This window comes from Phreatobacter oligotrophus, assembly GCF_003046185.1.
GTDB classification, from domain to species: domain Bacteria; phylum Pseudomonadota; class Alphaproteobacteria; order Rhizobiales; family Phreatobacteraceae; genus Phreatobacter; species Phreatobacter oligotrophus.
In genome coordinates, this window is the sequence record NZ_PZZL01000002.1 from 56,350 (window position 1) to 111,231 (window position 54,882).

Genomic DNA, 54,882 nt, shown 5'->3' on the forward strand with positions numbered 1-54,882 from the left:
CGGCGGCGAAGAGGCGGCGTACCAGGCGTGGCCGCTCCGGGCAGTCGGCAAGGCCCGGACAGGGCTTGCCGATATGGGAGGGCTCGGGCGGCGCGGTGCCCGCGACCCTGCCGCCGGCCGGTGGGGCGGCGGCAGCGGGCGCCGCACGGGACGCGGCGAGGGGCATGGGTGGACTGGACGTGTCGGGACGGGCCGACGCCGTTTCCGGCGCGGCGCGGTTGAGGCGAGCGGTCATGGCGGGCGGGTCCGGAACGGGAGGCCGGACCTCGCGAGGGAAGGCCCGGATACGACGACGCCCGGCGCGGGTTTCCCCGGCCGGGCGCAGTTTTCGAACATGGCGGAAACCTAGCCGAGCAGCGTCACGCTGTCAAGGCCTATTTTCCTAGGGATAGGGTCAAGCGCGGTCGACGACCTTCTTGATGCCGTCCTTGGCGTCGCCCTTGAGCTGCTGGCCTTCGCCCTTCAGCTCCTGCATCTTGCCCTTCGCCTGCAATTCCTTGTTGTCAATGGCCTTGCCGACGCCCTGCTTGACGTTGCCCATGGCCTCGTTGGCCATGCCCTTGATCTTGTCGGTGGTGCTGCTCATGGCGATTCTCCTCGTTGCGGGGGTGTCGCCTGAACAACCGATGGGCCTGGGAATGGTTCCCTCACGGGGTCGTGACCTCTGGGGATGCGGGGATGGGGATGGCTGGTCGGGCTCTCTCCCCCTCACCCTTCCCTCTCCCCGCTGGGGAGAGGGGGCAACAGCGTCCCGCTTCATGGGTGACGGTTGGGCCTGGCAGGGGTCTTCACGATCGGAGGGGCCCTGCCCCTCACCCTTCCCTCTCCCCGCCGGGGAGAGGGGGCAACAGCGTTCCGCTTCATGGGTGACGGTTGGGCCTGGCACTGGGCTCCCGACGATTTGGGACCCTCCCCCTCACCCTTCCCTCTCCCCGCTGGGGAGAGGGGGCGACAGCGTCGGGCATCATCGGCAACGGCTGGGCCTGGCATATCGACTTCGGCACACGCTGGACGTCACAGTCCCCCTCTCCCCAGCGGGGAGAGGGAAGGGTGAGGGGGCCGTTCAGCGCCCCTTCGACCCCGCCCTCACCCAAGCTTCACCGCCCGCAGCCTCAGCGCATTGCCGATGACGCTGACCGAGGAGAGCGACATGGCGGCAGCGGCGATCATCGGCGAGAGCAGGAGGCCGAAGGCGGGGTAGAGCAGCCCCGCCGCCACCGGAACGCCGAGGGCGTTGTAGGCGAAGGCGAAGACGAGGTTCTGGCGGATGTTCGCCATGGTCGCCTCCGACAGCCGCCGCGCCCGGACGAGGCCGAGGAGGTCGCCCTTCACCAGGGTGATGCCGGCGCTCTCCATGGCGACGTCGGTGCCGGTACCCATGGCGATGCCGACATCCGCCGCGGCGAGCGCGGGGGCATCGTTGACGCCGTCGCCGGCCATGGCGACGACGCGACCTTCAGACCGCCAGCGCGCCACCACATCGGCCTTGCCTTCGGGCAGCACGTCCGCCTCGACCGAGGAGATGCCGAGCTGGCGGGCGACGGCCTGAGCCGTGGTCCGGTTGTCACCGGTGAGCATGACGATGCGGATGCCCTCCTCGCGCAGCGCGGCCAGCGCCGCCGGGGTCGTCGCCTTGACCGGATCGGCAATGGCGATGATGCCGGCGACGCGGCCGTTGACGGCGAGGAAGACCACCGTCGCGCCGTCCTTGCGCAGCTCGTCGGCCAGCGCCGCGAGGGGCGATGCGTCCACCGACAGTTCGGCGAGGAAGGCAGCCGAGCCGAGCGTCACGCGCTTGCGCTCCACCATGCCGATCACGCCCTTGCCGGTGGGCGAATCAAAGCCGAGGACGCGCGGCACGGCGATGGCGCGGTGCTCGGCCTCGCGGACAATGGCCTCGGCCAGCGGATGTTCGGAGGGCTTCTCGATGGCGGCAGCGATGCGCAGCACCTCGTCCTCGGTGAAGCCCTCGGCCGGCACCACGGCGGTGACGGCGGGACGGCCTTCAGTCAGCGTGCCGGTCTTGTCGATGATGAGCGTGTCGATCTTCTCCAGCCGCTCCAGCGCCGCGGCGTCGCGGATGAGCACGCCGGCGGCCGCGCCGCGGCCGACGCCGACCATGATCGACATGGGCGTGGCGAGGCCGAGGGCGCAGGGGCAGGCGATGATCAGCACCGAGACCGCCGCGACCAAGGCGAAGGCGAGCTGCGGCGGCGGCCCGAAGATCGCCCAGACGGCGAAGGCGAGGACGGCGACCGCCAGGACGATCGGCACGAAATAGCCGGAGACCTGGTCGGCGAGACGCTGGATCGGCGCCCGCGACCGCTGGGCCGTGGCGACGAGCTGGACGATCTGCGCCAGCATCGTGTCGCGACCGACCTTGTCGGCAGCGATCACAAGGCCGCCGGAGCGGTTCAGCGTGCCGGCAATGGCGCGGTCGCCGGGCTCCTTGGTAACCGGCATGGATTCGCCGGTGACCATGCTCTCGTCGACGGCGCTGCGGCCCTCCTCCACCGTGCCGTCCACCGGCACCTTCTCGCCGGGGCGGATGCGCAGACGGTCGCCGACGGCGATCTCCTCCACCGGCACCTCGGCCTCGCTGCCGTCGGCGACGATGCGGCGGGCGGTCTTCGGCGCGAGGTCCAGCAGGGCTCGGATCGCCCCGGACGTCGCATCGCGCGCCCTCAGCTCCAGCACCTGTCCCAGCAGGACGAGCACGGTGATGACGGCGGCCGCCTCGAAATAGACGGCGACCTGGCCGTGATGGTCGCGGAAGGCGGCGGGGAAGAGCCCCGGCGCCAGGGTCGCGACGACGGAATAGGTCCAGGCGACGCCGGTGCCGATGGCGATCAGCGTGAACATGTTGAGGTGGCCGGTCTGGACCGACTGCCAGCCGCGGAGGAAGAAGGGCCAGCCGGCCCAGAGCACGACCGGGGTGGCGAGGGCGAATTGCACCCAGGGCGACCAGCCGTGGGGCAGCGGATCCCAGCCGAAGACGTGGGAGCCCATCTCCAGCACGAAGACCGGCAGGGCGAGCGCCAGGCCCGCCCAGAACCGGCGGGTCATGTCGATCAGCTCCTCGTTGGGGCCGGCATCGGCGGTGACCATCATCGGTTCCAGCGCCATGCCGCAGATCGGGCAGGAGCCGGGGCCGACCTGCACGATCTCGGGATGCATCGGGCAGGTGAACTCGGTGCCCTCCGGGACGGGTTCGGCGGCCGGGGCGCTCGCCGGGTCGAGGTAGCGGGCGGGGTCCTTGCGGAACTTCACGACGCAGCCTGCCGAGCAGAAATAGTGCTCGACGCCGTCGAGGGTGGTCTTGTGGGGCGTGGTGGCGGGATCGACCGTCATGCCGCAGACCGGATCGATCACCTGGCCGGCGGGAGCCGCGGGGTGGTGGTGGGCATGAGCATGGCCGGCATGAGCATGGCCGGCATGGGCATGGTCGTGACCGGCATGGTCATCATGCTTGCCACCGCAGCAGCTGCCGGTGGCTTTCGGCGCGCCGGGGCCGTGGTCGTGAGCCGCATGGTTGTGATCGGTCATGGCCGGTCTCCTTCACTCTTGCGGCGAGGTGTAATCCTTCCCATCATTGGAAGGTCAAGCGACGATCCGTCCTTGTGGGAGAACCCGCCGGACGCCGCATTGATCCAGCGCCAGAGCGAGGGAGAGCCTCCATGAACATCGGCCAGGCTGCGAGCGCCTCCGGCGTCTCGGCGAAGATGATCCGCTACTACGAGCAGATCGGCCTCCTGCCGGCCGCCGGGCGGCGGGAGAGCGGCTATCGCGACTACGGCCCGGAGGACGTGCACCGCCTCGGCTTCGTGCGGCGGGCCCGCGACCTCGGCTTCTCCATCGACCAGATCCGCTCGCTGCTGGCGCTGTGGAGCGATGCCGGCCGGTCCAATGCCGATGTCCGCGCCATCGCCCGCACCCACCTGAAGGAGATGGAGGAGCAGGCCAGGAAACTCCAGGACATGATCGGCACGCTGAAGGCGTTGGTCGGCTCCTGCGAGAAGGGCGCGCGGGCCACCTGCCCGATCATCGAGGAACTCGGCGACCACCAGCCGGCTCCTGCGGCGCCGGTGAAGGCGCGGCGACGGGCGGCGTGAGGGTCAGGCAGCGCGGACCGGCTCGATCCCCGACAGATCGGCAGCCTCGGACGCGACCCAGAGATCGTATTTCGTCTGCATGTTCATGAACCACTGGGGATCGACATCGAAGGCCTTGCCGAGGCGCAAGGCGATGGCGGCGGAGATGCCCTGCCGGCCGCGGGCGATCTCATTGATGCGGCTGCGCGGCACGCCGATGGCCTTGGCGAGGGCATAGACCGACAACCCCATGGGCTCGAGAAATTCCTCGCGCAGGACCTCGCCGGGATGAGGCATCGGAACGGTGCGGGCCATGGTTCGCCTCCTCAGTGATGAGAATTGTACCAGAAAACCGCACCGAGCTGACCCCAATGCCCCACCCTCACCCTCCCCTCTGGCGAGGGGAGGGAGACCGCTATGCCGCTCCACGTCCGGAGGCAGAGCGGCTCGCCCAGCCGTTCAAATGAAACGGCGATTGCGATGTTGATCGGGGGTGGGCCAGGTGAACGGTACCGGTTGATGCAGAACGCCATGGTCTCCCTCCCCTCGCCAGAGGGGAGGGTGAGGGTGGGGCTTGAAGGGCGGACGCCCTCCCCGCTCGCTCACCCCTCCTCGCCGAACCCCGCGCCGGGATTGCCCGGCTTCATCCGGACGAGGCGGGAATCCGCCACCGCGGCCTGCCGGTGCTTCACCGCCTCGCGGTAGGCGGGATCGCGGATCATGTCGATGAAGGCCTGGCCGGAGGGATATTCGGCGATGAAGGCGATGTCCCAGCGCTCGGCCTCGGGGCCGATCAGCATGAGGTCCGGCCGGCCCGACCAGACGATGCGGCCGCCGAGCCCGCGGAACACAGGCCCGCTCTCGCGGCCATAGGCGGCATAGGCCTCGCGGCCCGTGGCCTTGCGGCCGTCGGGATAAGTGGCCTCGGCCTTGAGGCTGACGAGGTTGAGCATGTGGACCGGCTCGTCACGCGGCAGGTCCTTGAACAGCGCGAACCGCTCCTTGGTGGGATCGACGTGACCGGTCTCGGTGTCGCTCATGGCTCAGTCTCGCTCATGGCTCAGTCTCGCTCTCGGCCCCGTCCGAATTCGGGATGCGAGAGCTGATCATAGGACGGGGGGCCGATGAAGGCACCCAGCCCCGCCATCCGCCGTTGGACAAGGACCGAGCCGTCGCCGGCGCCCCGCCACGGGATGATCCGCCGGACGGGCAGCCGGGCGACCGTCTCGTAGCCGTGATAGGGCACCACATCGACGACGATGACCGGGTCGGCGACCCAGGAGCGCGGGCTGATCGCGCCCGCCTTCGAGCCGACCTGACCATAGAGGTCGCGGCCGTTCAGCACCCAGCCGGCATTGATCCGCTCGCGCGGCTCGCCAAGCCCCATGGCAAGCGTGAGCCCCTCCTGCCGCACCCGCGAGATCGCGAGGAAGTCGCGGGTGCCGGCCAATGACCAGGCGGCCAAGGCGATGACCAGCACGGCCGCGAGGCCGGGCCAGACGCGGCCCGCCTTCGGACGGACGGCAGCCGCGCCCGGCTGCGCCAGCAGCGCCAGGATGAGGCAGGGCAGCACCGGCAGGATGTAGCGGTCGTAGCGCGCCGGAATGATTAGGATCGGCGCGTAGAGGACGACGCCGACCGTCAGCGCCAGCGTCACGTTGAAGGCGACGGCGTCGCGGCGATCGGCGGTCCAGAGCTGGACGAGGCGATGGACGAGGACGGCAAGGCCCATGGCGCCACCGGCGGCCGAGGCCAGCGACAGGGCCAGGGCGACGGCGTGGGGCTGTCCCTGGTCCGCATGGTCGCCGCCAAGGCCCCACCGACCGAGGACATGGTACCAGAACGGCATGGTGTCGCCGAAGACGAGGAGGAGCAGGCCCGCAGCCGCGAGCGCCAGCACGGCGACGCCCGCATGGACGCCCATCGCCGTCCGCGGCGCCAGTCCGCGCACCATGGCCGGATAGGCGATGACCACGACCGGCAAGGCGAAGAGCCCCAGATAGAAGAAGGCATAGGCGAGCCCGAGGGCCACATGCTCGAGGAGGGCCGGCCATGACGAGGCCGCCAGGGTCCGGATGTCGGCGGCGTTGAAGTTGTGCTGGACCGGCGTTCGGCCGGTCTCGGCCAGGATGAGCTGGTAGAGGGCCTGCAGGGCGATGAAGGCGAGGATGGGCAGGATCGCCGCCAGGGCGAGACGGCCGGACAGCGGCAGGCGCCGCCATCGCGCCGCGGCCACGCCGACGGGAATGGCGATCGCCGTCTGCCGGTAGCCGAGGCTGACAAGGGCGAGGGCCCAGCCGATACCGGAGAGCCAGGGCCGAGGCGACGTCGCCCCGGTGCCGAGCAGGAGCAGCGCCATGACCTGCACGGCCGTGGCCGGCACATCGGTCATGAAGGTGAACGACAGGACGAGATAGATGGGGTTGGCGACAAGGCAGGCGGCCCCGAGGAAGGCGGCGGCCGGCATGACCCGCGCCGCCCTCAGCCAGAGATAGATCGCCGCCCCGCCGCCATAGCCGAGCACCAGGGTCGAGGCGGTGAAGGCGAGCGACCGGTCGGCGATGAGCTGGGTGAACAGCGCTCCCCAGGCGATATGGCTGAGGAGGTTCGGCGCCACCCAGTCGTGCAGGACGAAACGGCCATGATCGGCCAGCTCAGAAGCCGAGAAGCGGAAGGCCCAGTCGTCGATATGGGCATCGGTGCCGCCCGGCGACACGAGAAGGATGGCGGCGAGCCAGAGCACCAGCAGCCCCCCAAGAGCCCTGGCGTCACCCGAGGCGAGGACCGCGGCGATGGTCTGGCGTGGTGCGCCCAGGGCGCGGTCCCGGCGAGGCTCCAGCCGCTCGGCGGCCGGCGGGGACAGGTGCAATGTCATGCCTGCTGATCAAAACAAATGGGGCCGGATGCGACGCCCCGGCGCAATGCGTTTCACTCTTCTACCGTGAGTAGCAGAAGCGCCGCGCCGTCACCTCATCCGGCCGTGCAGCCCTCGACTGCACGTAACGGAAGGCTCAAGGCCGCGGGGCGCGTCGGATCGGAGCGCTAGCGCGGAGGCGGCGGCTCGTCGGCCAGACCGAAGGCCGGCAGTTTCAGCTCGTCATAGGAGGGCGGACCGATGAGCGTTCCAACCCCCGGCCGCCGTCGCTGGACGAGGACCGAGCCGTCATGCCTGCCGCGCCAGGGGATCATGCGGGACACCGGGATCCGGATGAGCGTCTCATAGCCGTTGTAGCGCAGCACATCGACGACGATGGCCGGGTCGCCATGCCAGGAGCCCACCGATGTGGTGCCGCGCGGCGTGCCGATCTGTCCATAGAGGTCGCGGCCGTTCAGCACCCAGCCGGCATTGATCCGCTCCCGCGGCTCGCCAAGGGCCAGCGCCTGGTCGAGGCCGGCCTGGCGCGCCCGGGATGTCGCCACATAGTCATGGGTTCCGGCAATGGCCCAGCCGGCGAAGGCGGCGAGCGTGAGGCAGGCGAGCGCGACGGCCAGGGGACCGGCCCGTCGCGGCGTGAAGGACGGTTCGCCCCGCGGAACGGCCAGCAGGACGAGGAAGAGGCAGGGCAGGATCGGCAGGATGTAGCGGTCGAAGCGCGAGGGCATGACCGGGATCGGCGCGTAGAGCGCGAGGCCGACCGCGAAGGCCAGGGTGAGGTGGATGATCACCGCATCGCGCCGGTCGCCGCGCCAGACCTGGACGAGCCGGAGGATGAGGACAGACAGGCCCATGAAGCCGCCAGCGGCGGAGGCCAGCGTCAGCCCGACCGACCAGGCGAAGGGCGGCTCGGGATGGTGGTGGTCCGGGCCTAGCCCCCAACGGCCGAAGACGTCGCCCCAGAGCGGCATGGGATCGCCGAAGACGAAGAACAGCAGACCGGCAATGCCGGCCGTGGCGGCCGCCACCGCGCCATGGAGGGCAAGCGCTCGGCGGCCGAGCCCGCGGGCCATGGCGGCATAGGCGATGATGATGACCGGCAGCCCGAAGAGGCCGAGATAGAGCAGGGCATAGACGATGCCGAGGGCGGCGGTCACGGCGAGGCGGGCCACGGGGCCGCGCAGGAGCTGGCCGATCTCCTCGGCGTTGAAGTTGAACTGCAGCGGGATGATGCCGGCGGCGGCAAGGCTCGCCTCGTAGCCGCGCTGTAGGACGAGGAAAGCGAGGACGGGCAGGATGGCAAGGCCGAGGACCGTCAGGCGTCGCGGCGCCGTGACGAGCCGCGCGACGGCCATGGCGAGGGGGATGGCGAGCGCCACCTGCCGCCAGGACAGAGCGAAGACCGCAACGACCCATCCTGCGGCTGCGAGAAGCGGACGGCCCGAGGCGAGGGCCGTGCCGAGCAGCAGCAGGGCGAGCGTCTGCACCGCGGCATAGGGCACGTCGGTCATGAAGGTGACCGAGAGCGCGAGATAGATGGGATTGGCGAGGAGGCAGCCGGCGGCGAACAGGGCGAGGGCCCTGCCCGTCCCGACCTGGCGCAGCCAGAGATAGAGCGCAGCGCCGCCAAGATAGCCGAGCACGAGCGTCGAGGCGGTGTAGGCCATCGGCTGGTCGCCGAGGACGCGGACGAAGGCGGCGCCCCAGACGGTGTGGCCCAGAATGTTCGCGGCCGACCACGGATGCGGCGCGAAGGTTCCGGTGAGGGCGAGTTCGGCGGCCGAGCGGCGATAGGCCCAGTCATCGATGAAGACCATCGAGCCGCGCGGATCGATGATCAGGATCGCGGCCAGCCAGGCGAGGGCGAGAAGGGCGAGCGGCGCGACATCCTCGCCGGCGATGAGCGGCCGGCCCTGGCCGCGCCGTCCGGCGGGTGCGTGGGCGACGACTTCGCTGTCCCGTTCGGAGCGGGCCCACGCGGTGGGAGGCGACGTCGAGGTCATGCCATGGCCGTCGGTTCAGGGTGCGCAGGTTGCCACCCGTCACGCATCTGTGCGGATGCGGCCGTGTCACAACATGTTTCTGGGTAACTGCCCGTATCGGCGAAGGCTAGCCTTTTAGGGTAACTGGATACCCCTATTCCGTAACAATCCGATCACAAAAACCGTGCCCTAACGGTATCCCTGTCGCTTCGATAGAACCGTTTGGGCGCCTGCCCATGCGTCAGTCGGGCGCCCGGCCCGGCCATTCCGCAAGGTGATGTTCCAGTTCCTGCAACTCCGTCAGGTCGTGCTCCCAGGCGGTGATTCGGCCGCGCACCGAAATGCCGGCGGCATGGACCGTCTCGGGGTCGCCGGAGACGAGGGGATGCCACCAGTAGAGGTCGCGGCCCTCGGCAACGAGGCGATAGGCGCAGGTGGGCGGCAGCCAGGGCAGGGTCCGCGCCTCCTCCGGCGTCAGGCGGACGCAGTCCGGCACGCGCTGCTGGCGGTTGGCATAGTCGCTACAGCGGCAGGAGGAGCCGTCGAGGAGCGTGCAGGCCACCGAGGTGAAATGGATTTCGCCGGTGTCCTCGTCCTCGAGCTTGTTGAGGCAGCAGCGGGCGCAGCCGTCGCACAGGCTCTCCCATTCCGCGTCGGTCATGGCCTCCAGGGGCTTGTCCCGCCAGAACGGCGGGGCATGCGGCCCCTCGCCCGCTGTGTCGTCGGCCATGGCGGCCCTCCCGCGGGCGTTCCCGACGCCCGGCCGGTAACCCTCTTGTCAGAGAACGGTGGAGACGGCGCGAGGCCGTTGGCTCACCCCGCCGATCTCCGATATGGTAAGCACATCGTCAAGGGCCTGCCCAGAAAGGCGTTCCGGCTTGACCGATCTCACTCCCGGCGGCGGGTGGGGAAGCGCCCTCAAGCGCTTCTTCCTCGACCTCGATGCGCGGCTGAACGATGGCGCCTACCGGCTCGCCGGGGCGATCGGTCGCGCGTGGGAAAGGCTCGCGGACCTCGCCGACCGCGTTCAGGTCTATGGCTGGAAGCGCGTTTTCGCCGAGATCGCCTCTGAGGGCATGACGCTCGGCACCGGCGGCCTGCTCGTCCTCCTGATGCTCGCCATCCCCGCCTTCCGCGACACGGCGGAGGACTGGCGCAAGCCCTCCGAGCTCTCGGTCGTCTTCCAGGACCGCTATGGCAACGAGGTCGGCCGGCGCGGCATCCGCCTCAACGATTCGGTGCCGCTGGAGGAGTTCCCCGACCACCTCATCAAGGCGGTGCTGGCCACCGAGGACCGGCGGTTCTTCGAGCATTACGGCATCGATGTCATCGGCACCTTCCGCGCCATCGCCACCAATGCGCGGGCCGGCGGCGTCGTGCAGGGCGGCTCGACGCTGACCCAGCAGCTCGCCAAGAACCTCTTCCTGTCGAACGAGCGCTCCATCGAGCGCAAGATCAAGGAGGCCTTCCTCGCCCTGTGGCTGGAGTCGCGGGCGACGAAGAACGAGATCCTCAAGACCTATCTCGACCGCGCCTATATGGGCGGCGGCGCCTTCGGGGCGGAAGCCGCCTCGGAATACTATTTCGGCAAGTCGGTGCGCGACGTGACGCTGGCCGAGGCCGCCATGCTCGCCGGCCTGTTCAAGGCGCCGACGCGCTTTGCCCCCCACGTCAACCTGCCGGCGGCGCGCGCCCGCGCCAACACCGTGCTCGACAACCTGGTCGAGGCCGGTTTCATGACCGAGGGCCAGGTCTTCGGCGCGCGGCGCAATCCCGCGACCCCCGTCGACCGCAAGGACGACGCCGTCCCCAACTACTATCTCGACTACGCCTTCGAGGACGTGAAGCGCCTCGTCGCCGCGACGCCCTCGCTGGTCGACCGGGTGCTGACCGTGCGGACCGGCCTCGACCTCGCCATCCAGAAGCAGGCGGAGACCTCGGTCGACCAGATCCTGCGCCAGTACGGCAGCGACTATGGCGCCAGCCAGGCCGCGGCGGTGGTGATGGAGGTGGACGGCACGGTGCGCGCCATCGTCGGCGGCCGGGACTATGGCGCGAGCCAGTTCAACCGGGCCACCGAGGCCATGCGCCAGCCCGGCTCCTCGTTCAAGCCGCTGGTCTACGGCACGGCGATGCGCGAGGGCCTCATCAACAGCCGGTCCATCGTGGTCGACCGGCCGATCTGCCTTGGCAACTGGTGCCCGCAGAATTACGGCCGCAGCTTCTCCGGCTCGACCACCGTGACCTCGGCCATGGTCCGGTCGATCAACTCGATCCCGGTGATCCTCACCCAGCAGATGGGTCGCGGCGACAGCCGCATCGGCCGGCAGAAGATCATCGCCACGGCCCGCGAGATGGGCGTGACGCGGCCGATCACCGACACGGCGCCGATGCCGATCGGCGCGGCGGAGATCACGCTGGTCGAGCTCACCACCGCCTATGGCAGCTTCGCCTCCGGCGGCCTCGCGCTGCAGCCCCATGCGGCGGTGGAGATCCGCAATTCCGCCGGCGAACTCGTCTGGCGCGCCGATCGCGACCTGCCGCCGCGAAAGCGCGTGTTCACGCCGCAGGTCGCCGCCGACATGAACGGCATGCTGGTCGGCGTGGTGGAATCGGGAACCGGCCGCCGCGCGCAGGTTCAGGGCGTGCAGGTCGGCGGCAAGACGGGCACGACCAACTCCTACCGCGACGCGCTCTTTGTCGGCTATTCCAGCCACTTCGTCACGGGCATCTGGTACGGCAACGACGATTATTCCGAGACCAACCGCATGACCGGCGGCTCCCTGCCCGCCATGACCTTCTCGCAGATCATGACCACCGCCCATCAGGGCCTCGATCGCCGGCCGATCTTCGGCCTGTCGACCGCCCCGCAGGCTCCGGCCGGGGCGCCCTCGGCCGCCCCGCTGCCCCAGGCCGGCATCGCCGATCGCCCGCAGTCGCTGTCGCGCCGCTCGATGGAGGTGCTGGGCCGCATCGACCTGATGCTGCGCGATGCGGCGGAGAGCCGCCCGGGCCCGTTGTCGGCGGCGCCCTCCGGCTCCGTCACGCGATGACCGGCCAAGCGGCAGAGACGATCGCCTGATGCGCGCATTGCCCGGCCTCCTCCTGACCCTTGCCATCGGGGCCGCGACCGGCCTCGGCCTCACCGCGCTCTCCGTCGGCCGCTCGACCGGAGCAGGCACGTTCCGCATCGGCCCCTGGCTGGTGACCCCGAAGGCCGGCACGGCGGAGGCCGACCCCTATGCCCGCGCCGTGGCGGCCCGGCTCGGCACGCTGCCGCTGGCGCTGGCCGATGGCCTCGCCCTCGTCGCCGACCAGGACGAGGCCGGCGCGGCGCTCGACGGGCGCTGCACCTATCGCTTCCACGGCCTCGTGCCGCCGGCCCGCTACTGGACGCTGACGGCCGCCGGCAGCGATTTCCAGCCAGTGGTGCGCGAGGGCTTCCGCCAGGGCTTCACCAGCTACGAGGTGGTGCGCGGCACGGATGGCGCCGCCGAGGTCCTCGTCGCGCCCCAGGCCCGCGCCGGCAACTGGCTGCCCTCCGGCGGGGCCGGCGAGCTGCGCCTCGTGCTCAGGCTCTACGACACGGCCGTGGCGACGACGATCTCCGCCGGCACTCCCCTGCCCTCGCTCACCAGGGTGAGCTGCCCATGAGCGCGCCGGGCCGCATGACCGGGGGGCGGGCATGACCGACCTCTCGCCGCGACGCCTCGCCGATATCGGCCGCGAGCGCTTCGCCCGCGTGCTGGGCGTCCTGCCCTGGATCGTCGCCGGCCTGCTGCTCGGCGTCGCCGTGCACATCGTCTCGGTCTTCGCGCTGCCGCGGCTCGCGCCCGACGATGCCCGCGCCCGGCTGTCGGAGGTCGCCACCGTCAATCGGCTGACGACGCTGTCGGGCCGGGCCTCGGTGATCCTGCCGCTCGCCGATCCCGCTTTCGAGACGGCGGTCTGCCGCTTCGACCTGACGAGCGGGCCGCTGCATGTGCGCGCGCCGGTGACGCCGCATTACACCGCCATCGCGCTCTACACCTCCACGGGCCTCGCCTTCGGCGCCATCAACGACCGGGCGGCGACGCGGCGGGTGCTGGACCTCTTCGTGGTGACGCAGGCGCAGCGCCGCGAGATCACCACCGACGAGGACGAGACGGCGGCGGACAACCTGATCCTCGTCTCGCCGACGACGGAGGGCTTCGTGCTGATCCGGGCGCTGGCGGTGCAGCCGAGCCTTGCGCCCCTCGTCCGGGACCAGCTGGCGAGCCAGGCGCTCTGCGAGATCCTCACGCCGGAAATGGCGCCGCCGACCGAGTGAACCGCCGCGCGGGCGTCACTTGCTGATGATGGCCTCGTCGGGGGCCGGCGATCGCGGATAGTAGCGGGGCGGCGCCTGCTCGACGCCGATGCCGCCGCGGGTGGTGGCGACCGAGCAGAGCCGGTCGAACTCGCGGATGTCCTCCTCCAGGCCGCGGAGCTCGCGCTCGGCCATCACCGCCTCGTGCTCCGGGGTGGCGACGATCTGGGTGTTCAGCGCGCAGCGATAGGCCTCGGAATGCTGGCGCAGGCCGTGGCGGACCCAGGCGATGATGGTGCGGTTCTCGGCGATGCGGTCGCGGGCGGAGCGGATCTCGACCTGGGAGAGGCTCGGAATGTAGCCGAGCGCGCCCTCGCGCACCCGGTCCGCCTCAAGCACCTCGCGGGCCTTGTCGCAGAAGGGGCGGATGCGCTGGCGGTCGGCGCGCATGTCATCGGTCATGCGGATGAAGCGGGCCTTGGACGAGCGATAGTCCTCGCGGGCGAGCGTGCGGCAATAGCCGCGCGGGTCGGGATCGTAATGGACGGGATCGCCGATGCGGGTCCGGCGCAGCTCCGCCCAGAACTGGTTGACGCGATCGGCGGCATGGGTCGGCATCATCAGGCCATAGCCGAGCTGGCGCATCTCGCGCTCGGCATCGGTGAAGGCGTAGCCGGAGACCGGTTCCTCGCGCCATCGGGCGGCGTGGCTGCCAGCCCAGGGCATCACGTCGTCATTGAGGACATTGGGCGCGGGACGGCCGAGGTCGCCCTGCGGCGCGCAGGCGGCGAGCGCCAGGGCGAGGCTCGCTACGGCGGCGGATCGGACGGCGGCGTGGAACATGCGGGGGCCTTCCGCGGGTGAACGCAGCCCGTCCTCGGGAAGGGTCAGGCGCTCCTGCGCCGGCGCTTCGGCCGGTCGCCGCCCTTCAGGGGCGGATCGACGATGAGGACCGGCGGCGGTGGCAGGTCATGGCGTTCGATCCGGACGACGGGCAGCACCACCACCTGACCGGCGGCGGACGACAACTCCTGCTCCGACCCCAGCATGCGGCGTCTTTCGAGCGGGAAACGAAGAACGGACCCCATGAAGACCTCCCTTGCGCCTGCCCTCCAATGCGGCCATGCCCGGCGACTGTCGCCGACGCGCCCGGTCATTTGAGACCGCTATGGTTAACAGGGGGTTACCAAGCCGCAGGGCTGCCGCCCCCCGCGGCACCTTGACCGACCGGCTCCCACCGGGCGGGATCGCCCTCGACGAGGTGCCGATGACCAGCCAGACGCCCGATCCGCTGATCTACGTGGTCGAGATCGACCTGCCGCCGGAGGATGGCCCGCGGTCGCTCGCCACCTTCAGCCGCTGGTACGCGAACGTCCATGCGCCGCATCTCTATGAGGCGGGCTTCACCACCTGCACCTCCTACCGGGCGGTGCGCGGCGGCATGGGCATCGTCGACATCTACCAGGCGCCGGACTGGTTGGTCTTTGCCGGCGAGCGCTTCGCCCGCTACCGGCAGGTCGCGGCCGCCGACCCGCATCTGCCGCTCTTCATGGCCGGCATCGCCAACCGCCGCACGCCCTATGTCGCGGTGGACGGCCTTGCTGCTGCGGCACCGCTTGCCAGCGACTGGATAGCGCTATGGCGCTTTTCCGCTGGCACAGAGCTGTTTGCGGAGACCCAGGCCTGGCTAGCGGCCACAGGGTTCACGGCGCGGCTCCTTCGGCGCACCCGCGAGGCGCCGACCGGCGGGTCCGACCGGCCCAACGCCGCGCTGCTCATCGAGAGCCGATCCAAGCCGCTGGAGGCCTTGCCCGTGGATGCGCCGCAGGCCTTGCGGGCCGCCGTGGTGGCGGCCGAGCCCTTCGCCGGTTATCGCCTCTACCCCTGGCCGGACGATGCCCGCCTGATGAACCCGGGCTGACGGACCCGGGCGCCAAAGGTTAACGAGGCGTTTGCACTAACGAAGCGTTCACGAAATCCCGCCTATTGTCCGGATCGAGCCCTATCGCCTGACCGGTCATCCCCACCGAATGTCCTCCCCGCGTCTTCCCAGCGTCCAGCGACTGATCGGCCTTGCGCGGTCGAACGGCGTGGACGTGCGGCCGACGCTGCTGCGGGTGATCGTCGATCAGTTCGTCGCCGAGGCGCAGCATCCGGCCGCGGAGGTGACGCGCTTCGCCGAACTGGTGGTGAACCTCCTGCCGCGGGCGAGCGAGGCGGACCGCGCCATCGTCGCGGAAAAGCTTGCCGATCATCCGCAGACTCCGACCGTGGTGGCGCGCGCGCTGGCGCAGGATGCGGGCGCCATTGCGCGGCCGATCCTTGCCCGCTGCCGCGCCCTCTCCGACGACGACCTCTTCCTCGCCGTGCGATCTGGTGACGGCGAAAAGGCGCTGGCCGTGGCCGAGCGCGAGGATATCGGCCTTGCCGCGCTGGTCGCGCTTGAGGACATGGACGATCCTGCCATCCGCACGGCGCTCGCCGCCCGCATCGGCCGCAGCCTGCCGGCGCCTGCGCCGCGGCGGCCGAAGCCGGCCGATCTCGGCCAGCGGTTCCTCGCGGCCGCGACGGCGCAGCGCGAGACCATGCTGGCCGAACTGGCTCTCGCCGGAGAGACATTGCCCCCCGGGCTCGGGCCGAAGAGCGCCGGGCTGGACCTCGAGACCGCCGCCCTGTCGCGGCGCGAGGGCGCCCTCGCCGAGGCGCTCACCCGCACCTTCCTCTTTGACACGCGGACCGCGGCCGCCGTTGCCGGTGATCCCGGCGGCGAGCCGCTGGTGGTCTGCGCCCGCGCCCTCGACCTTGGCCGCGAGGCGACGATGCGGATGCTGCTCTTCGCCCATGAGGCGATCGGCACGTCGGTGGACCGGATCTACGGCCTCGCCTCGCTCTACCAGGCGATCCCCCGCGCGGCGGCAGTGGCTCTGGTGCGCTCGTGGCAGGCGGCGGCGGTGGCCGAGACGGCATCGCGGAGCGGGCGTCACCAGCCGGTCATGGCGAGCGATGCGTCGGACCGGGTCGGGGCCCGCCAGGCGGCGAGCGTCGCCGCGCGGTCGATGCCGAGGACGCCGGTCGCGCGGCCGGGGAGCCTGCGCCTGCCGAAGGCGTGAGGCGGGTTCAGGCCCCTCACCCTTCCCTCTCCCCGCAGGCGGGGAGAGGGGAACCATGACGTCGCGCCCCATCTGAACCGAGCCGCCAGGCAGGGCCGCTGTCGAGCAGACGCCACGCTGTTGCCCCCTCTGCCCGCAGGCGGGGAGAGGGAAGGGTGAGGGGCAACCATCCCCCAAGATCCGAAATCTGAGCCCTCAGGTCCGGGCGATGTCGAGGAAGCTGCGCCCGTCGCGATCGTCCACGTCGACGATCCACAGGTCCGGGTCGAAGCGAATCTCGCGGTCCAGCTTGTCGCGGACCTTCTCTTCCTCGACGAAGATCTCCGGCCAGGCAGCCACGAAGAGGCGGTCCTCCGGCCTGTCCTCGCCGAAGACCGATTGCGGGGCCTGGAGAAAGAGCGCCACCAGACGGTCGCTGGCGCGGGACACGGTCACGGCGATGGCGCCGGCCTCCTCGGCGCCGCGCCGGCGCAGCGTGGCAAAGCCGCCCTCCAGTCCGACGCGGCGGATGAAGGCGGAAACCCAGAAGCCGGAGGTGACGCGCATCGCCGCCGTCCCGTCAGGGCCGGCGCGGACCGGTATCGGCAGCGATGAGATCGCCGATGGAGCGCTCGCGGGCGGCAGGCGCCGGACGCGGGGCCGGAGCCTGGGCCGGACGACCGTTCTGGCCGATGAGGTCGGCGATGGATTGCGGGCCCTGCGGCGCGGCCGCCTGGGCAGTGCGCTGCGGCGCAGGCGCCGGAGCGGCGGGCGCCTGGGGGCGAGCAGCAGCCGTCGCGGCGGGGCCGCCACGCTTCAGCTTGGCGAGGAGCGCCTCGGAGGCCTCGCCGGTGACAGCCAGCCGCGCCTCGGTCTCGAAGCGGCGGATGGCGGCCTCGGTCTTCGGGCCGGTGACTCCGTCGACGGCGCCGTCATAGAGCTTGCGGCGGACCAGTTCGCGCTGCACGTCGGCGACGATCTCGGAACGGCCACGGGTGGCAGGTGCGGCCGCGGCGGGAGCGGCAGGCGCCGGGGCCGCCTCGGCGGGACGCTGGGCGATGCTGGCGGTCTGCTGCACATCGGCTGGGCGGGCGACGGGCACCGGGGTCGGCGCCACCACGGCGGCCGCGAAGAGCGGGGCGGGATGCGGGCCGGTCTGGCGCATCAGCGCATTGCCGATGATGCCGAGGCCGATGAGCGCGAGCGCGCCGAGGGCGAGGCGGTCGCCCCAGTCCTGGCCGGTCAGGCGCTGCAGCAGCGAACGGTCGTCCTCGGCCGCCTGCGGGCTGCGGGGATCGAGGTCATCGTCATTCCAGGTGGCGTCACGCAATTTTCCGTCCCTCCTGGAAGGTCTGTGCGGCCGTGGCCCGGTCCTCGCTGCGCGCGACGGGAAGCTGCGCCACCGCACCGGCGCCGTGGGCCTCGCAATCCATGGGCATGCGCAGGGTCACGCGGGTGCCGCGGCCAAGCTGCGACGTGATCTCGATGCGGCCGCCATGCAGTTCGGCGAGGCCCTTGACCACGGAGAGGCCGAGGCCGGTGCCGTCATAGGCGCGGTCATAGCTGGAGCGCGCCTGGAAGAAGGGGCTGCCGAGCCGCGGCAGGTCAGCCTCGGCGATGCCGATGCCGGTGTCGGTCACGGCGAGCGACAGGAACGCGCCGTCACGGCGCAGGCTGACCGTCACCGAGCCGCCGGGCTTGGTGAACTTCACGGCATTGGCGACGAGGTTGAGGAGGATCTGGCGATAGGCGCGCTTGTCGCCGACCACCTCGTCGAAGCTCTCCGGCAGGTCGGCGGAGAGCGCGACGCCGCCGGCCTCGGCCTTGAGCTCGACCAGCTGCATGCACTGGTTCACCAGCGGCGCAAGAGCGAAGGGCTCCGGCGTGATCTCGAAATGGCCGCTCTCGATCTTGGACATGTCGAGGATCGAATTGACGAGGTTCAGGAGGTGCTCGCCCGAGTCATGGATCAGCGTCGCATATTCATGGCGGCGCGCCTGGTCGAGCCGCATGGCCTCCTCGTGCATCAGCATCTCGGAGAAGCCGTTGATGGCGTTCAGCGGCGTGCGCAGTTCGTGGCTGACATTGGCGAGGAAGCGGCCGCGGGCCTCGTTGGCGCGATCGGCCTCCTCGCGGGCGGCGTCGACGGCGGCCTCGTGGCGCTTGCGCTCGGAGACGTCGCGCAGCACGGACACGACCTGCTGGCTCTCGCCGGAGCCACTCAACGGGCGGCTGCGCATCTCGACCCAGGTGAAGGTCGGCTGGCCATCGGCGGCATCGCCACGGCGCAGGCGGAACTCGGCGGCGGCCTCGACCTTGCGGGAGGCGGCGATGGAGAGGGCGTTCAGATAGGCCGGCCGGTCGGCGACATGGACGCGGTCGAAGAGGCTCTGGCCGTGCAGGGCGTAGGAGGGCACGCCGAGGACGCGCTCGGCGGCAGGCGAGGCGAAGACGACCGCGCCATTGCGGGCGTGGCAGGTGACGAGGTCCGTCATGTTCTCGGCGAGGAGCCGGTAGCGCTGCTCGCCGGAGGAGGTCACCTCCTCGCCGGTGCGGCTCACCATGGCGGCCGAGAGCGCCAGGCTGATGGCATAGACGATGGCCGCGGCGACGGAGGCGAAGGCGGCGACGGCCAGGTGCTCCGGCGGCAGGCCGACCGCGGGCAGCGCGCTGCCATATTGCGCGGCGGCGATGAACGTCACGGCGGCGAGCACCATGCCACCGGCCGCCGCGACGACGCGGCGGGCGCCGGAGAGCACCGCCTCGGCGGGCACCAGGGCGAACCAGATGACGATGAAGGAGGAGAGGCCGCCGGACAACAGCGCGATGAGCGTGACGATACCGGTCAGCGCTGCGGCCGAGAACAGATGCGCCTGTTCATAGGCGCCGGTGCGCGACAGGAAGGCGGCGATCGCGATGGGCAGGACGAGCCAGCCGAAGGCGATGGTCTCGACCGGGCCGGGCACGCCCTTGAAGGCGAGGTAGAGCGGCAGGGCGGAAAGCGCCAGCAGGCCGGGAATCATGCGGGTGGCGATGAAGGCCCGGTGCCGGGCGAAGACCACGGGATCCACGGTCGCGGCCGGATGGACCAGGCCGTCGAGATAGGACCTCACAGAATGGATCAACGCGCTTTCACGCAACGCACGCACCCCGAACGCGGCATCCGCCGTTCTCACTTCGACGACCATGACAGGGCGGCGTGAAGGAAACGCTAAGTCCGGGGGGTCCGAGGGGCTCTGTTCCACCGGGCGCGGCGTTTTGCGGGCCATGGTGAAAAAAGACTTTCGGGCCCGTCCCACAGCCCTGGCGTGTACCGGTGGCCGGCAAGGTGCATCAACCTTAATCGAATTTCCGCGATGCATTTGCGGCCCGTTCACCTTGTCCGCCAAGGCCTCGTTCATGGCTCGCGGGCCAGGATCGTCACAACCGGAGCGGTGCCCTCGAGGCAAAAACGACCGCCCGGATACAGGGCTCCAGCGACCGGAAACGGCGTCATGTCATTCCTCTTCAAGGCCGCCTTCTGGCTTGGCCTCGTCTTCTACGTGCTGCCGCCGTCGGCTCCTCTGCCGCCATCGGCCGGCACCACCCTGCCAAGCTCTGGCGAGGTCGCGACCGCCGTCATCCGCGGCGCGACGCAGCTGTGCCGCGACCATGCCGAGACCTGCGCCCGCGGCGCCGGCCTCGTCACCGACACGGTGCAGCGCGAGCTGATCGGCGCCTCGACGCCGGCGGCCCATGACACGCTGACCCCGGCGGACCGCGAAGTGCCCTTCGGCGGCGTCCAGCCTCCCGTCGGTTCAGCGCCGCTGCGCGCGCCGCTGCCGCCCCGCCGGCCGGCCTGACCCTTTGTTTCGGGGAGGGGGCGGTCTATATGCCCCCCATGAGCCAGACCGCCCTGCCCTCGATCGACGAGATCAAAGACGCCTTCGCCCTGATCGATGACTGGGAGGAGCGCTACCGCTATCTCATCGAGATCGGCAAGGCGCTGCCCGGGCTACCTGAGGCGCAGCGCACCGAAGACAACCGCGTGAAGGGCTGCGCCAGCAATGTCTGGGTGGTCACCCATGTCGACCGGCCCGGACCCGACGCCGTCATCACCTTCGAGGGCGAAAGCGACGCCCATATCGTCAAGGGGCTGGTGGCGCTGACCCTCGCCTATTATTCGGGCCGTCCGGCGCGCGAGGTCGCGACCGACGACGCCTTCGGCCTGTTTCGCTCCTTCGGCCTCGAGCAGCACCTCACCCCGCAGCGCTCCAACGGCGTGCGGTCGATGATCGACCGCATCCGCCGCGACGCCGCCGCCGCGACGGCGAGCTGATCAGGCACCGAGCGCAGTAACCGCTTTGCGCGGGAAGTAGAACTTCCTGCGGCGGGTCGTAAAGCCGCATGCGGTAATTACCCATGGTTGCAAACCTCCGAGCTTCGCGCGATTCTTCTCGGGCGTCTCGGAGGGATCATCCATGAAGAAGTTTTTTTGGGGGGCGGCGCGGATGTTCCGGGAGGTCATTCACCGAAACCCAGTTCCATCGATCTCCCTCGGGCAAATCAAAATTGATATCCCCACAGATATTGGGGCTTTCTTCATTAATCCGACACGGTTCGGATTTGACATAGATGATAAAACAACCCCATTTTATTCGGAAGATACACATTTTCTTGAGAGATGCTATTCTAGTGAAACAAAACCCGATTTGCCGATACTTTATCGACAACTCACCGGCTTTGCTTCTCATAACATCCTTCCTGTGTTCTCGCCTTATCTCGACGCGACGGATGGGCAGATAGATGTTGTCGTCAACAGCACCCCGTACAGACTTCCGCCGATTCTCCATGAACATGGGGATCTGTCACTCCGCGCCCACAGGTCCCTGGGGCGCATCCGAACGCTCAAAGATGGGTCCGACGAAAACAACCGATCTCTACGTATTATCGACGTCACGGAATCAAAAATAATCTGTCAGCCCGCTTTTTACTTTGATCAGATCGCCACTAATATCGTCATGGACTGGGACAGCGGCGCCCTCGGACCTAGTACAACAATCAGGAATTCGATAGAAAAACCCGTGAAGGGCACACTAACCTCACTTCGGGATTCGGTTCTTGCAAACACACTTGGGGTTTGCGCGATGTTTTACAATCGCGAGCTCAAACCACTCATTCGTGTTAGAAAGCCCAATCTCGGCGCCCTACCGAACGGAGGCCTCCATTGCACAGTATCAGGTGTATATTTATTTGATGATGAGCCTGGGCGTAATTATCATCTTCATGTACTAGGAAAGGGAATGGTACACGAGATAGAACGCGAGACGAAGCTTGATGAGAAGCAATTCTTGTTTCTTCCTGTTGCGTTTGGTCGCGAACTTCCTCGAGGCGGAAAGCCTCAGCTTTTCTTTATAGCCATATCGCTAATTGACGACGATCGATTCTCTACATTGGCCTTGGAAGCCGAAGAAGCTGACGAATACACTCGCTTCGCCATTGCTGACGAAGGTCTTCATAAAGATGAAGATGGTCGATACTCTTATTTTAAGAAATACGATCCGCGAGTTTTTACGTATGAAGGTCTTGCATGTATATATATCTGTGAGAAATTTATTGAACTAAATAGAAATGAACTACTTCGTCGAATTCGTGATTTCAATGATTGACATTGCGCCATGCTCACATTCCTCCCCCTCGCTTGGCCGCGCCCGTAGAACCCGGAAGTTCATGGTGACGGCTGCAGACGGCAAGATATATCGCGCAGCGTGCTTCTGCGATGGTATGAAGCCGCGACGGCGGGCTGATCAGGCGCCGAGCGCGGCCGCGAGGCCGGAGAGGTCGGTCAGGACCGCCTCGGGATCCCGGCCGGGATATTCATCGGGCATGCCGGTCCGGTTGATCCAGAAGGTGCGGAACCCGAAGGTCGCGGCGCCCGCGACGTCCCAGCGGTTGGACGAGACGAAGGCGATGTCGCCTGGGGCGGCCACGCCCGCGGCACGCAGGGCATGGTCGTAGACCGCCGCCACCGGCTTGTAGGCGGCGACCGGTTCGACCGTCACCACATGATCGAGCAGCGGACCGATGCCCGAGGCGGCGATGGCCGCGTCGACCATGGCGCGCGTGCCGTTGGTGAAGATGGCGGTGGCCTTAGCCGCGCGCCTCAGCCGCTCCAGCGCGGGTACGACGTCGGGATAGGCGTCGAGGGTGCGATAGGCGGCGAGCAGCGCGCTGCGCAGGGCGGGATCGCTGATGCCATGGCGCGCCAGGGCGAAGTCGAGGCCGCGCTCGGTCAGCGTCCAGAAATCGTCGAAGCCGCCCATCAGGGTGGTGATCCAGGAATATTCGAGCTGTTTCGTCCGCCACATCTGCGAGACGGGGCCTGCGAGGGGCCCCAGCGGCGCGCCGGCGCGCTCGACGGCCGAATGCACATCGAACAGCGTGCCGTAGGCGTCGAACATGACAGTGGTGGCGGTCATCGCGCGTCTCCCTCGGCAGGCAGCTTCGCGGCAGTGGCGCGCGGCGGCAAGCCTTGCCCCATCCATCGTTTTGGTGCGCGTCTGGGATCACGACATTTCATGGTGACGGCCGCGGGCGACACGATAGATTTCGCCTCCCCGTGTGCGGAGAGAACCGATGCCCACCTGGTCGAAAACCTGGACCTATGTCGATGGCGATTGGATCGAGGGCAACCCGCCCCTGACCGGCCCGCGCAGCCATGCCTTCTGGCTGGGATCCTCGGTCTTCGACGGCGCGCGCATCTTCGATGGAATGATGCCGGACATGGACCTGCACGCGGCCCGCGTGAACCGCTCGGCAACGGCGCTGGGCCTCAAGCCGACCATGGCCGCCGAGACGATCGTCGGCCTCGCCGCCGATGGCGCCAAGAAGTTCGACGGCAAGGTGCCGCTCTATGTGAAGCCGATGTACTGGGCGGAGGGCGACGGCCCCAGCGCCATCCTGCCCGACCCGGAGACGACGCGGTTCTGCCTCTGCCTCTACGAGGCGCCGATGGGCCAGCCGACCGGCACGTCGATCACGCTGTCGAAGTTCCGCCGCCCGACCATCGAGAATGCCCCGACCGATTCGAAGGCGGGCTGCCTTTACCCGAACAACGGCCGGGCGCTGCGTGAGGCGCGCTCCCGCGGCTTCGACAATTGCCTGGTGCTCGACATGGTCGGCAACGTCGCGGAGACGGCGACCTCCAACATCTTCATGGCCAAGGACGGCGTGGTCTACACGCCGATCCCGAATGCCACCTTCCTCAATGGCATCACCCGCCAGCGCACCATCGCACTGCTCCGCCAGGCTGGCGTGACCGTAGTCGAGCAGAGCCTGCGCTACGCCGATTTCGAGAGCGCCGACGAGATCTTCGCCTCGGGCAACTATTCCAAGGTCATGCCGATCACGAAGATCGACGACCGCGAGCTTCAGCCGGGGCCGTACGGCCGCAAGGCGCGCGAGCTCTATTTCGAATATGCGGCGGCCGGCCCGCGGGTGTGAACGGGGGTCCGATCAAAGGGCCGTTCACGGCTGGCTATAGCCCCTCACCCTTCCCTCTCCCCGCAAGCGGAGAGAGGGGGACCGTAACGTTCCGCTCGACGTGGGACCGTGGCGCCAAGCACGATCGTTGCTGATCAAAGCGCCGCGCTGTTGCCCCCTCTCCCCGCTCGCGGGGAGAGGGAAGGGTGAGGGGCAGACTGCGCACTCCCGATCAGACCCCACTCACCCGCCGACGTGGGCGCGGAAATCCTTGAGTGAGGCGAAGCGAGTCGTGCCCTCGGCCAGATCCGCCTCGATCGTGCCGTCGCCATAGAGACGGAACGGAATGCCGGCGATGACGCCTTCGCGCAGCAGGGGCGGCGTGGACGGTGCCGGCGGCGGAGGCGGTGCGGCCACCACGGGGTCGGGCCGGCTGGGAGACGCCTTCGGCTCGGCGAAGATGCCCTTGAGATCGTCCAGCAGCGAGGCGGCCGGGTCGGCCGGCGGCGCCTTCGGGGCCAGGATATCGTTGAGCTCGGGGAAGTCCTTGGCCAGCGCCGCCATGGCGTCGGGCGGGCGCACGTCGCGGGCGGGCGCCGGCGGCTCGGGCTCGATCCGCGGCGGCGCGACAGGCACAGGCTCGGGCGCGACGACCGGCGCCGGGGCAGCGGTCACCGGAGCCGGGGCCGGCGTGAGCGAGGCCTGGAGGGCGCGCTCGAGTTCCTCCTCGATCGACAGAACCGGCGAGGGCTTCGGCGCATGGCGCGCCTCATCCGCCGGCTCGGGCAGCCGCTCGCCGGTCGGGGCCGGCTGGGGCGGCGCCACCGGCCGTGCCAGCGTCTCGCGCAGGCGGGCCATGAAATCGTCGGTACCGATGACCGGATCGGGCTCCGCCGCCGGAGCTTGCGCCTTCTCGGCTTCGGCGTCAGCCGCGTCGTCGTCAGGCGTGTCGTCCTCCTCGGCATCGTCGGCGGCGACGGGCTCCGGCTCGCGATGGGGCGGCAGGACAAGAGGCTCGGGCTCCGGCGCGGCAGGCGCGCGGCCCTCGGCGGCAGCGCCGAGCAGGATGCGCTCCAGCGACGCCAGGTGATCCGGCGTCTCCTCGGCGGCGGCCGGCGAGGGAGCGAGATCGGCCTCGGCAGCCTTGACCTCGTCCTTGAGGTCCTCGACCGCATGGGCGAGGTCGTCATCGTCCTTGGTGGTGTCCGGCTCGGACTTGTCCGGCACGACGATGGCGGGAATGACCGGCTCGACCTTCACCGGCTCCAGAACCACGGGCTCGATGGCCACCGGTTCGGACGGAACGGGCTTTTCGGCGGAACGCTCCTCGATCGCGGGCTCGGAGCGGGCGGATGAGCCAAGGCTCGCGGCGAGCCCACCGGCGACGGCACCAGCCGCAACGCCCGCGGCGGCGACGCCGAAGGGCGCCTGGCCGGTAAGCGGCGGCAGGCCGAAGCTCTGGCGGCTGGGCGGGACCGGCGTCGGGGCGGGGGCGGGGGCCGGCACTGGGGCGGCAACGGGCTCGGAGGGGACAGGCGGGGCCGGCGGCGTGATGACGGGGGCCGCGGGCCGCGGCGGATCGGTCAGGCCAAGGTCGAGATCGGGCGGCAACGGTGCCATGGCCTCGACATCGCGCGGCAGGGGCGCCGGTGCGAGCGGCGCGGCGGAGACCTCGGTGCGGCGGCCTGCGGCCAGCGCATCGGCCACCAGATCAAGCCTCTGGCCGAGCCGGGCCACCTGGCCGGCCACGACCCCGAGCCCGAACAGGACGATGCCCGAGCCGGCAATGACCGCACCGACGATCATGACGGTGTTGCCGAGGCTGAGCAGCGCCGGGTCGGTGCCCCAATAGAGCGTTCCGGCGCCGATCAGCACCAGAATGCCCGCCACGACCTGAAGAATGAGGGCCATGGATCGTCCTTTCACCCCATGCGGGCTTCTCGAGGCCCGCTCCCGGTTACCGTTGAGCCGCCAAATAACGACCTATCCAAGGCAAGCCGACAGATTCCCGCAACTACACCACCACCCGTCGCGGGGGCAATTGCCGCGGAAAGCCGGCCAGCCTATGTGAGAGGGGTTGGTTCCAAGCGACCGCCCGCTCCCTCCCCGGGGGGCCGGCGGCCCCCATCAGGAGACGAGGTCATGGCCTTCACACTCGACGATCTTCCCTACGCCCACGATGCGCTCCAGCCCTACATGTCGAAGGAGACGCTCGAGTATCACCACGACAAGCATCACCTCGCCTACGTCAACAATGGCAACAACGCGATCAAGGGCACGGAGTTCGAGGGCAAGAGCCTCGAGGAGATCGTGAAGGGCTCGTTCGGCAAGAACGCCGCGATCTTCAACAATGCCGGCCAGCACTACAACCACATCCATTTCTGGAAGTGGATGAAGCCGAATGGCGGCGGCAAGATCCCCGGCGGCCTCGAGAAGGCGCTCGTCGATTCCTTCGGCTCGGTCGAGAAGGCCAAGGAGGACTTCATCCAGGGCGGCGTGACGCAGTTCGGCTCGGGCTGGACCTGGCTCGCCGTGCAGGGCGGCAAGATCGTCGTCCAGAAGACCCCGAACGGCGAGAGCCCGCTGGTCCATGGCGCTTCGCCGATCCTCGGCTGCGACGTGTGGGAGCATTCCTACTACATCGACTACCGCAACCGCCGTCCCGACTACCTGAAGGCCTTCGTCGAGCACCTGGTGAACTGGGAGTATGTCGACGAGATGTTCCAGAAGGCGACCGCCTGAGCGGCCCTGCGCCTCGTCAGGACATGTGGAAAACCCCGGCCATCCCGCCGGGGTTTTTTCGTTGGGGGGTGAGAGCCCGAGCCGCCAGGAGGCCGCAGGAACCACCGACCGTCATGACCGGGCTTGTCCCGGCCATCCACGAATTCTCGGCGTGCGGTGGTCAAGTCGTGGATGCCCGGCACAAGGCCGGGCATGACGCGGTTCCAGTGCGTGGGCGAGAGCGGTCTATGGCGCTCGTCGGGCCCAAAACCTCACGCGATCTCCGTCACGATCTTCCGCCGCACAGCCTCGGCGAAGGTGCGGTTCTGGTCCGCCACTTCCACGAAGGCACCTGGGCCGCCGATCACCGCCTCGCGATAGTAGTCCGGCAAGGGCTGGCCGGCGCGGGCCTGGACCGATCCGCCGGGCCGGAGGATGGCGAGGGCGTTGACCGTAATGCCCTTGGCCACCGCATCGTCGCGGGCCTCCTCGACCGGACGGCCGCCGATGTTCGGCCCGTCGCCTGAGACATCGATCACCCGCTTGAGGGCGCGAAAGCCGCTCGTCTCGATGTGGCGAACGCAGAAGTCGATGGCGGCGGAGATCGAATTGTAGCCGCGGGCCGCCCGTGGCCGCGCCACCAGTTCGGTGGCGAAGGCGCGGGCTGTCGCCACATCGCGGATCACCGTCCAGTCGACGATGACGTGCTGGGAGGTCGGCCCGCCCCATTCGGTGTAGATGACGGCAATGGCACCGTGGATGCCTCTGGCGATGACCGAGAGCACTTCCGGCGAGGCCAGGGCCTCGCCATAGCCCTCGCGCTGCAGGCGGAGCTCGTCATTGTCGATCGAGCCGGACCCGTCGGCAGCCAGCGCCAGCATGACGTCGACATCGACCGGGCGCTGGGCCATTGCGCCGGTAGGCAGAGCCGCAGCGGCGGCGAGGCCGAGCGCCAGGCGACGCGACAGGGTCCGATCGTCATGCGCCGCCATTGTCACCCTCCCCCGACACCACCGCCATGTTCAGATGGGGCGGCCGCCATGACCATCCACATCATCGTGAGGCGCGAAGGCTTCGTATAGGGTGCGCGTCCCGGCCCATGGCCGCCCCATCTTCCCGAGCATCGATGGCCCTTCTCATTCTCCTGTCCTTCGGGACGCTGATCGTCGGCTTCGGCGCCTTCGGGGCCATCGGCGTCATCACGCCGATGTCGCGCGACCTCGCCCTGACGCCGGTCGGCGCCGGCTGGATCATCAGCGCCTATGCGCTGGCCTATGCCATCGGCTCGCCTCTCGGTTCGTCGCTGACCGGACGGCTGGACCGGCGCAGCGTGCTCGTCACCGGCATGGCGTTGATCGCGGCGGGCGCTCTGCTGACCGCGAGCGCCGGCAATGCCACCGTGCTCTATGCCGGGAGGGTGGTGCTCGCCTGCGGGGCGGGGCTCTACACCCCGGCGGCGGCGGGCGTCGCCATGATGAGCGTGCCCGCGGAGCAGCGCGGACGGGCGCTGGCGACGATCTATGCGGGCCTGACGGTCTCGCAGGTGCTTGGCATCCCCACCGCCAGCGCGGTTGGCTACAGCCTCGGCTGGCCATGGATCTTCATCGCCATCGCGCTCGCGGCGCTGGCCATGGCGGCGGCGCTCATCATCCGCGTGCCGAAGACCATCCATGTCGCCCCGGCGAGCCTCGGCGATCTCGGCCGGGCGATGACCGAGCCGCGGCTGGCCCTGGCGGTGCTCGTCACGGTGACGGTGATGGGGGCGGCCTGGATCCCCTACACGTTCCTCGCGCCGATCATCGAGGCGAAGACGGGGGCCGATCCGCGCATCGTGGCGACGCTGCTCATCGTCTATGGCGTCGGCTCGGTCGCCGGCAATGCGCTCGGCGGCTATCTGGTAGACCGGATCGGCGCGGGCCGCACCCTGCTCATCTCCGCCTCAGGCCCCCTGCCCTGCATGGCCGCGCTCACCTTCCTGGACTGGGGCCCGGTGGGCGGCGCCGTCATCCTCTTCCTCTGGGCGATGATGGGCTGGACCATCGGCGTGTCGCAGCAGGCGCGGCTGGTCGCGCTCGCGCCCGAGCGGCTACAGGTTCTGCTCTCGCTGAATGCCGCCTGCATCTATGTCGGCGCGGCCTTCGGCTCGAGCATCGCCGGCTTCGCCAAGAGCTTCGGCGGCATCCCGGCCATCGGCGTGGCCGCGGTCGGGATCGGCCTGATCGGCCTTGCCCATGTGCTGGTGTCGCTGCGCCTCGGCGTGAAACCGCGGCCGCTTTAGGCGAGCTTGCCGCCCGTCACCGCCACGGCAAAGGCATAGGACCGGGCGACCTCGGCCAGCCGGTCGAAACGGCCGGCGGCGCCGCCATGGCCCGCATCCATGTTGGTGAGCAGCAGGACCGGGTTGGCGTCCGTCTTGGCAGCGCGCAGCCGCGCCACCCATTTCGCCGGCTCCCAATAGGTGACGCGGGGGTCGGAAACGCCGGCAAGCGCCAGGATCGGCGGATAGGCCTGCGCCGTGACGTTGTCATAGGGCGAATAGGCGAGCATCCGGCGGAAGGCCTCGGGGTCGGTGATGGGATTGCCCCATTCCAGCCATTCCGGCGGGGTGAGCGGCAGGGTGTCGTCGAGCATGGTGTTGACCACGTCGACAAAGGGCACCTCGGCGAGGATGCCGGCGAAGAGCTCGGGGCGCATGTTGGCGATGGCGCCCATCAGCATGCCGCCGGCCGAGCCGCCCTGGGCGACGATGCGCCCCTTGGCCGTGAGCCCCTGCGCGATCAGATGCTCGGCGGCGGCGATGAAGTCGGCGAAGGTGTTCGCCTTGAACTCGCGTTTTCCCGTCCGGTACCAGCGATAGCCCTTCTCCATGCCGCCGCGCACATGGGCGATGGCGTAGATGAAGCCGCGATCGACCAGCGACAGCCGCGCGGTGGAGAAGGAGGCCGGCAGCGAGTGGCCGTAGGAGCCATAGCCGTAGAGGAGCACCGGGGCCGACCCGTCGAGCGGGGTGTCGCGGTGATAGACGAGGGAGACCGGCACGGTCTCGCCGTCGGCGGCGGGCGCCAGAAGGCGGCGCGTCACATAGGCCGAGGCATCATGGCCGGAGGGCACCTCCTGCCGTTTGCGCAACACGCGCGTGCGGGCGCGCATGTCGTAGTCGAAGGTCTCCGACGGCGTCGTCATCGACGAATAGACGAAGCGCAGCGTGTCCGTGTCGAATTCGTAACCGGGCAGGATGCCGAGCGAATAGGCCTCCTCGTCGAAGGCGATGGCGTGCTCCTCGCCGCTCGTCAGGTTGCGGATGACGATGCGCGGCAGGGCGTTCTCGCGCTCGAGGCGAACGAGCCAGTCCTTCAGCACGGTGGCGGAGAGGACGAGCACGCCGGGACGGTGGGGGACGATCTCCTCCCAGTGCTCGCGGCCCGGCGTGGCGAGCGGCGTGGCGACGATGCGGTAGTCCTCGGCCTCGTCATTGGTGCGGATGAACAGCGTCTTCCGGCCGCGATAGTCCGGGTGATAGTCGGGATAGGCCTTGATCTCGCCGAGGCGCGGCAGGACGAGCCAGGGGGCCGCGACGGGATCGGTCAGGTCGAGCGCCCAGGTCTCGGTGGAATCGCTCTGCGAGCAGGAGATGAGCGCGAGGCCGCCGGCCGTCGCCTCGCCCATGCCGACGAAGACCGACGTGTCCTTCTCCTCGAAGACCAGCGCATCATCGGCGACAGGCTTGCCGATGACATGGCGGAAGATCCGCAAGGGGCGGTGATTGTCGTCGAGGCGGATGTAGTAGAGCGCCGAAGCATCGGTCGACCAGACAGCATCGCCGCCGGTCTCCTCGATCACATCGGCAAGGTCTTCGCCGGTGCCGAGATCACGGATGCGGAGGGTGAAGAACTCCGAGCCCTTGTCGTCGAAGCTCCAGGCGAGGCGGCCGTGGTCGGCGCTGTGGGCGGCGCCACCGAGGTCGAAGAAGGCCTTGCCGGCGGCCAGCGCGTCGCCGTCCAGCATGATCTGCTCGCCCGTCTCGCTCCCTCGCGGACGGCGGCAGACGATGGGGTGCTGGCCGCCCTCGCGGAAGCGGTCGTAGTATTCGAAGGGCCCATCGGCGACGGGAACGCCGGCATCATCCTCCTTGATCCGCCCGCGCATCTCCGCGACCATCGTGTCGATCAGGGGTTTGAGCGGCGCCAGCGCCTCCTCGGCATAGGCGTTCTCGGCCACCAGATGGGCGGTGATCTCCGCGGGCAGGACCGCCGGGTCGCGCAGCGCCTCCTGCCAGTTCGCCGCCCGCATCCAGCCGTAGTCATCGACCAGATCAACGCCGTGGACGGTTCGCGTCACCGGACGGCGCGCGGCGAGAGGCGCTGCGGAGGCGGGGGTCTTCAAGGTCATGCGGTCACCGGGTGAAAAGCCTGACTGGCAAGTGGGGGTCAAACATCACGAGGCAAGGGCCTCATGCAACCTGCCATGCGCGTCATGGTGAGGCAGGCGCCGGGGGGGCGCCACCGCCACATCTGTAACGCACCGTATCTTCGATGGCCGCGATTGGGTTGCAATATCTTCATCAATGCACGTTTTCAGACGTTCATCAGCCGAAATTGCCGCCAGACTTGCCGATCCACAACGATATTGTTCACCGATTTACTTCGATTTTTCCGATTGGCTCTTGCGTGACCTGCAGCAAGGCAGTATCTCGCCATCCTGACACTTCCGGTGCCTTGGCGATTCACCCAGGGGGGCGCTGGCCCGGTCTGTCATGAAAGCAATTGGGCACAACGCTCCTGTCGCGACGCCACGTTCATGCGTCGCCAGTTGAAGGATTTTCCCACGATGGCCGACTCGTCGACTGCCAACTACATCGAGCTCGCTGCCGATATCGTATCGGCCTATGTCAGCAACAACTCGGTTTCGGCCGGCGACCTTCCGGGTCTCATCAATAGCGTCCACAATGCCCTGCTGAACGTCACGTCCGGCAAGGTCGAGGCTCCGGCCGAGCCGCTGAAGCCGGTTGTTCCGGTGAAGAAGTCCATCACCCCGGACTACATCATCTGCCTCGAGGACGGTAAGAAGTTCAAGTCGCTGAAGCGCCACCTGCGCACCCAGTACAACCTGTCGCCCGAGGATTACCGCGAGAAGTGGGGCCTGCCGGCCGACTATCCGATGGTCGCCCCCAACTACGCCGCTGCCCGCTCGCAGCTCGCCAAGCAGATGGGTCTCGGCCAGCAGCGCCGCCGCAAGGGCCGCTGAGCCCTTCTCCCATCCCGGCCCATTCAGAAGGCGTCACCCGTCACCGGGTGGCGCCTTCGTCGTTTTCGGGTTCGGCTGGCGAGCCCGCCCCGCGGCCAGGAGCGCCAGGGCGCGCGACAGGACCCAGTGACGGGTGAAGTCATAGTCACCGCCGTGCATGCGCGCACGTTCCCGGCGCAGGGCAGCGGCCAGACGCGGCGCCGCGGACAGGCCCGATGGCTCCGATGCGAAGACCGCTTCCGCCGCCAGCAGTGCCTGGCACCGCCCGCGCGGTCCTCCGGCATCCACTGCACGCCAGCTCCTGATCCCGCACTGTCCACGCTTGCCCATGCCTTGCCCCTCCGGTTGGTGCGGGGCGCAAGGATTGGAGAGCAGGGTTCGATGGGGACAACTTTACCGCGATTTCTTCGCCGACATGGTTGAGGCCGCTTCCTAGGCCATTGAGATGTCGTCACTTTCCGGGTCGCAGACACGCTGCTGCCAGAAAAAGGAATAAAAACTTATTATCATCTCCCGTGTTCAGATTGAGGATTGCGGTCCTCAAAAGGGAGGTGCGGCATGCTGATGGTCGTCGGTGGAGGTTGCTGGGAGCATCACTCCGAGGCCGGGGATCCCGGGATCGACGTGGCCGTGGCTCTCGCGGCCTGGGTCGCGGGGGTGGAATCGGGCGCGCTGATGCGGACCACGCGGGGCAAGGCGCAGGTCGCCGCGGCCCGGCACCTCGCGATCTATCTGAGCCACGTCGCGCTCGGCCGCGACCTGTCGCACCTGTCACGCGCCTTCCGCCGCGACCGGGCCTCGCTGCGCCACGCCATCCGGCGGATCGAGGACGAACGCGACGACCCCGCCTTCGACCAGCGCCTGTCGCGGATCGAGGCCATCCTCCTGCCGCTGCGTGGCCCGGCGGAGGCGGCGCGATGACCGGCAGGACATCCGGGCGGGCGGGAAGCCACAGCGACGACGACCGCTTCCGCCGGGCGCGGCAGGAGCGGCTGACCCTGGAGACACCGGAAGGGCCGGTGGAGATCGACCTGACGGAGAGCCCGCTGCGCTGGCTGGCGAGCCGTCGCGATGCCTCCGGCCGGCCGTTCCTGCACGACCACGAGGTGGAGGCGGGCGAGCGCTTCCGCCGCGACGTGACGCTGGCAGGGCTCGTGCCGAAGCTCGGGATTGCCTGGGCGGCGCCGGTCTCGGGAGGCGGCCGCGGCGAGACCTACACGGAGGTGGTGCTGGCGGCCCGCCAGCGGCTCGATGCGGCGATCACGGCGGTGGGGCCGGATTTCGCCTCGCTGCTGCTGGATGTCTGCGGCTTCCTGAAAGGGCTCGAGACCGTGGAGCGCGAACGGGGCTGGCCGGCGCGCACCGCCAAGGTGGTGCTGAAGCTGGCGCTGTCGGCGCTCGCCCGGAGCTATGGCCTCGCGGAAGCGGCGGTGGGACCGGAACGCGGCCGCATCCGCGCCTGGTCCACACCGCCCGCCTGAACCGTCATGCGGCGAGCGCGTCGAGGATCCGCACCCAGGAGCGGATGCCCTTGTGGAACGAGGTGAGGTCGTACTTCTCGTTCGGCGAATGGACACGGTCGTCCTCGAGGCCGAAGCCGACTAGCAGCGTGTCGAGGCCGAGATCCTCCTTGAACGCGCCGACAATGGGGATGGAGCCGCCGGAGCCGATGGTCACGGCCTTGCGGCCCCATTCCGCCGTCAGCGCGCCCCGCGCCTTGGCGAGAACCGGCATGTCCCAGGGCAGGGCGATGGCGGCGCTGCCGCGCGAGCCGAAGAATTCGGCACGGCAATCGGCGGGAAGCTGGGCGCGGATATGGGCGCGGAAGGCGTCGCGCACCTTCACCGGGTCCTGCTTGCCGACCAGGCGCATCGTCACCTTGGCCCAGGCCTCCGAGGGGATCACGGTCTTCGATCCCTCGCCGGTATAGCCGCCCCAGATGCCGTTGATGTCGCAGGTCGGGCGCGAGGACACCATCTCGATCAGCAGGCGGTCCTTCTCGCCGATCGGGTGCTTCAGGCCGATGGCGCCGAGGAAATCCTCGGCCTTGAGGTCGAGGCCCTTCCAGTCCGCGAGGATGTCGGCCGGCAGGTCCTCGACGCCGTCATAGAAGCCGGGAATGGCGATGCGGCCATCCGGGCCGTGGATCGCGGCGATGGCCTTGGCGATCATGTGGATGGGGTTGGCGGCAGCGCCGCCATAGACGCCGGAATGAAGGTCGCGGTCGGCGGCGACCACCTTGAACTCGTCCACCACGATGCCGCGCAGCGAGGTGGTGATGGCCGGGGTTTCCTTGTCCCACATGCCGGTGTCGCAGACGAGGGCGATGTCGGCGGCCAGGTCCGCCTTGTTGGCGCGCACGAAGTCGAAGAGGTGCTTCGAGCCGCTCTCCTCCTCGCCCTCGATGAGCATGGTGATGCCGACGGGCAGCGAGCCGGTCACCGCCTTCCAGGCCCGGCAGGCCTCGACGAAGGTCATGACCTGCCCTTTGTCGTCGCAGGCGCCGCGGGCGACGATCCGCTTCGATCCGTCGGGCCCGGTGGCGATGCGCGGCTCGAAGGGCGGCGTCTCCCAGAGGTCGAGCGGGTCGACCGGCTGGACATCGTAATGGCCGTAGAAGAGCGCGTGCGGGCCGGCACCGCCCGGGCTCTTGGCCACCACGGCGGGATGGCCGCCGGTGGCGCGCGCCTCGGCGGCAAATCCCATGGTCGCAAGGTCGGCCTTCAGCCAGTCCGCCGCGGCCGCGCAATGGGCCGCATAGGCGCTGTCGGTCGAGACCGAGGGGATGCGGAGAAAGGCGAAGAGACGCTCCAGGCTCTGGTCGAGGCCGGCATCGACGGCGGCGAGAACCTGATCGACAGGGCGGGTCATGGCATGTCCGGGTGGCTGTTCGGGAGGCGCGAGGCTAGCAATCCGTCCCGGCCTTGCAAACGCCGATGGCGCGGGTTTGGCTCCCGGGCCGGCTCAATTGCCTTCTTCGGCCGGCGCGCCGCGCACCGAGGCATGGGCGCGGCCGATGCGGCGGACGCGCTGCATCAGCGCGCCGATGCGGCGATAGACCTGGCGCGGCGCGGCATCGACCGACATGACCGCGGCATAGCCGGCGGCGAGAGCCATGCGGGCGGCACTGCGGGACGTGCTGGGCAGTAGCAGCAGGCAGGGAATGCCGGCCTTCAGCGCCGCCTCGGGCGGCTCAGGCGGCAGGGGCAGGGCCGGCGGCGGCGTGATGCCGGTGGGCGGGGGCGAGGACACGACGAGGACGTCGACCTTGCCGCCCTCGATATGGACCGAGAGGGAGCCGACATCGGCGAGGCCGACAGCATGGACGATGCCGATATCCTTCAGGCTCTGGGCCGCGTCGGCCGCATCGACACCGTCGAGGCGAAGCACCACAACCCGCGCGTCCTGGATCTGCTTCCTGCCGGCCATCACACCATTCCCGATGCTCGCCGGGGGCCGGCCACGGTCGACCCTTGGGGGTCGGCGGTGGGGGGCCCGGCCGGCTCTCTGGGGCAGGGATAGCGTTACCGGATTAGGGACCTTCTACGAATTTCGCTGCAATTGATGCGATTGCCGCGCGAACTTGACCTACCGTCGCGTGAGGCCGCCGAGCACGCCGCGCATGATGGCGCGGCCGAGCTGGGTGCCGACGCTGCGGGCCACCGAGCTCGCCGCGTTCTTGATGATGACCTCGGTGGTCGACATCGGCGCGCGGCCCCGGCCCTTGCCGGCCGGTGCGCTGCCGCCGCCGGTGCCGAGAATGGAGCCGAGGATGCCGCCGAGCCCGCCCATGCCGCCGGTATCGGCCTGCTGGGCCTGCTGCTCGGCCTGGATCTTCTGCTCGGCCCGCTTCTTGAGGATCTCGTAGGCGGATTCGCTGTCGATCGCCTCGTCATACTTCCCCTTGAAGGGGCTCTTGGCGAGGATCTGCCGGCGCTCCTGTTCACTCACCGGGCCGATGCGCGCCACGGGCGGGGAGACCAGCGTCCGCTGGACGATGGAGGGCACGCCATTGCCTTCGAGGGTCGAGACCAGCGCCTCGCCCTTGCCGAGCTGGGTGATGACCTCTTCGGTGTTGAGGTCGGGATTCTGGCGGAAGGTGGTGGCCGCCGCCTTCACCGCCCGCTGGTCGCGCGGCGTGAAGGCACGCAGGGCGTGCTGCACGCGGTTGCCGAGCTGGGCGAGCACGGTCTCCGGCACGTCGAGCGGGTTCTGGGTGACGAAATAGACGCCGACGCCCTTGGAGCGGATGAGGCGCACCACCTGCTCGATCTTCTCGACCAGCGCCTTCGGTGCGTCGTTGAACAGGAGGTGGGCCTCGTCGAAGAAGAAGACCAGCTTCGGCTTGTCGACGTCGCCGACCTCGGGCAGCTCCTCGAACAGCTCGGAGAGGAGCCAGAGCAGGAAGGTGGCATACAGCTGCGGGCTCGCCATCAGCTTGTCGGCGGCGAGGAGGTTGATGGTGCCGCGGCCGTCGCGGTCGACCTTCATCAGGTCCTTCAGCGCCAGGGCCGGCTCGCCGAAGAACTTGGAGCCGCCCTGGTTCTCGAGGGTCAGCAGCTGGCGCTGAATGGCGCCGACCGAGGCCGGCGAGACATTGCCATAGGCCGCACGCAGCTCGTTCTGCAGCTCCTTGTTGGAGCCGAGCTCCTGCAGCAGGGCGCGCAGGTCCTTCAGGTCGAGCAGGGCAAGGCCGTTCTGGTCGGCATAGTGGAAGAGGATGTTGATGACCCCTTCCTGCGTGTCGTTGAGGTCCATCAGCCGCGACAGCAGCAGCGGACCCATTTCGGCGACGGTGGCGCGGATCGGATGGCCCTGCTCGCCGAACAGGTCCCAGAAGACCACGGGGAACTGGTCGGCATGCCAGTCGAGGCCGACCTGCTTGGCCCGCTCGGCGATGAAGGGCTTTTCCTCGCCCATGGCGGCGACGCCGGAGAGGTCGCCCTTGATGTCGGCGGCGAAGACCGGCACGCCGGCATTCGAGAAGCCCTCGGCAAGGACCTGCAGGGTCACCGTCTTGCCGGTGCCCGTGGCGCCGGTGATCAGGCCGTGGCGGTTGCCGAACCGGAGCGCCAGCCATTCCTGCTTGGTGCTCTTGCCGATGAGGAGGGCGTCGTCGGCCATGATCCGTCCTGTCCGCTGCGGGGCGATGCACCGGTTCTAGCAATGACGCAGGGGCATCGCCAAGCACCAAACCGGCGCGCCGGCCTGCGACAGGTCGGCCGCGCGGCCCCTGACGGGGCCTTGACGTGCATCAAGGCCGCCGATGCCGCTCGGCGCGATCCTCGCCCCACCCATCGGTGAGGAGAAGACCATGACCGAAACCATGTTCCTGAGCCTGGTGCTCTTCGTCTTCTGCGGCTTCGGGGCCGTGGTGGCCTGGGTCGACTATTCGACCAAGGACGTGCGCCCGCCGATCGCCGGCCCCGGCCCGGCCGAGTGAGCGGCGCGGCTCAGCCGCGCGCCCAGAGCGTCTCGACCAGCGTGCCCGCCCGCTCCTCGATGGCCTCGGCCGCCTTCAGGCAGAGGTCCTCGCGGTAGCGCGAGGCGATGAGCTGCACGCCGATGGGCGTGCCACCGAGGAGCCCGACCGGCACCACCGCGGCGGGCAGGCCGAGCACGTTGATCGCCGACATGAAGCGCAGGTCGTTCCAGAACAGGGAGCGGCCGCGCTCCGGACTTTCGAGGTCGGCGTTGAAGGACGGCGTCTTGCGCACCGAGAGCGGCGACAGGATCACCGGATACTCCTCCAGGAACAGCATCCAGTTGCGCAGCACGCGGGTGCGGCGGGCGATGGCCTTCATGTAGCCCTCGCGGTCGAGCACGGTGCTGGTGCCCTTCATCGACTCGATGGCGGTGATGAAATCGGCGCTGCCGTGCTGGCGCATGGTCGCCTCCTGCAGCACCGTCAGCTCGGTGAAGATCAGGTCGGACCAGAGCTTCCAGGTGCCGTCGAGATCGGGAAGCTCGACCTCGTGCACGTCGTAGCCGGCATTGGCGAGGTGGTCGGCCGCGGTGCGGACGAGCGAGATCACCTTGGTGTCGCCCTTCATGTCCCGCGGGATCTTGGCGAAGGCGACCTTGATCGGTCCCTTCAGCTTCGGACCCTTGAGCGGCGCGGGCACCCACCAGGGGTCGCGCGGATCGCGCATGGCCATTACCTCGAGGCCGAGGGCGACATCCTCCACCGAGCGGGCGATCGGACCCTGCGAGGACATGAACTGCGCCATGAGCGGGCGCTCGTCGCCCTTCAGCTGGGTCGGGTTGAAGGCGGGGATGCGCCCCTGGGTCGGCTTGATGGTGGCGACGCCGTTGCAGAAGGCCGGCCAGCGCAGCGAGCCGCCGATATCGTTGCCATGGGCGATGGCGCCGATGCCGGCTGCGACGGACGCGCCCGCACCACCCGAGGACCCGCCGCAGGTGATCTTCGGATCCCACGGGTTCAGCGTCAGCCCATGCAGCGGGTTGTCGGTGAAGCCGCGCATGGAGAATTCGGGCGTGTTGGTGAGGCCGATGATGATGGCGCCGGCCTTGCGCAGGTTCGCCGTCACGGCGGAATCGTCGGGGGCGATGTTGTCCTTGAAGGCGGGCACGCCGTTGGAATTGGCCTGGCCCTTGACGTCGAGGTTGATCTTGATGGTCACCGGCACGCCGTGCAGCGCGCCGATCTCCTCGCCGCTGGCGCGGGCCTTGTCCGCGGCCCGCGCCGCCTTGATCGCGTCCTTCGACAGGTCGACGACGACGGCATTGAGCTTCGGGTTCACCGCCTTCATGCGGTCGACATGGGAGTGGACGACCTCCTCCGCGGAGACCTTGCCCTTGCGGATCGCCCGCGCGGTCTTCACCGCGCTCCACTGCCAGATCGGTGCCTTGGCCACTGTCGTCGTCTCCGCATCTCAGGAGCGGCGATGGTGCGCGGGGATGGGGGCGCGAGGGAAGTGCCGGCAGCGGGGACAAGTCATGCGCGGAGCCACCACCTCGCGGCAGGCCCGGCACGGCGTCTTACCTCTCCCCGGCGGGGAGAGGTCGACGGGCGGAGCGAGGCGGGAGAGGGGGACCAGAGCAGTTGGCGTGCCCCCTCTCCCGGCCTTCGGCCGACCTCTCCCCGCCGGGGAGAGGTGAGCGGCAGCGGTCTCGCCTTACGGTGCTGCGCGTGTCGGGGGCCGCTCAGAGACCGATGACCCCGGCGATCTCCTCCACCGCCAGCATGGGCGCGAGGCGGCCCGCGGCGACATCGGCCTCGAGCGCCGGCAGGCGCGCTTTCAGCACCGGATCGCGCTTCAGCCGCTCGGCGACGCGCTCGTGCAGCATGGTCCACATCCAGCGCACGCCCTGCGCCCGGCGGCGGGCGGCGAAATCACCGGAGGCCTCGGTTTTCTGCCGATAGGCGACGATCTGCTCCCACAGGGCGTCGAGCCCCTGGTTGGCGAGGCCGGAAATGGTCAGAACGGGCGGCGACCAGACGCGCGAGCGCGGCGCCATGATGTGGAGCGCGGCGCGATATTCGGCCGCAGCCGCCTTGGCGCGCATGGCGCCGTCGCCATCCGCCTTGTTCACCGCGATGATGTCGGCGAGTTCCAGGATGCCCTTCTTGATGCCCTGCAGCTCGTCGCCGGCCCCGGGCAGCATGAGCACGAGGAAGAGGTCGGTCATGTCGGCGACGGCGGTCTCGGACTGGCCGACGCCCACCGTCTCCACAAGGATCACGTCGAAGCCGGCGGCCTCGCAGAGCAGCATGGTCTCGCGCGTCTTGGCGGCAACGCCGCCGAGCGTGCCGGAGGAGGGCGAGGGGCGCACATAGGCGCGCTCGTCGTTGACGAGGCGGGCCATGCGGGTCTTGTCGCCGAGGATCGAGCCGCCGGTGCGCGTCGAGGAGGGGTCGACCGCCAGCACCGCGACGCGGTGGCCGGCCGCGGTGAGGTTCGAGCCGAAGGTGTCGATGGTGGTCGATTTGCCGGCTCCCGGCACGCCGGTGATGCCGATGCGGATGGCGCGTCCCGTCTCGGGCAGCAGGATCTGGACGAGTTCGCGGGCGAGCGCCTGGTGCTCGGGCTTGGTCGATTCCACCAGGGTGATGGCGCGGGCCAGCACGGCGCGGTCGCCCGCCCGGATGGCGGCGGCAAGCTCGGCGGGATTGGCAGGGGCGCGCATGGAAGCGTGCTAGCAAAGCCACAGCCGGCTTGCGAGCGATTCGGCGCCCTCCCCTGCCCTCCCTTTCGCCCCATTGCGGCCACGGGCCACCGCTACCCGCGGGTCATCGGGTCCGGTCGCCCTCCGGCCCTCAACCTTTCCTCAACCCGGCGGCGGCATTGCTCTGCCCCTCCTCCTCACCTGGATGTCTCGCGCTCCCGCGCCGCCCCCGCCATGCCCCTGCAGTCCCAGCCGCTCCGTTCCCCTCCCGTCCTGCGCCTCGCGGCCCTCGCCGCAGCGGCGCTGGCGCTTGGCGGCTGCCTTGGGCCGAGCCTGTCGGGCATCACCGGCTCGGTGAGCGCGCTGACCGCACCTGCGGCCCAGCCGGTGGCGACGCCGGTCTTCGTTACCTCGACGCGGCCGGCCTTTGTCGGCGACCGGCTCGGCGCCCCCTCGGCGGAGCGCGCCCGGTTCTACCGCCAGGTCGTCAGCATGCCGCCCGGCCGCGCGACGGGCTCCATCCCCCGGCCGCAGATCACCTCCGAGAACCCGCGGCGCCACGCCGTCCTCACGGATCGCGAGGCCCTCACCCCCGATGCCTTCCGCCGGGAGGTGGGCGAGGCCGTTGCGGCCAAGCCCTTCGACCAGCGCGACGTGCTGGTCTATGTGCACGGCTTCAACACCGACTATGACGAGGCGGCCTTCCGCATCGTGCAGGTGGCGGCCGATGGCGGCTTCCGCGGCACGCAGGTGCTATTCACCTGGCCGAGCTATCGCCGCGTGCTCGCCTATTCCGGCGACCGGGAGGTTGCCACCGCCTCGCGCGACGCACTGGAAAAGCTGCTCTCGGACCTCGGCCGCACGCCGGGCGTCGGCCGCATCCACATCCTCGCCCATTCCATGGGCGCCTTCCTCACCATGGAGGCGCTGCGCCAGGCCTCCATCGCCGGCAATGGCGAACTCGGCGGCCGGCTTGGCGAGGTGATCCTTGCCGCGCCCGATCTCGACGTCGAGGTGTTCCGCCAGCAGATGGCGCGGATTTCGCGGCCCTCGCGGGTCTCGCTCTTCGTGCAGGCCGACGACCGGGCGCTTGCCGCCTCCTCCACCGTCGCCTGGGACCGCCAGAGGGTCGGGGCGCTCGACGTGCGCAATCCCCAGCACCGGCAGGTCATCTCCTCGCTCGGCGTGCGCGTCTTCACCATGAGCGCGACCGGCTGGACCGACCTCGTCCGTCACGGCACCTTCGCCGAGGCGCCCGAGATCGTGCGGCTGATCGGCGGCAAGATCAGCCAGCCGCCGGTGATCGAGGATTCGCTGCCGCAGGTGGCGGAAGCCCCGCCCCTGCCCTCGGAATTGCGGGCGCCGCAGGAGCAGGCGCCGATGGCTGGCCAGCCGGAGAGCGCGCGGTCGGTGACGAGCGAGCCCCTGCCCAGCGCGGCTCCGCCGGTCCCTGCCGCCGACTAGGGCGCCGGCCCCGGACCCGCGAGAATCAGGCGTTCCAGTTCGGCGGGCGCATCGACGATCGCCGTGGGATGTGCCGCCTCCAGCGCCTCGCGGCGGGACAAGCCCCATGACACGGCGATGCTGGCGATCCCTGCCTCGCGGGCGGCGGTGACGTCACGCTCCTCGTCGCCGATGGCAACCGTCTGTTCCGGCGCGACCCGGTGACGGCGCATGAGGCCGTGAAACTTCGGCGCCTTGCCGAAGAGCGAGGCGCCGCAGGCAAAATCGACGACGAGCTCGGCCGCTGGCCCGAGAATGCGCTCGATGGTCGATCGGCTGTTGGAACTGGCGATGGCGACGATGACGCCCGCACCGCGCAGGCGGTCCAGATGAGCCGCCGCGAAGGGGAAGAGCGGGATCTTGGCCGCGTTCTCGGCGGCGAGACGGCGGAAGTCGGCGACAATGAACGGCAGTTTCCACAGCGGGACGCCAAGCGCCTGGATGATCTCGTGGTTCGGCCTGCCGCGCAGATGCTCTCGCTCGGCATCGTCGATGACGCGGTAGCCGTGGCGGCGGGCCATGTCGTTCATGACGCCGAAGCCCCATTCGGCGCTGTCGGCGAGGGTCCCGTCGAAGTCGAAGATCGCAAGGCGGTAAGCCGGCATACCTCCCGGCTACCAGCCGGGGGCTGTGCGGTCAAACAGGCCACGGTTGTGGAGGCGCGTCAGGTGGCCGCGCCGACGAGGATGCGGGCTGCCGCGCTCACCGCGGCGAGGGCCGTGAACAGCGCGGCCCGGGCATTCAGGATCTGGGTTCGGTTCAAGGCGGTGACGATGCGGTTGATGTCGCCGGCATCGAGTTCCTCGGTCCGGCTGATGCGCCGGACGCGCTGCCCGCTCGCCACCCACCAGAACCAGGCCGAGAGGCAGGCCGCGAGGGCGATCATGAGGTCGAGGATGAGATTGAGCGTGGCGAGCATGGGGGTCCGGCTTGGCCCGCGCACCAGTGCCGCAGGGCGGCGCGCCGGGCAAGCCTTCGGCCCGCCCGGCGAAAGGTTTCATGCGGCGGCGGCGGTCGCCTGCGGGCGCTTCTTGTAGAGCCAGACGGCAAGCGGCCAGACCAGCAGGCCGATGGTGATCGCGGCGAGGGTCGCCGACACCGGACGGGCGAAGAAGGGCAGCAGCGAGCCGTCCGACTTGATGAGCGAGGTGATGAAGTGGGTCTCCACCATGTTGCCCATGACGATGCCGAGCACGAGGGCCGCGACCGGGAAGCCGTTCTTCTCCATGAGGTAGCCGATGCAGCCGAAGGCGGCGACGGTGATGACGAGGAACAGGTTGTTGCCGGTGGCGAAGGACCCGACGGCGCAGAGCAGCACGATCACCGGCATGATCGCCGAGCGCTTGGCCTTCAGGATGAAGGTGGCGAGGCGGATCATGATGATGCCGAGCGGGATCATGATGATGTTGCCCAGCATGAAGATGATGTAGAGCGCGTACATGCTCGACGCCTTCTCGGTGAAGAGCGTCGGGCCGGGATTGAGGCCCTTCATGTAGAGCACGCCGATGGCGATGGCGGTGATGGTGTCGCCGGGGATGCCGAAGAGCAGCGATGGCACCCAGCCCGAGGCGAGCGAGGCGTTGTTGGACGCGCCCGCCTCGATCAGCCCTTCCGGGTGGCCCGTTCCGAACTTCTCCGGCGTCTTCGAGAAGCGCTTGGCCATGGCGTAGGAGACCCAGGCCGCCATGTCGGCGCCGGCGCCCGGCAGCACGCCGATGATGATGCCAACGATGTTCCCGCGCGCTTGCTGCTTGGGATATTCCTTGGTCAGCTTCCATTGCCCCGCGAGGATCGAGCCGAACTTGCGCCGCGCGAGCTGCGGCGGCTCCGGCACCGACATGGCGCGCATGACCTCGGCGACCGCAAAACAGCCGACGAGGGCGGGGATCACCTCGATGCCGCCGAGAAGGTCGGTCATGCCGAAGGTGAAGCGGGGCGTCCCGGCCGGGTTCTCGATGCCGACGCAGGCGATGAGCAGGCCGAGCAGCATGGCGGCGATGGCCTTCACCGGCGAGGATCGGGCGACGACGGTCGCGCACATCAGGCCGAGGAAGGCGAGCCAGAAATATTCGAAGGTCGAGAAGGATAGCGCGAACTCCGCCAGGAGCGGCGCCATGATGATGAGCGAGAGCGTGCCGAAAACGCCGCCGAGCGCCGAGAACCACAGGCAGATGCCGAGCGCCAGCTCAGGCTGGCCCTTGCGGGTCATGGCATAGGCCTCGTCCGTATAGGCGGCCGAGGCGGGGGTGCCGGGGATGCGCAGGAGGCAGCCGGGAATGTCGCCGGAGAAGATCGCCATGGCCGAGGCGGTGATGATCGTGGCGATGGCGGCGATGGGCGACAGGTAGAAGGTGACCGGCACGAGCAGCGCCGTCGCCATGGTGGCCGACAGGCCGGGCAGCGAGCCGACGACCAGGCCGTAGATGGCGGAGAGCAGGATGGCCAGCAGCACGTCGGGTGCCAGCACCATCTGCCAGGCTTCGATGAAGGTGCTCATGTCGGCCTACCAGGGCATCGGGAGAAGGCCGGGCGGCAGCGGCACGCGCAGCAGCTTGGCGAAGATCAGGTGGACCGCGGGCGGGGCGCAGAGGGCGAGGATGAGCGCGGAACGCCAGGTGCCGCCGAGCGCGAAGCAGGTGGTCGCGACCATCACCGCGGCGGTCGGGATGAAGCCGAGATGGTCGACCGTGAAGGCGTAGAAGAGCAGGAGCAGCGGCGGCACCAGCGTCTTCAGCGCGCCATGGGCCACGGGCGGGGCAGCGTCGGCGGGGACATGGGCGCCGTCCTCGGAGGCCACGACCTCCTCGGGCTCCTCGAAGGAGGCGCCGATGCCGATGGCGATGGCGATGCCGCAGAGGACGAGGCCGATGCCGATCACCATCGGGAAGACGTTGGGGCCGACCTGCTGGCCGGGAACGGGCGGCAGCAGCGAGCCGCCATAGGCGGCGGCGGCTCCCAGCACGGCGATGCCGATGCCGGTGACGCGGTTCGGGATATGCATGGGATTGGACCTTGGGCGCGCGGACCCGCGGAGACCGCGGGTCCTGCCGATGGATGCGAGGTCAGGCCTGGCGGGCGAGGCCCGCGGCCTTCATGGCAACGCCCATGGCGGCGTCACCCTCGGCCATGAACTTGGCGAAGCCTGCGCCGTCGGCCCATTTCACGCCGAAGCCGCGGGCCGCCATGAAGTCCGTGAATTCCTTGGACTCGTTGATCTTCTTGAGCACCGAGACGAAGCGCTCGGTGATCGGCGCCGGCAGGCCCTTGGGCGCGGCGATGCCGCGCCAGGCGCCGACGGAGTAGTCGACGCCGATGGCCTCCTTCAGCGTCGGCACGTTCGGGAACTGCGGGTTGCGGGCCGCGGCCATGATGGCCAGCGACTTGGCGCGACCGGCGTCCAGCATGGCCTTGGCCTCGGGGACCGAGCAGGTGACGATGTCGATGCCGCCGGCGGCGAGGTCCTGCATGGCCGGGGCGGCGCCGTTCGAAGGCACCCACGGCACGGCGCTGGCCGGCAGGCCCATGGCGCCGAGCCAGCCGACGAGGGCGAGATGCCAGATGCCGCCCTGGCCGGTGCCGGAGGCCTTGAACTTGCCCGGGTTCGCCTTGATCGCATCGGCCAGAGCCTTGAGATCGGCGAAGGGGCTGGAGGCCGAGACCTGCACGCCCGGCGGGTCCTCGTTCATCAGCGCCAGCGGCGTGTAGCTGTCGTGCTTGAGCTGGGTCAGGCCCTGCCAGTGCATCATGGTGATTTCCACCGTCACCATGCCGATCGTGTAGCCATCGGCCGCACCGGTCGCGATGGCGGAATGGCCGACGACGCCGGAGCCGCCGGTGCGGTTCACGACGTTCACCGGCTGGCCGAACTCGCGCTCCATAAGCGAGCCGACGATGCGGGCGGTGGCGTCCGTGCCGCCGCCGGCGCCCCAGGGCACGACGAGGGTGATCGGGCGGGCGGGGAAGGCCTGGGCGAGAGCGGGGGCCGAGAGCTGCGATGCGAGGCCGAGGCCGGCAGCGCCGGCCATGAGATGACGACGGCTGAGTTCAGTCATGGTGATCCTCCCTTGATCCATCGGCCGGTTGATCCGGCTCGTGTCTGGTATGGAAGGCTGCACCGGAATGGAGGGCGTTTCAACCGTTTCGAACGGTGGTGCGATGGTGCGCACAGGAGGGTTGCGGCTGCAGACAAGCCACTAGAACACCCCGATTGAACCTCGAGGCGTCACGCGTTACGGTTCACACTTGCGAAGGGGCATGCGATGGCCGGGACGGCAAATCGAATGAGGGCGCTCCGCGAGAGACGCAAGGCCGCTGGATTGCGCGAAGTGCGGCTGGTGGTGCCAGACGCCCGTCTCACGACGACGCGGCGGCGCGTCGCCGAGCAGGTCGCTCGTCTCGACCCCAGTGCCGAAGAAGATGCTATGCGATGGGTCGAGGCCGTCGCGGAGTTCGACGAATCCAAGTGACGGACACGCCCAGCCTCACACGGGGGGACGTGGTCCTGGTCTCTGCGAGCGGCGACTATGGCAAACCGAGACCAGCTGTCGTGGTCCAGACGGACGCGATGCCGCCAGCCCACGCTTCGGTCGTGGTCTGCCCAATGACATCGGAACTGGTCGAGGCGCGGGATTTCCGTGTCGATATCGAACCGTCAGGCCAGAATGGTCTGCGGCTGCCATCTCAGGTGATGGCAGACAAACCGGTCACCATCAGGCGCGCGAAGATATCCACCATCATCGGCAGGCTGGACGATGGAGACATGGGCCGGGTCTCGACCGCCCTCGCCTTCGTCTTGGGTTTCGGCGACTGACCTGCCGTCTACTCCGCCGCCTGGACGTAGCCCAGCTTGGCGTTGAGCTTGTCGATGAGGTCGATGGCGGCGTCGGCGATGGGCGTGCCCGGCGGGAAGATCGACGAGGCGCCGGCGGCATAGAGCGCGTCGAAGTCCTGAGGCGGGATGACGCCGCCAACGACGATCATGATGTCCTCGCGGCCCTGCTTGGCCAGTTCCGCCTTGAGCTCCGGCACCAGAGTCAGGTGGCCGGCGGCGAGCGAGGAGACGCCGACGCAGTGGACGTCGTTCTCGATCGCCTGCTTGGCGGCCTCCCCCGGGGTTGCGAAGAGCGGCCCGATATCGACGTCGAAGCCGAGATCGGCGAAGGCCGAGGCGATGACCTTCTGTCCCCTGTCATGGCCGTCCTGGCCGACCTTGGCGACGAGGATGCGGGGGCGGCGGCCCTCGTTCTCGGCGAAGGCCTCGACCATGTGCTGGACCTTCGAGACGTTCTCGTTCATCGCGCCGACCTCGCGCTTGTAGACGCCGGAAATGGCCTTGATCTCGGCCTTGTGGCGGCCGAACACCTTCTCCATCGCATCCGACATCTCGCCGACCGTCGCCTTGGCGCGGGCGGCATTGATGGCGAGCGCGAGCAGGTTGCCGTTGCCGGCGGCTCCGGCGGTCAGCGCGTCGAGCGCCGCCTGGACCTCGGCCGGATTGCGCTCGGCGCGCAGGCGCTTCAGCTTCTCGATCTGGCTGGCGCGCACGGCCGAGTTGTCGACCTTCAGCACGTCGATGGGCTTCTCGCCGTCGGGGCGGAACTTGTTGACCCCGATGACCGACTGCACGCCGGAATCGATACGCGCCTGGGTCTTGGCCGCGGCCTCTTCGATGCGCAACTTGGGGATGCCGGCATCAATCGCCTTGGCCATGCCGCCAAGGGCCTCGACCTCCTGGATATGCTCCCACGCCTTGGCAGCAAGGTCGGCGGTGAGGCGCTCGACATAGAGCGAGCCGCCCCAGGGATCGATGATCCGGGTCGTGCCGCTCTCCTGCTGCAGGAAGAGCTGGGTGTTGCGGGCGATGCGGGCGGAGAAGTCGGTCGGCAGCGCCAGCGCCTCGTCGAGGGCGTTGGTGTGCAGCGACTGGGTGTGGCCCTGCGTTGCCGCCATGGCCTCGATCTGGGTGCGCACGACGTTGTTGAACACATCCTGGGCGGTCAGCGACCAGCCGGAGGTCTGCGAGTGCGTGCGCAGCGGCAGCGACTTGTCGCTCTTCGGGTCGAACTGCTTGACGAGCTTGGCCCAGAGGAGGCGCGCGGCGCGGAGCTTTGCCACCTCCATGAAGAAGTTCATACCGATGGCCCAGAAGAAGGAGAGCCGCGGCGCGAATTGGTCGACCGTCATGCCGGCGGCGATGCCGGCGCGGATATATTCGACGCCATCGGCCAGCGTGTAGGCGAGCTCGAGGTCTTGCGTCGCCCCGGCCTCCTGCATGTGATAGCCGGAAATCGAGATCGAATTGTACTTCGGCATCTCCTTCGCCGTGTGGGCGAAGATGTCGGAGATGATCCGCATCGAGGGCTTGGGCGGATAAATGTAGGTGTTGCGGACCATGAACTCCTTGAGGATGTCGTTCTGGATGGTCCCGGAGAGCTTGGACTGCGGCACGCCCTGCTCTTCCGCCGCGGCGATGTAGAGCGCGAGGATCGGCAACACCGCGCCGTTCATGGTCATGGACACACTCATCTGGTCCAGCGGGATGCCGGAGAACAGCGTGCGCATGTCGTAGATGCTGTCGATGGCGACGCCCGCCATGCCCACATCGCCGGAAACGCGGGGATGGTCGGAGTCATAGCCGCGGTGGGTGGCGAGGTCGAAGGCGACCGACAGGCCCTTCTGTCCGGCGGCCAGGTTGCGCCGGTAGAAGGCGTTGGAATCCTCGGCCGTGGAGAAGCCGGCATATTGCCGGATCGTCCAGGGCTGGTTCACGTACATGGTGGGATAGGGGCCGCGCAGGAACGGCTTGATCCCCGGATAGGTGTCGAGGAAGTCGATGCCGGCAAGGTCCGCCTGCGTGTGGACCGGGCGCACGGCGATCTCTTCCGGCGTCAGCCAGGTCGCGCCGCCGCTCGCGACGGGCGTGGCGTCGGCGAAATCGATGGTGGTGAAATCGGGGATGCGGGTCATGGCCGTCTCCTCACGCATCCAGCGCCGCATGGGCGCGGTTCAGGAAGTCTAGCACGTCGCCGCCGGCGAAGACGAAACCGTCGATGCCGGCCGCCTTGAGACCCTCCTCGAGGTCGCCGGGGCGACCCGCGAGCCAGAGCTGTTTCGCTCCCGCCCCCTTGAGGGCCTCCGCGACATGGGCTGCCTCGGCCGCATAGAGCTCGTCGGAGGAGCAGAGGCAGGCGATGGTGGCGCCGCTCGCCGCGAAGGCGTCGCGGATCGCCGCGACATCGGCAAAGCCTGAGGGGATCGGCGCATCGAAGCCGCCGGCCTCGAAGAGGTTGCGGGCGAAGGTGGCGCGCGCCGTGAAGGCGGCGACGGGGCCGATCACGGCGAGGAACACCTTCGGCCGCGTGCCGGTCGCGGCGGTCACCGCGTCGAGCTTCGCCCTGAGCGCCTCGAAGGGCTCGGCGAGGCGGATCGGCGCGAGGGCCTCGACGAAGATCGTGTCGCTCTTCAGCCTCGACAGGGCCGAACGGATGGCGCCCGACGCGAAAGCCTTCACCTGCGCCTCGAAGCGCTCGCCCCTGGCCGCGGCCGGCAGGTCGATCGGCGCGGCGCCCCGGCGGGTCTCGCGCTTCGGCGCGGCGAGCACCTCGGGCACCGTCTCATGGACATTGGGGAATTCGGAGGCACCCGTCAGCGGCTCGCGGCGCTTGGCGATGGCGGCGGCGCGCTCGGCGCGCACCTTGGCCACGGCCGGCTGGACGAGGTTGGCGGACAGGGCGGCGACGATGCCGCCGGCCTTCTCCCACTCCTGGAACTGGGCCCAGGCCCGCTTACAGAGCTCGTCGGTCAGCGCCTCCATGCCGCCGGAGCCGGCGGCGGGGTCGGCGACGCGGTGGAGGTTCGATTCCTCAATGAGGATGAGCTGGGTGTTGCGGGCGATGCGGCGCGCGAAGGCATCGGGAAGGCCGATGGCGGCGGTCCAGGGCTCGACCACGACGTGATCCGCGCCGCCGACACCGGCGGCGAAGACCGCGGTGGTGGTGCGCAGCCAGTTCACGGCCGGGTCGACGCGGGTGAGCATGCGCCAGGCCGTCTCGGCATGGAGGTCGAGATGGGAGGGCGCAAGGCCGCAAGCCGTCTCGAGCCGCGCCCAGAGCTTGCGCATGGCGCGGACCTTGGCGGTCGAGAGGAACTGGTCGGCATCGACCGAGAGCACGACGGACAGCGCCTGCGCCGCCTCCGCCAGGGGCAGGCCGGCCGCCTCCAGCATGCGCCAGTACTGCACGGCGGAGCCGAGCACATAGGCGAGCTCCTGCACCTCCGAGCCGCCGGCATCGTGGATGACGCGGCCATCGGCGACGAGCTGCGTGCCGCCGAAGCCACGGCGCCGCAGGGCGAGCACCGCGTCAGAGGCCTTGGCCGCAGCGCCGGTCCAATCCTCCAGCGTGCCGCGGCGGGCGAAGGCGCCAACGGGATCGATGCCGAAGGCGATGGTGAGCGAGGCCGGATCGATGCCATCGCGCTCGGCCTTCGCCGCCAGCATGGCCGCGACATGGCCGGCAGAGGTTCCGGCATCGATGCGAACGGGGATGAGGTCGAGCATCACGCCCGCCAGCAGGGCATCGAGATCCGCGAGGCCATCGATCACCATGGCATCGCCGCGCCGGTCGCCGATGGCGCCGCGGGTGACAATGGTGAGGCCCGAGGCGCCGCCCGAGAGGTCCTCCAGCGCCAGGCCGTTGGCGGCGGCGGGATCGGGATGATCGGCGCGCTGGGCGACCGTCCAGGGCAGGCCGGGGGCGCGGGCGGCAAGCGGGGCAGCGCCGGCCTTGCGCGGATACAGCGGCTGGACGGCGATGCCATCGGCGGTGCGGCCCACCAGCACCTTGTCGAAGGGCTTGCCCTTCAGCACGGCGTCGACGGCCGCGCGCCAGGCGGCTTCCGTCGCGGGCGGGAACTCGGAGGCGAGCGCGAGAGATGCGTCGGGCGAGGTCATGGTGTCGGTCATGCAGCTTCGATGCCACGAAGAATGCCCGACAGGAAGGCGTCCTTTGGGCGGAGCGGGGCGCCTCGCCGGAACGGGGCGATGCCTTTACCGCCCGTTAACCATGATCGCCGCACATCTGGAGCGAAACCACAGGCTGCAGCGGGGTTCGCATGAAGGTAGTGATCCTGGCCGGCGGCGGCGGCACGCGCATGGCGTCCGATGGCGACCTCGCGCCGAAACCCATGCTGGAGATCGGCGGACGGCCGATCCTCTGGCACATCATGCGCAGCTTCCGCCTGCAGGGCTTCGACGATTTCATCGTCGCTGCCGGGTCGCAGGGAGACAAGATCAAGCGCTTCTTCCTCGATGCCGTCGACACGGCCGGGGATCTCGAGATCGACGCGGGGCGCGGCCATGTCGCCCGCTCGGGCGGCGCCGACGATGACTGGCGGGTGCGCATCGTTGATACGGGCGCTCACACGGAGACCGGCGGGCGCGTCGCGCGGCTGCGGCCGCTCCTCGAGGCCGAACCCTTCATCGTCACCTATGGCGACAGCGTCAGCGATGTCGATGTCGCCGCCGTCGTCGAGCAGCACCGCCGCCGCGGCCACCTGGTGACGGTCACCGCCGTGCGCCCGCCCTCGCGCTTCGGCGGCATCCGCTTCGATGGCGACAAGGTCGCGGGCTTCGTCGAGAAGCCGCAGATCGGCGAGGGCTGGATCAATGGCGGCTTCGCCGTCTTCGACCCCGCCGTCTTCGACCATCCGGCAATGGCCGGCGATGGCGCGACCCTCAATGGCCTGTTCGAGACGCTGACGCAGGAAAAGCGCCTCGGCGGCTACCGGCACGAAGGCTTCTGGCTCGCCGCCGACACGCTGCGCGCGCTGAAGCTGCTGGAGGGCCTGTGGGAGAACGGCGATGCGCCGTGGATGCGCCCTCCCCTCGCCGGCACGGCCTCGCCGGAGCTGATGGCGTCATGAAGGTCGTCGATTGCGGGCGCGCGCGGCTCTACGACATTGTCGGCGAGGTCTTTGCTGCGGCCGGACGCCGCCCCGCCATGATCGAACTCGGCGTGCACAAGGGCGACAATGCCCTGCGCCTGATGGAGGCGTTGAGGCCACGCCACAGCGTGCTGGTCGATGCCTGGAGCGCGGAGGCGCTCGCCACCTATTCGCATTTCGACAAGCTGCCGCCCTGGATCCTGCCGCTCACCGCCTTCGAGCGCTATTTCGGCGGCAGCCTCTCCGACCAGGCGACCTTCGACCGGACCTACGAGACGGCCTGCCAGCGCTTCGCCGGTCGCGGCGATGTCGAGATCATCCGCGCCGACACGATCTCCGGCTTCGCGCAGGTGCGCGACAGTCACGGGGATGGGGCCTTCGACTTCATCTATGTCGATGCCAACCACCAATACGAATATGTGCTGCGCGACCTGCTCTACTACCAGCACCTGCTGTCGGCCGACGGCGTGATGATGCTGAACGATTGCTGCCACAGCCAGAAGGGCATGAACCAGAACCTCGGCGTGCTGGAGGCCGTCGGAAACTTCATGAAGCGGGCGGATTTCACGCCCATCGCGCTCACCAGCACGGACATGAGCGACCTGATCATCGCCCGGGAGGGTTCAGCCGTCGCAAAGGCGCTCGATGCGGCCATCGACGCCTCCGACATCGGCTTCGTCGAGGTCATGCCGCAGATGCTGCCGGCGGCCCACATCCGCGTCAGCCCCGCGGGCAAGACGCGGGTGAGCTTCGCCTAAAGGCCACGCGGCGGCAGGCGGGTGACGCCGGTGGCGTCGATCCGCGCCGCAAGCTCCCGCACCGTTGCCTCGCCGATCCGCCAGTCCGGCGCGATCTCCAGCAGCGGCACCAGCACGAAGGCGCGCTCGGCCATGCGCGGGTGCGGCAGGGTCAGGTCGTCCTCGCGCAGGACAAGGTCGCCATAGGCGAGGATGTCGATATCGACGGGACGGGGCCCCCAGCGCCGCCCGGTGGCGCGGTCGCGACCGAGCGCAGCCTCGACGGCGAGCGCGCGGGCGAGCAGGTCACGGGGCGCGAGCGCGGTCTCGACCTTCAGGCAGAGGTTCACGAAGGCCGGCTGGTCGGTGACGCCCCAGGGCGGCGTCTCATAGTCGGAGGAGCGGGCGAGCATCTTCACCGCCGCGCCATCGCAGAAGTCCGCCACAGCGCGGTCGAGCGTTGCGCGCACGTCACCGACATTGCCGCCAAGGCCGAGGAGCGCGAGCGCCATCAGGCAGCGCGCCGGCGGGTCATGGTGACCCCCACATCGCCGAAGATGGCGGCGATGGGGGCATGCGGCTTGTGGACGGTGACGGTGATCGCCGCGATGGCGGGAAAGGCGGACAGGATCGCCTCGGCCACGGCGCCGGCGGCCGCCTCCAGCAGCTTGAAATTGCGCGCCTTGAAGGTGCTCAGCGTCACCTCAGCCACATCGGCATAGGAGACCGTGTCGGCGAGATGGTCGCTCGCGGCAGCGCGGGCGAGGTCAATCTCCATGTCGAGATCGATGACGAAGCGCTGGCCGACCTCGCTCTCGTGGGAGAGCAAGCCGTGATGGGCATGGACCAGCAGGCCCTTGAGGAAGATGCGGTCGTTCATGCGGCGGCTCCCAGTGCCGAGCGCACCTTCAGCGCCTGCACGGTTTCGCGCACGTCATGGGCGCGGATGATGGCGGCCCTGGCCTCGGCCGCATGCAGATGGGCGGCGAGCGAGCCGCCGATCCGCGCGGTGACGGGAGAGGGGTCGATGCGGTCGATGAAGCGCTTGCGCGACGCGCCGACGAGGATCGGCAGGCCAAGCTGGTGCAGCGCTTTCACCTTTGCCAGCGCTTCGATGCTCTGGTCCGGCGTCTTGCCGAAGCCGATACCGGGATCGACGGCGATGCGGTCGCGGGCAATGCCGGAGCCTTCCGCAATGGCGACGGAGCGGGCGAGGAAGGCGACCATGTCGGCGACGATGTCGATGGCCGGGTCGGCGTCGTCACGGTTGTGCATGACGATGACGGGCACCCCGCGTTCGGCCACCAGCGGCGCCATGGCGGGGTCGCGCTGCAGGCCCCAGACATCGTTGACGATCACCGCCCCCTGGTCGAGGGCCCAGCGGGCGACATCGGCCTTGATCGTGTCGATGGAGACGGGAAGCCCCAGGCGGATGACGGCAGGAAGGACCGGCGCGAGGCGGGCAATCTCCGCGTCGCGGTCCACCGGCTTCTGGCCGGGATAGGGCCGGGTCGATTCCGCGCCGATGTCGAGAATGTCCGCGCCGTCGGCCGCCATCTGCTCGGCGTGGCGGATGGCGACGGCCGGGTCGAAGAACTGGCCGCCGTCGGAGAAGGAATCGGGCGTGACGTTGAGAATGCCCATGACCGCCGGCCGGTCGGCCCGCAGGAAGCGGGCGAGCGGCCCGGCGGCGGCCGGGGCAGAAGCGGGGATTGCGGTCATGGCGGCAGGCTTGGACGCCATCCCCGCCCGGCTGTCAACAACCCGGGAGGCGAGGTCTCAGACGAACTGCGACAGGCCGGGGGTGTTGGCGACGATCTGGCCCATCACATCCTCGCCAGCGTTCTCGCGGCCGAAGGCCATGAGCTCCTTGCCGACCGTGGAGATCTGGCCCATGTCGAGGCCGGCGCCCATCAGGTTGGCGCCGAGGCCCATGATGCCGCCGCCCATCAGGCCGCCCATCATGCCCATCAGGCCGCCGCCACCGCCGCCCTCGCTCTGGGCGATGAGGTCGGTGGCGCCGGGCAGCGCGGCGAGCATCTGCTGAACCTGCTCCTGCGGGCCTTCCTTCTGCAGGAAGCCAAGGATCATGCCCACGGCCTTGGCGGCGAGGCCCTCGTCGAGGCCAGCGGCGGCGGCGACGCGGGTGATGAGGTCCTGGATCATGATCGTCTCCCGATGCGGCGGATGGCAAACGGCCCCGCCCGTTGCGGCGCACTATGGCCAAGGGTCGAACCTGCGGCAAGCGACGTTCCGCCGCCCGTGGCGATGTGCTTCACTCGGGGCCTAGACCGTGGAGGAAACAGGACCATGACAGTCGCCAGCCCGATCCCGACCAGCACCACGCCCGCCTATGACCGCTCCAGCGTCGAGGCGGTGGTGCAGCTCTATTTCGACGGCCTGCATGAGGGCGATGTCGCCAAGCTCGGCGCCGCCTTCCACCCCACCGCCGACCTGCGCTGGCAGGAGAACGGCGAGTTCCAGATGATCGGCTACCAGGACTGGCTCGACCGTGTCGCCAAGCGCCCCTCGGCCAAGTCGCAGGGCCATGCGCGGCACGATTTCATCGTGACGGTCGACCGGTCGGACGAGAGCACCGCCTTCGTGAAGGTGCATTGCGCCCTGCCGCCGCGCTTCTTCACCGACTATCTCGTCCTGCTGAAACTGACGGATGGCTGGCGGATCGTCTCGAAGGCCTATCGCTACGAGACGCGGTGAGACGCGGGCGGGCGGTGTGAATGGAGGACACGTCCGATCCGCCGCCGCGCATCCCGCCCCGCCTCAAATCAGCGCCGAAGGTTCGCCAGCTTTACTGGTGC

General features: G+C 69.3%; 55 protein-coding genes (1 of these 55 only partly in view). 22 read left to right on the top strand and 33 right to left on the bottom strand.

The genetic code is table 11. The features are described 5' to 3' along the window. The 3 genes from C8P69_RS04210 to C8P69_RS04220 all read right to left on the bottom strand — a co-directional run. On the bottom strand, positions 1–235 hold the 5' end (the start) of the coding sequence (locus C8P69_RS04210) for a hypothetical protein (RefSeq protein WP_108174631.1). It extends 254 nt beyond the left edge of the window; only the first 235 of its 489 coding nucleotides appear in the window; the start codon lies at positions 233–235; its stop codon lies off the left edge, out of view. Between the two features lie 159 nt (positions 236–394). Continuing rightward, positions 395–586, bottom strand: coding sequence for a CsbD family protein (locus tag C8P69_RS04215; protein ID WP_108174632.1), 192 nt, complete (start codon positions 584–586; stop codon positions 395–397). A gap of 500 nt (positions 587–1,086) precedes the next feature. Continuing rightward, positions 1,087–3,546 carry a heavy metal translocating P-type ATPase gene (locus C8P69_RS04220; protein WP_108174633.1) on the bottom strand — a complete coding sequence of 820 codons (2,460 nt, stop codon included), beginning with the start codon at positions 3,544–3,546 and terminating at the stop codon, positions 1,087–1,089. Positions 3,547–3,677: 131 nt separating this feature from the next. Between C8P69_RS04220 and cueR the strand changes: the two genes are divergently transcribed. Then, the gene (gene cueR / locus C8P69_RS04225) at positions 3,678–4,112 is read left to right on the top strand and encodes a Cu(I)-responsive transcriptional regulator (RefSeq protein WP_108174634.1); all 435 of its coding nucleotides are present in this window, start codon (positions 3,678–3,680) and stop codon (positions 4,110–4,112) included. 3 nt (positions 4,113–4,115) lie between these two features. Here cueR and C8P69_RS04230 read toward each other — a convergent pair whose 3' ends face one another. The 5 genes from C8P69_RS04230 to C8P69_RS04250 all read right to left on the bottom strand — a co-directional run bounded on the left by C8P69_RS04230 (position 4,116) and on the right by C8P69_RS04250 (position 9,678). Beyond that, positions 4,116–4,406 (bottom strand): HigA family addiction module antitoxin, encoded by a 291-nt coding sequence (locus C8P69_RS04230; protein ID WP_108174635.1) that lies wholly within the window; start codon positions 4,404–4,406, stop codon positions 4,116–4,118. 287 nt (positions 4,407–4,693) lie between these two features. Then, entirely contained in the window at positions 4,694–5,131 is a 438-nt protein-coding gene (locus C8P69_RS04235) for a DUF1330 domain-containing protein (protein ID WP_108174636.1), read from the bottom strand. A gap of 20 nt (positions 5,132–5,151) precedes the next feature. Beyond that, positions 5,152–6,966, bottom strand: coding sequence for a hypothetical protein (locus C8P69_RS04240; protein WP_146167284.1), 1,815 nt, complete (start codon positions 6,964–6,966; stop codon positions 5,152–5,154). A 167-nt stretch (positions 6,967–7,133) separates the two neighbouring features. Then, a complete protein-coding gene (locus tag C8P69_RS04245; protein ID WP_108174638.1) occupies positions 7,134–8,969 on the bottom strand; it encodes a hypothetical protein in 1,836 nt (611 codons plus the stop codon). 220 nt (positions 8,970–9,189) lie between these two features. Further along, positions 9,190–9,678, bottom strand: a complete 489-nt coding sequence (locus C8P69_RS04250; RefSeq protein ID WP_108174639.1) for a YcgN family cysteine cluster protein — start codon at positions 9,676–9,678, stop codon at positions 9,190–9,192. A gap of 148 nt (positions 9,679–9,826) precedes the next feature. On the opposite strand from C8P69_RS04250, the gene C8P69_RS04255 reads away from it, so the two are divergent. Genes C8P69_RS04255 through C8P69_RS04265 form a run of 3 tightly spaced genes read left to right on the top strand, consistent with a single transcriptional unit; the run spans position 9,827 to position 13,257 of the window. Beyond that, positions 9,827–12,001 carry a transglycosylase domain-containing protein gene (locus tag C8P69_RS04255; RefSeq protein WP_245901862.1) on the top strand — a complete coding sequence of 725 codons (2,175 nt, stop codon included), beginning with the start codon at positions 9,827–9,829 and terminating at the stop codon, positions 11,999–12,001. Between the two features lie 28 nt (positions 12,002–12,029). After that, entirely contained in the window at positions 12,030–12,602 is a 573-nt protein-coding gene (locus C8P69_RS04260; protein WP_108174641.1) for a DUF1214 domain-containing protein, read from the top strand. Positions 12,603–12,633: 31 nt separating this feature from the next. Next, positions 12,634–13,257 carry a DUF1254 domain-containing protein gene (locus C8P69_RS04265; RefSeq protein WP_108174642.1) on the top strand — a complete coding sequence of 208 codons (624 nt, stop codon included), beginning with the start codon at positions 12,634–12,636 and terminating at the stop codon, positions 13,255–13,257. Positions 13,258–13,272: 15 nt separating this feature from the next. On the opposite strand, the gene C8P69_RS04270 is transcribed toward C8P69_RS04265, so the two are convergent. Continuing rightward, complete coding sequence (locus tag C8P69_RS04270) at positions 13,273–14,079, bottom strand: hypothetical protein (protein WP_108174643.1); 807 nt, start codon at positions 14,077–14,079, stop codon at positions 13,273–13,275. A gap of 44 nt (positions 14,080–14,123) precedes the next feature. Next, positions 14,124–14,264 carry a hypothetical protein gene (locus C8P69_RS23755; protein ID WP_170118115.1) on the bottom strand — a complete coding sequence of 47 codons (141 nt, stop codon included), beginning with the start codon at positions 14,262–14,264 and terminating at the stop codon, positions 14,124–14,126. A 239-nt stretch (positions 14,265–14,503) separates the two neighbouring features. Between C8P69_RS23755 and C8P69_RS04275 the strand changes: the two genes are divergently transcribed. Next, on the top strand, positions 14,504–15,157 hold the full coding sequence (locus C8P69_RS04275) for a hypothetical protein (RefSeq protein WP_108174644.1): 654 nt from the start codon (positions 14,504–14,506) through the stop codon (positions 15,155–15,157). Positions 15,158–15,266: 109 nt separating this feature from the next. Then, positions 15,267–16,346 (top strand): hypothetical protein, encoded by a 1,080-nt coding sequence (locus C8P69_RS04280; protein ID WP_108174645.1) that lies wholly within the window; start codon positions 15,267–15,269, stop codon positions 16,344–16,346. A 195-nt stretch (positions 16,347–16,541) separates the two neighbouring features. Here the strand turns inward: C8P69_RS04280 and C8P69_RS04285 are convergent, their stop codons facing one another. Genes C8P69_RS04285 through C8P69_RS04295 form a run of 3 tightly spaced genes read right to left on the bottom strand, consistent with a single transcriptional unit; the run spans position 16,542 to position 19,450 of the window. Next, complete coding sequence (locus C8P69_RS04285) at positions 16,542–16,892, bottom strand: DUF1491 family protein (protein ID WP_108174646.1); 351 nt, start codon at positions 16,890–16,892, stop codon at positions 16,542–16,544. Positions 16,893–16,905: 13 nt separating this feature from the next. Then, positions 16,906–17,655, bottom strand: a complete 750-nt coding sequence (locus C8P69_RS04290; RefSeq protein ID WP_108174647.1) for a peptidoglycan-binding domain-containing protein — start codon at positions 17,653–17,655, stop codon at positions 16,906–16,908. Then, positions 17,648–19,450: a PAS domain-containing sensor histidine kinase gene (locus C8P69_RS04295; RefSeq protein ID WP_245901863.1), complete on the bottom strand. Its 1,803-nt coding sequence runs from the start codon at positions 19,448–19,450 to the stop codon at positions 17,648–17,650. Before C8P69_RS04295 ends, C8P69_RS04290 begins: the two co-directional genes overlap by 8 nt. Before the next feature lie 369 nt (positions 19,451–19,819). Here C8P69_RS04295 and C8P69_RS04300 point away from each other — a divergent pair, with 369 nt between their 5' ends. From C8P69_RS04300 to C8P69_RS23430, 3 genes are all read left to right on the top strand, one after another. Then, entirely contained in the window at positions 19,820–20,167 is a 348-nt protein-coding gene (locus C8P69_RS04300; protein WP_108174648.1) for a hypothetical protein, read from the top strand. Positions 20,168–20,205: 38 nt separating this feature from the next. Next, a complete protein-coding gene (locus C8P69_RS04305; RefSeq protein ID WP_108174649.1) occupies positions 20,206–20,643 on the top strand; it encodes a SufE family protein in 438 nt (145 codons plus the stop codon). A gap of 142 nt (positions 20,644–20,785) precedes the next feature. Further along, positions 20,786–21,973 carry a hypothetical protein gene (locus C8P69_RS23430; RefSeq protein WP_146167285.1) on the top strand — a complete coding sequence of 396 codons (1,188 nt, stop codon included), beginning with the start codon at positions 20,786–20,788 and terminating at the stop codon, positions 21,971–21,973. A gap of 138 nt (positions 21,974–22,111) precedes the next feature. Here C8P69_RS23430 and C8P69_RS04310 read toward each other — a convergent pair whose 3' ends face one another. Continuing rightward, complete coding sequence (locus C8P69_RS04310; protein ID WP_108174650.1) at positions 22,112–22,783, bottom strand: haloacid dehalogenase type II; 672 nt, start codon at positions 22,781–22,783, stop codon at positions 22,112–22,114. A 157-nt stretch (positions 22,784–22,940) separates the two neighbouring features. On the opposite strand from C8P69_RS04310, the gene C8P69_RS04315 reads away from it, so the two are divergent. Next, on the top strand, positions 22,941–23,807 hold the full coding sequence (locus C8P69_RS04315) for a branched-chain amino acid aminotransferase (RefSeq protein ID WP_108174651.1): 867 nt from the start codon (positions 22,941–22,943) through the stop codon (positions 23,805–23,807). A 222-nt stretch (positions 23,808–24,029) separates the two neighbouring features. On the opposite strand, the gene C8P69_RS04320 is transcribed toward C8P69_RS04315, so the two are convergent. Continuing rightward, the gene (locus tag C8P69_RS04320; RefSeq protein ID WP_108174652.1) at positions 24,030–25,697 is read right to left on the bottom strand and encodes a hypothetical protein; all 1,668 of its coding nucleotides are present in this window, start codon (positions 25,695–25,697) and stop codon (positions 24,030–24,032) included. 231 nt (positions 25,698–25,928) lie between these two features. On the opposite strand from C8P69_RS04320, the gene C8P69_RS04325 reads away from it, so the two are divergent. Further along, positions 25,929–26,528, top strand: a complete 600-nt coding sequence (locus C8P69_RS04325; RefSeq protein WP_108174653.1) for a superoxide dismutase — start codon at positions 25,929–25,931, stop codon at positions 26,526–26,528. 251 nt (positions 26,529–26,779) lie between these two features. Here the strand turns inward: C8P69_RS04325 and C8P69_RS04335 are convergent, their stop codons facing one another. Then, entirely contained in the window at positions 26,780–27,499 is a 720-nt protein-coding gene (locus tag C8P69_RS04335; RefSeq protein WP_245901864.1) for a DUF1194 domain-containing protein, read from the bottom strand. 134 nt (positions 27,500–27,633) lie between these two features. Between C8P69_RS04335 and C8P69_RS04340 the strand changes: the two genes are divergently transcribed. Next, positions 27,634–28,785: an MFS transporter gene (locus tag C8P69_RS04340; RefSeq protein WP_170118116.1), complete on the top strand. Its 1,152-nt coding sequence runs from the start codon at positions 27,634–27,636 to the stop codon at positions 28,783–28,785. Here C8P69_RS04340 and C8P69_RS04345 read toward each other — a convergent pair. Then, on the bottom strand, positions 28,782–30,896 hold the full coding sequence (locus tag C8P69_RS04345; protein ID WP_108174656.1) for a S9 family peptidase: 2,115 nt from the start codon (positions 30,894–30,896) through the stop codon (positions 28,782–28,784). The two genes, C8P69_RS04340 and C8P69_RS04345, sit on opposite strands and share 4 nt — an antisense overlap. A gap of 438 nt (positions 30,897–31,334) precedes the next feature. On the opposite strand from C8P69_RS04345, the gene C8P69_RS04350 reads away from it, so the two are divergent. The 3 genes from C8P69_RS04350 to C8P69_RS04360 all read left to right on the top strand — a co-directional run bounded on the left by C8P69_RS04350 (position 31,335) and on the right by C8P69_RS04360 (position 33,232). Then, positions 31,335–31,751: a Ros/MucR family transcriptional regulator gene (locus C8P69_RS04350; RefSeq protein ID WP_108174657.1), complete on the top strand. Its 417-nt coding sequence runs from the start codon at positions 31,335–31,337 to the stop codon at positions 31,749–31,751. A 558-nt stretch (positions 31,752–32,309) separates the two neighbouring features. Then, on the top strand, positions 32,310–32,672 hold the full coding sequence (locus C8P69_RS04355; RefSeq protein WP_170118117.1) for a chromosomal replication initiator DnaA: 363 nt from the start codon (positions 32,310–32,312) through the stop codon (positions 32,670–32,672). Then, positions 32,669–33,232 carry a DUF6456 domain-containing protein gene (locus C8P69_RS04360; protein WP_245901865.1) on the top strand — a complete coding sequence of 188 codons (564 nt, stop codon included), beginning with the start codon at positions 32,669–32,671 and terminating at the stop codon, positions 33,230–33,232. The genes C8P69_RS04355 and C8P69_RS04360 overlap by 4 nt, the downstream gene beginning before the upstream one ends. Positions 33,233–33,236: 4 nt before the next feature. On the opposite strand, the gene C8P69_RS04365 is transcribed toward C8P69_RS04360, so the two are convergent. From C8P69_RS04365 to C8P69_RS04375, 3 genes are all read right to left on the bottom strand, one after another. Then, the gene (locus C8P69_RS04365) at positions 33,237–34,622 is read right to left on the bottom strand and encodes a M20/M25/M40 family metallo-hydrolase (RefSeq protein WP_108174658.1); all 1,386 of its coding nucleotides are present in this window, start codon (positions 34,620–34,622) and stop codon (positions 33,237–33,239) included. A 93-nt stretch (positions 34,623–34,715) separates the two neighbouring features. Further along, the gene (locus tag C8P69_RS04370; RefSeq protein ID WP_108174659.1) at positions 34,716–35,180 is read right to left on the bottom strand and encodes a hypothetical protein; all 465 of its coding nucleotides are present in this window, start codon (positions 35,178–35,180) and stop codon (positions 34,716–34,718) included. A 159-nt stretch (positions 35,181–35,339) separates the two neighbouring features. After that, complete coding sequence (locus C8P69_RS04375; protein ID WP_108174660.1) at positions 35,340–36,875, bottom strand: helicase HerA-like C-terminal domain-containing protein; 1,536 nt, start codon at positions 36,873–36,875, stop codon at positions 35,340–35,342. A 190-nt stretch (positions 36,876–37,065) separates the two neighbouring features. Between C8P69_RS04375 and C8P69_RS24410 the strand changes: the two genes are divergently transcribed. After that, positions 37,066–37,194 (top strand): hypothetical protein, encoded by a 129-nt coding sequence (locus C8P69_RS24410; RefSeq protein WP_273509785.1) that lies wholly within the window; start codon positions 37,066–37,068, stop codon positions 37,192–37,194. A gap of 10 nt (positions 37,195–37,204) precedes the next feature. On the opposite strand, the gene C8P69_RS04380 is transcribed toward C8P69_RS24410, so the two are convergent. Then, positions 37,205–38,629, bottom strand: a complete 1,425-nt coding sequence (locus tag C8P69_RS04380; RefSeq protein WP_108174661.1) for an amidase family protein — start codon at positions 38,627–38,629, stop codon at positions 37,205–37,207. Between the two features lie 289 nt (positions 38,630–38,918). Next, positions 38,919–39,902 carry a methylmalonyl Co-A mutase-associated GTPase MeaB gene (meaB, locus tag C8P69_RS04385; RefSeq protein ID WP_108174662.1) on the bottom strand — a complete coding sequence of 328 codons (984 nt, stop codon included), beginning with the start codon at positions 39,900–39,902 and terminating at the stop codon, positions 38,919–38,921. 213 nt (positions 39,903–40,115) lie between these two features. Between meaB and C8P69_RS04390 the strand changes: the two genes are divergently transcribed. Further along, positions 40,116–41,345 (top strand): alpha/beta hydrolase, encoded by a 1,230-nt coding sequence (locus C8P69_RS04390; RefSeq protein WP_108174663.1) that lies wholly within the window; start codon positions 40,116–40,118, stop codon positions 41,343–41,345. Here C8P69_RS04390 and C8P69_RS04395 read toward each other — a convergent pair. The 5 genes from C8P69_RS04395 to C8P69_RS04420 all read right to left on the bottom strand — a co-directional run bounded on the left by C8P69_RS04395 (position 41,342) and on the right by C8P69_RS04420 (position 45,436). Further along, positions 41,342–41,989 (bottom strand): HAD hydrolase-like protein, encoded by a 648-nt coding sequence (locus C8P69_RS04395; protein WP_108174664.1) that lies wholly within the window; start codon positions 41,987–41,989, stop codon positions 41,342–41,344. The genes C8P69_RS04390 and C8P69_RS04395 overlap by 4 nt on opposite strands. 59 nt (positions 41,990–42,048) lie before the next feature. Then, positions 42,049–42,303 carry a hypothetical protein gene (locus C8P69_RS04405; protein ID WP_108174665.1) on the bottom strand — a complete coding sequence of 85 codons (255 nt, stop codon included), beginning with the start codon at positions 42,301–42,303 and terminating at the stop codon, positions 42,049–42,051. 78 nt (positions 42,304–42,381) lie between these two features. Beyond that, complete coding sequence (locus C8P69_RS04410; protein ID WP_425440742.1) at positions 42,382–43,854, bottom strand: tripartite tricarboxylate transporter permease; 1,473 nt, start codon at positions 43,852–43,854, stop codon at positions 42,382–42,384. 33 nt (positions 43,855–43,887) lie between these two features. After that, positions 43,888–44,385, bottom strand: coding sequence for a tripartite tricarboxylate transporter TctB family protein (locus C8P69_RS04415; RefSeq protein ID WP_108174667.1), 498 nt, complete (start codon positions 44,383–44,385; stop codon positions 43,888–43,890). A 61-nt stretch (positions 44,386–44,446) separates the two neighbouring features. Then, positions 44,447–45,436: a Bug family tripartite tricarboxylate transporter substrate binding protein gene (locus tag C8P69_RS04420; protein ID WP_108174668.1), complete on the bottom strand. Its 990-nt coding sequence runs from the start codon at positions 45,434–45,436 to the stop codon at positions 44,447–44,449. Between the two features lie 228 nt (positions 45,437–45,664). Between C8P69_RS04420 and C8P69_RS04425 the strand changes: the two genes are divergently transcribed. Next, positions 45,665–45,850 carry an antitoxin MazE-like protein gene (locus C8P69_RS04425; RefSeq protein WP_108174669.1) on the top strand — a complete coding sequence of 62 codons (186 nt, stop codon included), beginning with the start codon at positions 45,665–45,667 and terminating at the stop codon, positions 45,848–45,850. Beyond that, positions 45,811–46,194, top strand: coding sequence for a type II toxin-antitoxin system PemK/MazF family toxin (locus C8P69_RS04430; RefSeq protein ID WP_108174670.1), 384 nt, complete (start codon positions 45,811–45,813; stop codon positions 46,192–46,194). Before C8P69_RS04425 ends, C8P69_RS04430 begins: the two co-directional genes overlap by 40 nt. Before the next feature lie 8 nt (positions 46,195–46,202). Here C8P69_RS04430 and scpA read toward each other — a convergent pair whose 3' ends face one another. Together scpA and C8P69_RS04440 are read right to left on the bottom strand one after the other, a co-directional pair. Continuing rightward, complete coding sequence (gene scpA / locus C8P69_RS04435; RefSeq protein ID WP_108175502.1) at positions 46,203–48,350, bottom strand: methylmalonyl-CoA mutase; 2,148 nt, start codon at positions 48,348–48,350, stop codon at positions 46,203–46,205. A 10-nt stretch (positions 48,351–48,360) separates the two neighbouring features. Further along, the gene (locus tag C8P69_RS04440) at positions 48,361–50,346 is read right to left on the bottom strand and encodes a methylmalonyl-CoA mutase subunit beta (protein ID WP_245901866.1); all 1,986 of its coding nucleotides are present in this window, start codon (positions 50,344–50,346) and stop codon (positions 48,361–48,363) included. 149 nt (positions 50,347–50,495) lie between these two features. Here C8P69_RS04440 and C8P69_RS04445 point away from each other — a divergent pair, with 149 nt between their 5' ends. Both C8P69_RS04445 and C8P69_RS04450 read left to right on the top strand, forming a co-directional pair. Continuing rightward, positions 50,496–51,305, top strand: coding sequence for a sugar phosphate nucleotidyltransferase (locus tag C8P69_RS04445; protein ID WP_108174671.1), 810 nt, complete (start codon positions 50,496–50,498; stop codon positions 51,303–51,305). Next, positions 51,302–52,084: a class I SAM-dependent methyltransferase gene (locus C8P69_RS04450; protein ID WP_108174672.1), complete on the top strand. Its 783-nt coding sequence runs from the start codon at positions 51,302–51,304 to the stop codon at positions 52,082–52,084. Before C8P69_RS04445 ends, C8P69_RS04450 begins: the two co-directional genes overlap by 4 nt. On the opposite strand, the gene folK is transcribed toward C8P69_RS04450, so the two are convergent. Genes folK through C8P69_RS04470 form a run of 4 tightly spaced genes read right to left on the bottom strand, consistent with a single transcriptional unit; the run spans position 52,081 to position 54,226 of the window. Beyond that, on the bottom strand, positions 52,081–52,575 hold the full coding sequence (gene folK, locus C8P69_RS04455) for a 2-amino-4-hydroxy-6-hydroxymethyldihydropteridine diphosphokinase (protein ID WP_108174673.1): 495 nt from the start codon (positions 52,573–52,575) through the stop codon (positions 52,081–52,083). The genes C8P69_RS04450 and folK overlap by 4 nt on opposite strands. Continuing rightward, positions 52,575–52,943 carry a dihydroneopterin aldolase gene (gene folB, locus C8P69_RS04460; protein ID WP_108174674.1) on the bottom strand — a complete coding sequence of 123 codons (369 nt, stop codon included), beginning with the start codon at positions 52,941–52,943 and terminating at the stop codon, positions 52,575–52,577. The genes folK and folB overlap by 1 nt, the downstream gene beginning before the upstream one ends. Then, positions 52,940–53,785 (bottom strand): dihydropteroate synthase, encoded by an 846-nt coding sequence (gene folP / locus C8P69_RS04465; RefSeq protein WP_108175506.1) that lies wholly within the window; start codon positions 53,783–53,785, stop codon positions 52,940–52,942. Before folP ends, folB begins: the two co-directional genes overlap by 4 nt. Positions 53,786–53,842: 57 nt before the next feature. Beyond that, complete coding sequence (locus C8P69_RS04470; protein WP_108175508.1) at positions 53,843–54,226, bottom strand: DUF2267 domain-containing protein; 384 nt, start codon at positions 54,224–54,226, stop codon at positions 53,843–53,845. 147 nt (positions 54,227–54,373) lie between these two features. Between C8P69_RS04470 and C8P69_RS04475 the strand changes: the two genes are divergently transcribed. After that, positions 54,374–54,781 (top strand): nuclear transport factor 2 family protein, encoded by a 408-nt coding sequence (locus C8P69_RS04475; RefSeq protein WP_108174675.1) that lies wholly within the window; start codon positions 54,374–54,376, stop codon positions 54,779–54,781. Positions 54,782–54,882 lie beyond the last annotated feature (101 nt).

Bases quoted from the DNA above. Each gene is read 5' to 3' on its own strand.
- C8P69_RS04215 (WP_108174632.1), bottom strand. From the start codon at position 586: ATGAGCAGCACCACCGACAAGATCAAGGGCATGGCCAACGAGGCCATG.
- C8P69_RS04220 (WP_108174633.1), bottom strand. From the start codon at position 3,546: ATGACCGATCACAACCATGCGGCTCACGACCACGGCCCCGGCGCGCCG.
- cueR (WP_108174634.1), top strand. From the start codon at position 3,678: ATGAACATCGGCCAGGCTGCGAGCGCCTCCGGCGTCTCGGCGAAGATG.
- C8P69_RS04230 (WP_108174635.1), bottom strand. From the start codon at position 4,406: ATGGCCCGCACCGTTCCGATGCCTCATCCCGGCGAGGTCCTGCGCGAG.
- C8P69_RS04235 (WP_108174636.1), bottom strand. From the start codon at position 5,131: ATGAGCGACACCGAGACCGGTCACGTCGATCCCACCAAGGAGCGGTTC.
- C8P69_RS04240 (WP_146167284.1), bottom strand. From the start codon at position 6,966: ATGACATTGCACCTGTCCCCGCCGGCCGCCGAGCGGCTGGAGCCTCGC.
- C8P69_RS04245 (WP_108174638.1), bottom strand. From the start codon at position 8,969: ATGACCTCGACGTCGCCTCCCACCGCGTGGGCCCGCTCCGAACGGGAC.
- C8P69_RS04250 (WP_108174639.1), bottom strand. From the start codon at position 9,678: ATGGCCGACGACACAGCGGGCGAGGGGCCGCATGCCCCGCCGTTCTGG.
- C8P69_RS04260 (WP_108174641.1), top strand. From the start codon at position 12,030: ATGCGCGCATTGCCCGGCCTCCTCCTGACCCTTGCCATCGGGGCCGCG.
- C8P69_RS04265 (WP_108174642.1), top strand. From the start codon at position 12,634: ATGACCGACCTCTCGCCGCGACGCCTCGCCGATATCGGCCGCGAGCGC.
- C8P69_RS04270 (WP_108174643.1), bottom strand. From the start codon at position 14,079: ATGTTCCACGCCGCCGTCCGATCCGCCGCCGTAGCGAGCCTCGCCCTG.
- C8P69_RS04275 (WP_108174644.1), top strand. From the start codon at position 14,504: ATGACCAGCCAGACGCCCGATCCGCTGATCTACGTGGTCGAGATCGAC.
- C8P69_RS04280 (WP_108174645.1), top strand. From the start codon at position 15,267: ATGTCCTCCCCGCGTCTTCCCAGCGTCCAGCGACTGATCGGCCTTGCG.
- C8P69_RS04285 (WP_108174646.1), bottom strand. From the start codon at position 16,892: ATGCGCGTCACCTCCGGCTTCTGGGTTTCCGCCTTCATCCGCCGCGTC.
- C8P69_RS04300 (WP_108174648.1), top strand. From the start codon at position 19,820: ATGTCATTCCTCTTCAAGGCCGCCTTCTGGCTTGGCCTCGTCTTCTAC.
- C8P69_RS04305 (WP_108174649.1), top strand. From the start codon at position 20,206: ATGAGCCAGACCGCCCTGCCCTCGATCGACGAGATCAAAGACGCCTTC.
- C8P69_RS23430 (WP_146167285.1), top strand. From the start codon at position 20,786: ATGAAGAAGTTTTTTTGGGGGGCGGCGCGGATGTTCCGGGAGGTCATT.
- C8P69_RS04310 (WP_108174650.1), bottom strand. From the start codon at position 22,783: ATGACCGCCACCACTGTCATGTTCGACGCCTACGGCACGCTGTTCGAT.
- C8P69_RS04315 (WP_108174651.1), top strand. From the start codon at position 22,941: ATGCCCACCTGGTCGAAAACCTGGACCTATGTCGATGGCGATTGGATC.
- C8P69_RS04320 (WP_108174652.1), bottom strand. From the start codon at position 25,697: ATGGCCCTCATTCTTCAGGTCGTGGCGGGCATTCTGGTGCTGATCGGC.
- C8P69_RS04325 (WP_108174653.1), top strand. From the start codon at position 25,929: ATGGCCTTCACACTCGACGATCTTCCCTACGCCCACGATGCGCTCCAG.
- C8P69_RS04335 (WP_245901864.1), bottom strand. From the start codon at position 27,499: ATGGCGGCGCATGACGATCGGACCCTGTCGCGTCGCCTGGCGCTCGGC.
- C8P69_RS04340 (WP_170118116.1), top strand. From the start codon at position 27,634: ATGGCCCTTCTCATTCTCCTGTCCTTCGGGACGCTGATCGTCGGCTTC.
- C8P69_RS04345 (WP_108174656.1), bottom strand. From the start codon at position 30,896: ATGACCTTGAAGACCCCCGCCTCCGCAGCGCCTCTCGCCGCGCGCCGT.
- C8P69_RS04350 (WP_108174657.1), top strand. From the start codon at position 31,335: ATGGCCGACTCGTCGACTGCCAACTACATCGAGCTCGCTGCCGATATC.
- C8P69_RS04355 (WP_170118117.1), top strand. From the start codon at position 32,310: ATGCTGATGGTCGTCGGTGGAGGTTGCTGGGAGCATCACTCCGAGGCC.
- C8P69_RS04360 (WP_245901865.1), top strand. From the start codon at position 32,669: ATGACCGGCAGGACATCCGGGCGGGCGGGAAGCCACAGCGACGACGAC.
- C8P69_RS04365 (WP_108174658.1), bottom strand. From the start codon at position 34,622: ATGACCCGCCCTGTCGATCAGGTTCTCGCCGCCGTCGATGCCGGCCTC.
- C8P69_RS04370 (WP_108174659.1), bottom strand. From the start codon at position 35,180: ATGGCCGGCAGGAAGCAGATCCAGGACGCGCGGGTTGTGGTGCTTCGC.
- C8P69_RS04375 (WP_108174660.1), bottom strand. From the start codon at position 36,875: ATGGCCGACGACGCCCTCCTCATCGGCAAGAGCACCAAGCAGGAATGG.
- C8P69_RS24410 (WP_273509785.1), top strand. From the start codon at position 37,066: ATGACCGAAACCATGTTCCTGAGCCTGGTGCTCTTCGTCTTCTGCGGC.
- meaB (WP_108174662.1), bottom strand. From the start codon at position 39,902: ATGCGCGCCCCTGCCAATCCCGCCGAGCTTGCCGCCGCCATCCGGGCG.
- C8P69_RS04390 (WP_108174663.1), top strand. From the start codon at position 40,116: ATGCCCCTGCAGTCCCAGCCGCTCCGTTCCCCTCCCGTCCTGCGCCTC.
- C8P69_RS04395 (WP_108174664.1), bottom strand. From the start codon at position 41,989: ATGCCGGCTTACCGCCTTGCGATCTTCGACTTCGACGGGACCCTCGCC.
- C8P69_RS04405 (WP_108174665.1), bottom strand. From the start codon at position 42,303: ATGCTCGCCACGCTCAATCTCATCCTCGACCTCATGATCGCCCTCGCG.
- C8P69_RS04410 (WP_425440742.1), bottom strand. From the start codon at position 43,854: ATGGTGCTGGCACCCGACGTGCTGCTGGCCATCCTGCTCTCCGCCATC.
- C8P69_RS04415 (WP_108174667.1), bottom strand. From the start codon at position 44,385: ATGCATATCCCGAACCGCGTCACCGGCATCGGCATCGCCGTGCTGGGA.
- C8P69_RS04420 (WP_108174668.1), bottom strand. From the start codon at position 45,436: ATGACTGAACTCAGCCGTCGTCATCTCATGGCCGGCGCTGCCGGCCTC.
- C8P69_RS04425 (WP_108174669.1), top strand. From the start codon at position 45,665: ATGAGGGCGCTCCGCGAGAGACGCAAGGCCGCTGGATTGCGCGAAGTG.
- C8P69_RS04430 (WP_108174670.1), top strand. From the start codon at position 45,811: ATGGGTCGAGGCCGTCGCGGAGTTCGACGAATCCAAGTGACGGACACG.
- scpA (WP_108175502.1), bottom strand. From the start codon at position 48,350: ATGACCCGCATCCCCGATTTCACCACCATCGATTTCGCCGACGCCACG.
- C8P69_RS04440 (WP_245901866.1), bottom strand. From the start codon at position 50,346: ATGACCGACACCATGACCTCGCCCGACGCATCTCTCGCGCTCGCCTCC.
- C8P69_RS04445 (WP_108174671.1), top strand. From the start codon at position 50,496: ATGAAGGTAGTGATCCTGGCCGGCGGCGGCGGCACGCGCATGGCGTCC.
- C8P69_RS04450 (WP_108174672.1), top strand. From the start codon at position 51,302: ATGAAGGTCGTCGATTGCGGGCGCGCGCGGCTCTACGACATTGTCGGC.
- folK (WP_108174673.1), bottom strand. From the start codon at position 52,575: ATGGCGCTCGCGCTCCTCGGCCTTGGCGGCAATGTCGGTGACGTGCGC.
- folB (WP_108174674.1), bottom strand. From the start codon at position 52,943: ATGAACGACCGCATCTTCCTCAAGGGCCTGCTGGTCCATGCCCATCAC.
- folP (WP_108175506.1), bottom strand. From the start codon at position 53,785: ATGACCGCAATCCCCGCTTCTGCCCCGGCCGCCGCCGGGCCGCTCGCC.
- C8P69_RS04475 (WP_108174675.1), top strand. From the start codon at position 54,374: ATGACAGTCGCCAGCCCGATCCCGACCAGCACCACGCCCGCCTATGAC.